The sequence below is a fragment of the Bacillus sp. 2205SS5-2 genome (genome assembly GCF_037024155.1).
Taxonomy (GTDB): domain Bacteria; phylum Bacillota; class Bacilli; order Bacillales; family Bacillaceae_K; genus Bacillus_CI.
On record NZ_JAYKTS010000034.1, the window covers coordinates 1 to 42,280 of the forward strand.

Below are 42,280 nucleotides of genomic sequence, written 5' to 3' on the forward strand. Positions count from 1 at the left end.
GCATTCAAATAAAAAGAATGAGTAACAGTGCGGAGCCATACTTCGCTCACAACTGAACTCATTCCCTTGTCCGGTTTTTAGGTTTTGAGAAAAAGAGAGTTGGATTTTCTCTATATAATCACTGTAAATGACGAGGAGCCAAAAAAAGGCACCTCATGAAAGAGATGCCAACCTGTTGCCTGAATGGAATCTACCTTTTTTCTAGAACATTGATAAATTCTCTCATATAATCTGGAAGATCTGGTGGTCTACGACTTGAGATCAGATGACCGTCAACTACAACAGGTTCATTAAGCCATACTGCCCCCGCATTCTCCATATCATCTTTTATCCCCGGCGTACTCGTAACTTTTTTGCCTTGAAGAATCTTTGCCGAAATCAGCACCCAGCCAGCATGACATATTTGTCCGATTGGTTTTTGGTGATCATTCATACTTTTCACGATTGAGATTACCTCTTCGTATCGGCGTAATTTATCTGGAGACCAGCCCCCTGGCACAAGTATCGCATCATACTCATCAGAATTAATTTCACTAAAGGCATACTGTGATGTAATTGGTACTCCATACTTGCCAATATACTCTTCCCCAGATTTTTCCCCGACAATATGAACCGTCGCTCCTTCTTCTCGTAAACGCAATACAGGATACCATAGTTCTAAATCTTCAAAATCGGCACTCACAAGTTGAATGACCTTTCTTCCTTCTAACCTCATTAAACAGACACTCCTTTACAATTCTCTTACACTTATTGTCAAAGATATAGATTCAAAAAGCAACTAATACGATGTGGGAAGCTTGATTGTTTGTTGAACATGCTTTGAATCTCGATATAACGTCCTTTCTAAAAATCGGTAGAATAAATAAAATCCGATAAAGAGGAAAATGCCTGTCGTATCATAGATGACATCAAGCAGCCTACCTGTACGTGAAAAAAAGAGCTGTGCAATTTCTGTAAAAAATGCATATGTAACGGAAATGAAAATCACCACTACTAGCCTTTTAAAAGCAAACTTTAGTACAAGAGTAAACAAGAAAAAAGCTAGTATATGTCCCGTTTTTTGTGACAAATAATAAGGATTTTCAAGGGAAAATTCCTGAAAAGAAAAGAACCGAAGCAGTTCTGGATGTGAATTTACATGAAATGAGATCGCTCTCTCATCCATAAAAGTAGAGACATTGGACGAACAGGTCAACACAAATAAAATACCAGCAAAAAAAACAGCTAACATCATCTTCACTATCATCACTCCCTATCACCAGTTTGGTCACAGAAAGATTCATTTAATCTAAATATTACAAAAAATAATTCAAACTTATTCACCTAAGAACCCCATTCACTCCAGGACAAAGCAAGTTTTTGAATTATGCACAACTTTCGATTTGTTCATTCCATAAACGGAATGAACAAATCACTAGCAATCTCATAAATCAAAAAAGCGCGGGTAACGAAATTTCCCACGATTGGTCAATCAAACGTTCAATTTTTTTCCCCTCTCACTGAAACCCTCCTATTCCCTTTAGCTATTATTTTCTCAACCAAACGTTTGATTGAATTTCTGTAACCCTTGACACGACTACTCTCAACAGCTTTAATCAAACGGTTGATTGACTTTTAAGCTCTTATTTATTCCCTCCTATTCCCCTTCAGCTATTTTTTCTCAATCAAACATTTGATTGAAACCCCTAAACCCTTGACACGACTATTCTCAACAGCTTTAATCAAACGGTCGATTGACTTTTTAAGCTCTTATTTATTCCCTCCTACTCCCCTTCAACTATTTTTTCTCAATCAAACGTTTGATTGAAACCCCTAAACCCTTGACACAACTACTCTCAACTGCTTTAATCAAACGTTTGATTGACTTTTTAACCTCTTATTGATTTCCTCCTATTCCCCTTCAGCTATTTTTTCTCAATCAAACATTTGATTGAAACCCCTAAACCCTTGACACGACTACTCTCAACAGCTTTAATCAAACGTTTGATTGACTTTTTAACCTCTTATTTATTCCCTCCTATTCCCCTTCAGCTAGTTTTCCTCAATCAAACATTTGATTGAAACCCCTAAACCCTTGACACGACTATTCTCAACAGCTTTAATCAAACGGTCGATTGACTTTTTAAGCTCTTATTTATTCCCTCCTACTCCCCTTCAACTATTTTTTCTAAATCAAACGTTTGATTGAAACCCCTAAACCCTTGACACGACTACTCTCAACTGCTTTAATCAAACGTTTGATTGACTTTTTAACCTCTTATTGATTCCCTCCTATTCCCCTTCAGATATTTTTTCTCAATCAAACGTTTGATTGAAACCCCTAAACCCTTGACACGACTACTCTCAACGGCTTTAATCAAACGTTTGATTGACTTTTTATCCTCTTATTTATTCCCTCCTATTCCCCTTCAGCTATTTTTTCTCAATCAAACGTTTGATTGAAACCCTTAAACCCTTGCCACGACTATTCTCAACAGCTTCAATTAAACGTTTGGTTGACTTTTTAAGCTCTCCTTGATTCCTTCCTATTCCCCTTCAGCTAGTTTTCCTCAATCAAACATTCGATTGAAACTCCTGAACCCTTGCCATAACTACTCTCAACGGCTTTAATCGAACGGTCGATTGATTTTTCCCCTCACTAGTTTAAATCGATTTTAATACGGTTCAAATTTTTTCTAAATTACTTCTTAGAGGACAAGGATAAATAGGACTTCACTAGTCCATTCTTTTCATTCCGAGGGTTATGAGCCATTGTCATTTGTGTGGATGAAGAACAGCTTAATACTCGTTTAGTATGATTAGGGTTTTCCCGCGACCTGCCAATCTGTGTGGATCCATGTGGTGAAAATAGTGAGTTTCATACATTTGTATATGATAGAGCATTTTTTAAGTGGAAAATAGATTTACAGTTGGACAATCGTTTTCGAAAGTGAATTCGCTTTTCTGGCTAGTAGAGTTGGGGAAAGAGCACTTCAATATGAGCAAAAAACCCTCCTCGATTCAGAAGAAACTAGTGGAAAATTAACAGATAGAACTTATTTAATTAGTCTTTTAGGTAATGACTACTTATCTAAAAAAACGGCATTGATGCTGTATTAAATGAATGTCAGTTAGATGCCATCGTTTTTCCCAATAACTTAGGAGCAACGATTCCAGCAATAGCAGGGAACCTTTCCATTACCGTGCCTATTGGATATACCTCAGAGGGTGAATCAGTAGGCATTACATTTAGCTCAAAAGCCTACAGTGAACCTACTCTACTTGAGATAGCCTTCGCTTATGAGCAGGCTACCAAACACCGAAAACCACCCATCCTATAACAAAAAAAGTCAAACGTAAACGAAATGCGTTTGACTTTTTTGAGGTAAAAATCGGAAGTTGGTAATCTATTCATAAATTTATTTTTTATCACGCGAACTTAGTAAAAAGCCACTCCTCTGTGTACAAATTTTTATAGCAAGCTATATTGAAGGCTCTTTATATACATTGTGGCTATTTCATCTGATCCTTGATTTAATTTTCCATTTCCCTATTGGTTTCCATCAAAACAGACGAAATAATCCCCGAAACAAAGCTATATCAAAAATAATCAACGGATTCGAAAAACAACAATTCGTGGAAAAACTGCTTTATTAAAACAGTACCTATAATTCACTTTCCCTAGCAATACACGCTGTATCCCCTAGAGAAACGTTCGTTTTCACCATTGATTACTTCCTGTTCGCTCTTTTGTCGCTTCTGCTTTTCCTTTGTATGGTTAACCTACCTAGGAAAAACAAGAAAGGCGCGCACTTCGGAAGGAATCTCTGTTGGAAACCTTTACTCTATTACAAACGCAATATGAACCAATGATTCATAAGATTATTCAAACTCTCCATATCTATAAAAATAAAGATGAATTTTACCAAACCGGCTTGATTGCCCTATGGGAGGCTAATGAACGTTTTGACTCTGCTAAGGGTAAATTTCCTGCCTTTGCTTATTCCTATATTAAAGGTCGGATGTTATCTGATTTAACAAAGTCACGTAAAAATGAGGATCGAAACGTCTATCCTGAAGAAGCGTTTTGGGAGGTTATTCCTGGTGAAGACTCTCCCCTCCTTGAGAAAGAGATGCTGCAATCTCACTGTCAATCTTTAACTGAAAACCAATCAAAATGGGTCCTATACTCTTGTCTTAATATGTTCACCGTTAAAGAAATCGCTCAAGTTGAAAATGTGTCTTTGTCAGCGGTGAAAAAGTGGCGGAAGGGTGCTAGAGAAAAACTCAAAGAGATACAACTATCATAACTACTTTTCACATATTATCTATTTTTCCATCTATTTCTAAATATACTATTCGTATACATTGTTATTTTTGAACCTTTCATCTTGAGAAAACATCCATTTTCACAAAGGTTTCCATCAAATCATTGTGCAGAGATGTCCACAAACCTGTTATATCAAAGTTTATAGACCGCTATAATCTGCAACAATTTCATCATAAGGCTAGAACAATAACTAGAGAATGAAGCAACAAAAAGAACCTCTATCTCCAGAGGTTCTTTTTGCTTATTTCTCATATTTAGTCGAGAATATCCTTACATTAGAGCAATAAACCTACTTGACGATTTCCCACAGTACCTTTTCATTTATTGCTGATTCGCCGCCTAAAACCACAAAATCGACTATCCCATTGTTTGTTACTAATTCACCTGTCGGTATGGGCAGTTCATTGGTATTTACTAATAGTAACGGAAGATGATGAACCGAAGCATATACAGATCCAGTTAAGGCATCCGCAAAATCTTCTCCTGTTGCCACTACAGCCGCTGTTGTTTCTCCTTGAAATTCTGTAAAAACAGCTGCAGCCGTCTCGTAACGCGTATCTCCTTCTAATCTAGTAGGATCAATTAAGTTTTTCATTATATCTTCATTAATAACGGCTTCTCCACCTACAACATAGGTACTAGTTACGCCTTCTAATGCTGATTGAGTCTCTCTAGGCATAACGGATGACTCTGTCAAAAGAATTGGATATCCTTTCGTGGACGCATAGGGTGACACGGCAAGTGCGTCCACGAACCCATAACCATAAGCAAGCACAGCCTTGGTATATCCACCTAACTCTTCTGCTACAAGGGCAGCCGTCTCAAAGCGATTTCCTCCACCAATACGTGTAACAAGAAGATTCTGTTCATCCAACTGCGTGGCAATTTGGGATGAAACTGCTTTTTCTCCACCAAGAATTATTGCGTTCGAACTACCTAAACGTCTGATTTCATCTAGTGTTTCACCTGAAAGCGAATCAGATTGTGTTAGTAAAATTGGTGCCTGAAGTTGATATGCTAGAGGAGTTGCAACAAGGGCGTCGGGATATTGGTCCCCACGAGCAATAATGACAGTATCACTTTTCTCGAAGGTTTCTTCCGAAATCGCTACTGCCGTTTCGTAGCGATTTTGACCGAAAAGCCTAGCTGTTGATTTTCCAAGGACCGTCGTGGCCGGTTCAATTTTACTCCAAAATTCGTCCGCGATTACTTCATAACCCAATAAGCTAGGATGTACATTTTGTGGATTCGGTAGATATCTTTGAAAATTCTGAGCTATTGCTTCTTCAGTGGGAATATAATACCCACCTGTTTTGGTGACCGCTTGTTCAATAACATAATTCAGACCATCTAATGCAGGTTTATATTGCTTCTGCATTTCTTCAGGTAAATAAGGAAAGGGGTTATAATAACCTAAAACATACACTGCAACGTTAGGATTTAATTGACGAATAATCGTTAAAGTCATACCGATATTTTCTCCCACTTCTTTGGTCGCTTGCTGTATTTCAGTAGGATTATATATAATTCCACTCGGTGTCAACTCGATTAATTGAAGTAATTCATTAGCTCCGGCGTTCAACGTTATCATATCTGCATCTATAATTTCCTCCTGTAAACCATTACTTACATCTTGAACACCTAATAATACTTGTTCAGAGGTATATCCTGGGATTGCATAATTTTTGTTAAAATCAACCTGGAACCCGACGGACTCTAAATGATTTGAAATATAGTCTGTGTATCCATCTCCGAGTGAATTATCATAAAGTACTCCTGCTGCTAATGAATCTCCTAACGCCACATAATTAACATACTTTTTCTGATTTAACAATTCTGCTGAAGTAAAAACGGGAAACATCACCAAACCGACTAAAAAGACCGCAATTACCATCTGCACTTGTTTTTTTAACATTTTTTTCAATAAATATCTCTCCTCACTGGATTAAAAGTCACTTAAAACTATTACACAAGATGACCCTCATCCCCTTCTTCTTCAGGAAGTTTTTCCTTCGACAAGAATTGAGGTTTATTCTCTTCTTCATAGGCTCTTTTCGTATACATTGTAGCTATCTCATCTAATTGTAGATGGAATCCTCCATTGGACTGTTGATTTATTTATAAATAGACGAAATAATGCCCGAAACATAGCGATATTACCATTTTGGGGCTGGTTCGAGAAGCAACAATCTTTGCGAAAACAGCCTTATCAAAAATAGAAATTCTTTTGGCACTAGGAAGATATTCCGTTTCACTTTTTGGTAAATGCTGCACCGAAAGTACGTTTGGAAATTTGATACCAGTTACAATAATTGCTTTATTCTTTCGTCATTCAATTTTCCGGCAATTTTTACAGATATGGTGTAGCGATCCTCTCCTGCAATACGCTCGCCTTTTATCCCAAGCGATTCAATTTAAGTTCAGACAGAAGCGCCTATTGCGCTCTCTCCGCCGAGTAAAATGACCTTTTTAGGTAGGAACCTGTTTATTTCATCTTTAGTAACAGCTGGTAGATTACTAGATGTTGTTAATAGAATGGGGGCATCTAGTTTTTAAGCAAGCGGAACACCTGCTAATGCATATGGAAACATATTTTTCCTAGCCAAAACAACTGTATCTGCCCAATTTTTTAGCGGTTTCACACCGAATCTCACAGGTGAATTTTGGTGTTTTTTGTGAATTACTCGCAGCACCTATATTTTTTTGTGCCGATACTGATAAGTCGGAAAAAACTTAATACTAAACTAACAATCTTCTTCATTTCCTCTATTATTATAAGAAATCAATATGAAATTCACGTTGACCACCTTTTTGAATCACAATCTTTTCTTTTATTGTTATTTTCCTCTAAAATTATTAAAATATATGTTGCGATGAGTATGATAATGTTACAAATAGCGTTTATAATACTTGTATCCTATCAAGAATAATTTCAAAATGTTGCAGATTTAAGATAGTGATAGCAACAAATCATCCCATTTAGGGAAAGAAAGTAGTGAATGCATTGAAAAAAGTGATCTTTTTCCTAACAGAAATCATCAATTCAGTTCATGATATAATTTTGGTCATTACAAACGATGTTTTAGGTTTAAACTTAAACGATAAAGACCTTCATTTTTGGATTATGGGCATGATTGGCATATCGGTGTTCTTATTAGTCTATGGACTCTCAAAATGGATGCTGAAACTTCCATTCGGACTTACCCTCCTGACATTTTTCTACACGCTGACGTTTATGTTCGTGTTGGTGTTTGCCGTTGAAATCCAGCAAGCCATTACTAATCGAGGGAATATGGAATTTATTGATGCAATAGTAGGCCTTTGGGGATTTTTTGTCTTTTTTATTGGATATGTAGCGATTGTGCTACTGTTCCTGTTATCTAAAAAACTCTATCATCATTACGTTAAAAAAGAATCGATTGAACAATAAAAATCCGTATAACCACCCCAATACAATTGGACGTTATTATGAACAAAAACACCCCCCTACTACGATTTTTAATAGTGGGGGGGGTTATCATAATGTTCCATTTACTCTGTTTTTCTTATCCTGAGGCGACAGGCAAATGTATACGAAAAGAACCTAGTAGTTATAGAAATCTTCTATTTCCGTACTAATACCGTCTAAACATGTCCAAAACCTATCTGGTTAGTGGTGTCTGTTCTGGTTGACCACATTAAGCATTCCAATCATTTAGAGCCTTTGAAGGGCATTGGTTAAGAATATCTCTTTCAAAATTCTCCGCAGATAAAGGCTGACTAATTCCGTACCCTTGGACAAATTCACAATTTACATTTAGTAAATATTGATATTCATCTTGGTCTTCAACCCCTTCTGCGGTCACTTTCAAGTGAAGATGTTTTGCCATGGAAAGAATACTATTTACAATTGCTTTATTATCATCATGAGAAGTTATTCCTCGAATAAAGGAACGATCTATTTTCAACGTATCTAATGGATACTTTTTGAGATAGCTTAGTGAAGAATACCCTGTTCCAAAATCATCCATTGATAAGGTCAAGCCTATTTCCTTCAATTCATGCAATTTTGCGATCATCATTTCCGGGTCATGCATCGCAATGCTTTCAGTTATCTCTAAATCTATATACGAGGGATCTAGGTCTGCTTCCTTTATGATAGACGCTACTTTCTTAACGAATGTTTTATCGAGAAGCTGCCTGATCGAAATATTTACCCCTACCTTCAATGGGTGGTAACCCGCTTTTTGCCATCGATCATTTTGTTCACAGGCAGTCTTGAGAACCCATTCTCCAATCGAGATTATTAAGCCCGTTTCCTCCGCAACAGGAATAAATTCAGCGGGAGAAACATTCCCCAATTCAGCATTTTCCCACCGGATTAGTGCCTCCATTCCGGTTATCTCTCCGGCCTTCATATTCACTAATGGTTGATAATGAAGCTCAAATTCTTCTCGTTCCAAAGCCATCCGCAATTCTTTTTCAATCAACATTTTTCGATAGAAGTGATCATTCATTTCTTTAGTAAATAACTGAAAACTATTTTTCTCTCGCTCTTTTACATAATACATCGCCGTATCTGCATTTTTCATTAAGGTCTTGGCGTCATCGCCATCCTCTGGGTACACGCTAATGCCAATACTAGGGGTTATGTAAAATTCTTGTTCGTGGATTAAAAAGCCCCCATCAAATTGTTCAAGAATACGGTTAGCAATTTGAATGACTTGTTGTTTATCACAATCTGAATTGATAAACGTGAATTCATCGCCACCAATTCTATAAACCTTCGAATTATTAAGCTCCTCTTTAATAAATGTCTCTAGTCTTCGGGAAACCTCGATTAAAAGTAAGTCCCCAAAATCATGACCAAGGGTGTCGTTTATGTATTTAAATCTATCTAAGTCAATAAACATAATCGCAGCCGATTTGTCCTCAAAGGATGCCGCTTGGAGGACAGACTTTAAATCCTCATTAAACATACGGCGATTAGGCAGCCCTGTTAACACATCATGATTAGCTTGATAGGTAATTCGATCTTCGTGAAGCTTTCTATCGGTAATATCGGTGGATACGCCTAATAAAAGCGTTGATTCCTTTGACTTAATAGGAATCTTGGATGTTTGTAGCCATTTCGCATCGCCATCAGGCTGAATAAATTTCTCTTCAGGAATGGATACTTCCTTTGAAATTGCTAATATTTCTTTATCTATTCGTAACGTCTCTGCTGCTCTTTGTTTGTCTATTAGAATATCAAGATCCGATTTTCCAAGCAAATCTTCTTTTTCCATTCCACATAGCTTTGCAAACGACTTATTCACTAGGGAGTAACGCCCATATTCATCCTTTGCATAAATATAATTTGGATTTAAATCTATTACCGTGCTTAAAAAACATCGTTGTTCATCTAATTGATCATTCATCTCTTTCACCACTTCTAAGTGCATTCTATTTGATAAAATCAAGGTAGAGGTAGCAAACAATAAAACCGCTACAGCACTTGGAAATAATCTAGTTTCAGGGAACATATTTAATATTCCTATACCGTATCCAACCGCTGTCGCGATAAGAAATTGGAATAGAAATGAATGGAAAATATTCTGTTTCATCCGGCTACATAGGATTAAACTCACTAGGATACATATCGAAAATAACACTAAATTTGTATGAAATACCCATGAAAGTTCCCCATATATTGGGAAGTAAAAGTGGAACGACTGCTCATATTCCATTAACTCAAACGAGGATATTCCTAGACTACTCCAGCCGATAACATAAACAAGTAAGCCCCAGAGATAAAGGAGAACCACATTCTTTTTATTCATAACATAACGCCATTTACTATTAAGGATGTCGGGCAGTTCTTCGCTAATAATGATATAGGCAATCAGAAATAGCGTGGGAGTCACCATGATTGAACCTATTCGAAATAATCGAAACAGAAAACAAATCATTGCTTCAGAAAAAAGACCGTACGCATATAATACTGAAACATCGATTTGCCAGATTGTCGCCAGACATAAGAATAAAAACAACGTTACGGCAAGTTTTTTACGTTCAACCATAAAAAGTACCGTAATGCCAATGCTAAAAGGAATTACGGCAATTAATAACAAAAAAAGGAAAAACATCTATAAACCTCCACTATTTTGTAATAAAGAGGCAAGCATTATTTCCACTGTTTCCATGACTTGTAATGCTTACTGACTCTACATGCTGATATTTTGTATGGAGCACAACAGGCGTTTCCTCAAAACCTGCTTTTCTTGTTTTTATTGTTGGAGGAATAAAACCGTATTCCATAGAGATGAGCGCCGAGATCGTTTGAATGGCCCCGGTTGCAGCGAAAGAATGTCCTATCATTCCTTTGATAGAAGTGAGTGGCACCTCTTCCTGATAGGTTTCTTTATGGACACGCGCTTCTATTTGATCATTTAGGTTTAAACCTAACGCTTGACTATTTACATATGTAGGAATTTTATTTCCCATCATTTCTTTGTAAAGCGAAATCATTTCTTCTCCACTCTCATCTGATTTTAGCATAGGTGTCCCTTCATTTCTTGAATTTACACTCTCAACAACTCCGAATACTTGCTTTCCCTGAATGAGCGCATTCTCTTCCCGCTCCAAAACTAAAACACCTGCTCCTTCTGAGAGTACAAACCCATGATGATCTGTCGAAAAAGGAACGCCTGTTGTCGAACTGGTTACATCGGAAGCGACCGATCTCATTTTTAAAAATCCGTTGATACTCCATTGACCTAAGGGGGTATCTGTACCACCTACTATACAGGCATCGACTTGATTAGATTCCAGCAATAATTTCGCCAAAAGTACCGCATCAATACTCGCCGTACATCCCGTGGTTAGCGTAAAGGTGGGACCTCGTGTTCCAATATGTTCCGCAACAGTTGCAGACAAAGTGTGCGTATCAACAACTGCCACTCCATGTAGAGGATACTTTTTGTAGTTTAATGCAACTGCTGAATATTCTTCAATTTCAAGAATTGCCCCTGCTGATGTTCCTATGATAACCCCGATTCGATGAGGATCATATGGTAAGCCCGCTGCCATTTCAACTGCATCATTGGCAGCCGCTAAAGCTAATCTGGTAGAGCGTGGATAACGTTTATAATTTCGTTCTCTTAATTCAGTGAAGTCTTCATCTATCACTCCGGCAATAATGTTTGAACCACCCTTACCTCTTCCTTCTAAAATGGAGTGTGTACAAATTCCCTTTTCAAGAACTTGACGAAATTCTGTTTTAGTAAGTGCACCAGGTACCTTCATTCCGTATCCAGTGATCACGACTTTATTCACTTAAATCATCCTTTGGCTAGTAATATGACCCATTACTTTTATATAATAATATATTAATTATATATCAGTAATATGGACATATCTCCTTAAAACTCCAGAAAACTAATGGGTCTATAGGCTTATTTATTGAGAACAATTTTCACAATCTAATAACTTTATTTTTCGGGAATATCTTTAATGGTCTTTTATCATGCCTCTTTTTATACGAAAATGGGATTTGATGCTGATTTTGGCGCAAAAAAGCACCCCCTTATAATGGTATGACCATTTTTAAAGATTGGCTATGTCACGATAACTTGATTTATGCTGGTTTTGATTCTTGAATCTCTATTTCATAGCCCGTGCTCATCAATTTTTTTATGAAGTAATCTTTCTTCCTTTCTTTTGTTGGAAGGTAGTCCCAACCGAGTTCTTTATAGGGGGTTTTTCTTTCAGCACTTGGTAAATGATCCTCATTAATAAGTGTGCTAGCGCCATGTTTGCTTTGTAGGGGCCTCGTCGTTTGACTACTCGATAGTCTGTCTTTTGTTTTCATCGCAGCCCAGGCCACCTGGCACATTACTGATTTGAGCCCTTTATTTCCCTTTGTGGACTTGGCACTCTTTTTTTTACCAGCACTCTCGTTATTACCAGGGCTGAATCCACCCCATGAAGATACATGTTTTTCGGTTGGGAATTTAGACATATCGATACCTAATTCCGCTAAGATGCTCGCCGCTGCATCTTCCTTAATACCGGGAATGGTTATCAATAAATTCATTTCTTCCTGATAGGGAGTTACTAATTTACTGATTTCGTTTTCTAATTCTTTAATTTTTTCATCAATGTATTCAAGATGATCAAAATGCATTTGAATGATCTTTTGATGATGAGGACGTATTCGACCATTTAAGGCATTGACTATTTGAGGTGCTTTCTTTTTAAGTGATGTTTTGACCAATGCTCTTACTTTGTCTAACTCTAGTACTTCACCATTGAGTATAGCGTTTAGTAACGTACGTCCTGAAACACCGAAAACATCCGATACGTAAGTACTTATTTTGATGTTTGCATCTTGTAAAATTTTGTGGATTCTATTTTTTCAGATGTTGCATTACCTAACAATTTACGACGGTAGCGTGTTAAGTCCCGTAAATCTCTAAATTCTACAGGTGGGACAAAGCTTGATTCGATTAGTCCAGCACGTAACAGTTTTGCGATCCAGGCAGCATCAGAAATATCTGTTTTTCGACCAGGTACATTCTTAATTCTTTGGGCATTCGCCAAGATTAAATTAAAATGACTTTCAAGAATGTTCCAAACAGGTTTCCAATACACACCTGTACTCTCCATCGCAACATCTGTAATCTTATGTTCGGCAAGCCAATCTTGTAATTCAAGCAATTCATTGACCGTAGTCCCGAATGTCTTCGTTTCTTTTTTGGGATTCCGATCTAAACAACCATAAAGGGCACACGCTACAACCGTCTCTTGATGAATATCTAAGCCAGCAACTCGTTCTAAAATAGGATCCATTCAATCTCATCCTTTGTATAATGCTAGGTCATACATTCTTGAGCTTGTATTTTTATACTCGTGCTCATGGCAACAATCAGCGATACTCATGAATGTACTAGATCGGTTTCGTATACGGGGTTTTATCCACCAAAAAAGAGGCGACCTCAGACCTGCATAAACATGATGAACAGTTCCATGCAACATTAAACCGCTTACCCTCATTTTCATCAATTGCGGTGTCTGACAGGACATGGGGGTTTCGTATACATTGTGGCTATTTCATCTAATTTTAGATTAAATCGCCCATTTCACTTTTGATTCCCATTAAAAATAGACGAAATGATGCCCGAAACAAAGCTATTTCAACGTTTATAGACTGGTGAGATAAGCCACAACCTTTGCGAAAACAACCTAACGTAAAGTCTCAACCCACCCTTCATATTTTCAAATGTTCTTCCATGTTACTAATCGAGCCAAACATAAAAAAGCTCACCGTTTTCAGGTGAGCTTTTTCGGTCTATTAGCGGATGCTAATGATATTTTCTTGTTTCAGTTCTACTTTACCTTCTTTTTCAATGACAACTTGTTCGCCTTCTCTTAAATTCGTGAAAACGATTGGTGTAATGATTGAAGGAGCATTTTCTTTAATAAAACCAAGATCTACTTTCAATAATGGTTGACCCGCTTCAACAATGTCCCCTTCTTGAATTAAGGATTCAAAGCCTTTTCCTTGAAGTTTCACCGTATCAATTCCTACGTGAATGAGAATTTCACGACCTGCATCTGATTCGATTCCAATCGCATGCTTTGTTGGGAAGACATTGACGATTTTTCCGTTAACCGGAGAAACGATCATACCTTCTGTCGGAAGAATAGCGAAACCGTCGCCCATCATTTTTCCTGAGAACACTTGATCTGGAACTTCAGTGATTGGTTTTAATTCCCCTTTAATTGGAGAAATGATTTTTTCGTTTTTCAATGCTTCGTCATTTTGAAGAACATCTGGGTTCACTTCTTCAATTTGTTGTTGCACTTCTACGTCTGGGTTTGTTTTAGTTGGACGAGGTCTTTTCCCTCTCATCACATCTTGCATTTGTGATTTAAGCGTATCCGACTTCGGTCCGAAAATTGCTTGAATGCTTTCTCCAATTTCCAGTACGCCAGAAGCTCCTAATTTTTTCAGACGATCTTTATTCACTTCTTTTGGCTCATTCACTGACACACGAAGACGAGTGATACATGCATCTAAGTGAGCAATATTCTCTTGTCCACCTAACGCTTCTAAGACTTCATACGCTAAATCTGACGCTTCTACCGCTGGACCCTCTTCAATTTCTTCATCCTCACGACCTGGTGTCATTAGGTTGAATTTACGAATTGCAAAACGGAAACCAAAGTAGTAAATTACCGCAAACACTAGACCAACCGGAATAACGATCCATGCGTTTGTTTGCGGATTAATTAATCCAAATAGAATATAGTCAATCAAACCACCTGAGAAGGTCATTCCGATCTTAACATCTAAAAGATGCATCGTCATAAACGATAAACCGGCAAAAATCGTATGAATCCCGAATAATACTGGCGCAACGAATAAGAATGAAAATTCGATTGGCTCTGTAATCCCTGTCAAGAAAGAAGTAAGTGCTGCAGAACCCATGATACCAGCAACCAAAACTTTACGCTCTGGGCGTGCTTCATGATAAATCGCTAATGCTGCAGCTGGGAGACCAAACATCATGAACGGGAATTTACCTGTCATAAATGTACCAGCTGTTAAATCTTGTACTCCATCTTGAATTTGTTTCATAAAGATCGCTTGGTCACCACGAATCACATCGCCCGCAAGTGATGTATAGCTACCAAACTCAAACCAGAATGGCGCATAGAAGATATGATGAAGACCAAACGGAATCAACGAACGTTCAATAACACCAAACACAAAGGCTGCAAAAACTCTATTTTCACCTAACATAAAGTTAGAGAATGTATTCAAACCATGTTGTACTGGCGGCCAAATAATTAGCATGATAAGACCTAACGCAACAGCAGATACTGCCGTAGCAATTGGCACAAAGCGTTTTCCAGCAAAGAAACCTAAGTAAGAAGGTAATTCGATATTGTAATACTTATTGTACATAAATGCCGCAAGAATACCGACGATAATCCCGCCAAATACACCTGTTTGTAAGGTTGGAATCCCAAGAACATTTGCATAAGCAGGGTCATTTGCTACCTGCTCTGCTGTAATACCAAAGGATGTTCCCATCGTGACGTTCATAATCAAGAAACCAACGATTGCTGCTAAACCAGCTACCCCTTCTCCACCTGCGAGACCAATAGCTACCCCGACTGCGAATAGTAAAGCTAAGTTACCAAAAATAATTCCACCGGCATTTTCCATAACACTTGATACCTTCACAATCCAATCTGTTTCTAAAAATGGAGCCATTTCGGTAAGGGTTGGGTTTTGAATAGCAGCACCTAATGCCAATAGAATACCAGCTGCTGGCAAGATTGCTACCGGAAGCATGAGGGCTTTACCAACTTTTTGTAATACACCAAAAGCTTTTTTAAACATGTGAGTTTCCTCCCTTTTTTAAAGTAAGTAGAAGTCATAATCGATACAGGTACGCAAAAAAGGCATGAGAAAAGAAGATGTAGAAATGGCTTTATGGGTAGCATACCCCATTAAACCAAAATCATAATCTACTTTACTCATGCCTGATCGAATCAGTAACACGCAAAGATAATAAGAGCTATTTATTTTTCTTTTGTATTCGCTGCAGATGCATGGTTAGATAAACCGCTTCAGCATCGTACACACTTTTTTTCAGCGTTTGCTGCATCATCTTGATCAGCTTCCATGATAAATTATAACATACAGGGTATTCTTGTTTCAATAGGTTTGCAATTTTTTCTGGTTCCTCTACTCGTTCACCACGAACAACCCGCTCAATCGTATAACGAAGATGGCGAACCAGTCGCATATAGTCGACACTTTCTTTATCTAACTTAATGTCAAACTGATCTTCAATCATCCCGATAAGTAAGGTAACAAGCTGAGAATGTTGGTTCACTTCAGATAACTGTCTGTTTACCATCGCACTGTGGATATGAAGAGCAATAAACCCTATTTCCCCTTCTGGTAGTTCTATCGAAGCGTTTTCATTTATGAGTTCAACAACTTCTTTGGCTACCTCATATTCAAATGGGTATAATACTTTTGTTTCCATTAAAAATGGATTCCGAATCGAAAGCCCTCTCATTAATCGATGAATAGCGAATAAAATATGATCGGTAAGTGCGACGTGAATATGCTCGTTTAGAAATGTATTTGTACGTTCGCGGATTAACTCGATTGCCGAAATAATGATATGGAGTGTTTCATCATCTAAATAAGGAAGCAGTTTTTTATATTGTTCCTGCTCTTTCTCATTTTTCAATACAAACGTTTTTTCAACCGTTTGTCCCTCGATATTATTACCGACCTTCTGATGAAACCCAATTCCTTTACCAATCAACACCACTTCTTCGTGCTCAGGATGTACACCGATAAGGACATTGTTATTTAGTACTTTTTTTACTTTAAAGTTTGCCATTCTGTTTCACCCCCACTCCCTAAGTCGCTTTTGTCGAAATTTGTACCTTAATTGTACTAAAAAAACAAAAAAAAAAACACCTCTAATTAACTGAGAGGCGAATGTTTATACTAGGCTATTTCAGCAAAGTTCATTTCTTTTCGAACCAGTCTGTTAACGGTGATATAACTTTGCTTCGGGGCATCTTTTCTTCAATTTTAGATGAAATCAACATTAGAATGGAGGATTTCATCTAAAATTAGACTAGTTAGCAACAATGTATTCGAAAAAATCCTTATACCAAGAAAATGAAATAGAGAACAAAAATAACAAACATTCCATACATAATCGGATGAATCTCTTTGATTCGCCCCTTCATTAGCATCGTGATCGGATAAAAAATAAAACCAATTGCAATTCCTGTTGCAATGCTATAAGTTAACGGCATCGCAATAATAGTTAAAAACGCCGGTACTGCAATTTCGAATTTATTCCAATCAATCTTCCCTAGCGAGGATACCATCAAGACACCAACGATAATCAAAGCAGGAGCGGTAACATGAGGAGTAATCACAGCTAATAAAGGAAAGAAGAATAATGATAATAAGAAGAATCCTGCTGTAACGACCGAGGCAAACCCCGACCGAGCACCCGCCGCTACTCCCGCGGATGATTCAATATACGAGGTCGTTGTTGAGGTTCCTAAGATCGCCCCAACAACCGTTGCACTTGAATCGGCAAACAACGCTTTCCCCGCTCGTGGTAGTTTATTGTCTTTTAATAAATTGGCCTGATTCGCTACTGCGACTAATGTTCCTGCTGTATCAAAGAAATCAACGAATAAAAAAGTTAAAACGACGACTAGCATTTGGAGTGTAAATAAACTAGCTGGATCATTGAAGAGTGGCTCAAGTGCTGCTCCAAAAGTTGGCTCCAAACTTGGTACTGCGCCAACAATCGCATCCGGTTTGCCGACAACCCCAAAGATCATGCCTACAACAGCAGTGGCGACTAACCCAAAGAATATCCCACCTTTTACGCCGCGGGTAACTAGAATGACTGTAATAATGATTCCGAATATCGCTAGCAGTGTTGCACTATTTGTCAAATCTCCTAAACCGACTAAAACCGCATCATTGTTCACGATAATTCCTGCATTTTGAAACCCAATAAACGTAATAAACAAACCGATACCCGCACCAACAGCATATTTCAACTCCGACGGAATCGCGTTAATAATTTTTTCTCGAATCCCTGAAACCGTTAAAAGAATAAAAATAAGTCCTGAAATCAGCACACCTGTTAAAGCAGATTGCCAAGTAATTCCCATAGTTAAGATGACTGAAAAAGCAAAGAAAGCATTGAGTCCCATTCCCGGCGCAAGCGCAATCGGGTATTTCGCTAACAGTCCCATAATTAACGACCCAATAGCTGCAGCTAATGCGGTAGCCACAAATACAGCACCATAGTCCATTCTCATTGAATCTGGAAGATCCGGAATGGCTTGTAATGATAAAGTCATCGGATTGACCACAAGAATGTACGCCATCGACAAGAAAGTCGTTAATCCCCCGATAAATTCCCGGCTAAAATTGGTGCCAAGTTCGTCAAATCGAAAAAATTTCTTCATTATTCTATTCCCCCATTTAACGTCTTAATACATTTCTGACGCTTTCTCTATCCCCAATACGCATAGAAAAAACGCCTTGAACCGTCCGGCTCAAGGCGTTGACTTTAGGTGAATAGAACACTAGAAAAAGAGAATGATAGATTGTCATCATACTTATTTTATCACTAGTGGTTCTATTACCTCGTAGTCAAGCCATTTACGGTAGCTCGGTAGAAACTTTCGGGCCTTATTCCCGACATTATACGACGTAATCTCTGTTTAATTTGTAATCCCATTTATTATTTTAGCAATATAACATATGGTCGTCAAGTTAAAAAGCGAACGTTTTTATTTTTTTATCAATAAATGTTCGTGTATCATTCCCACTCAATCGTCGCTGGTGGCTTACTCGTAATATCATACACAACGCGGTTAATATGGTCCACTTCATTCACGATTCGTGTCGAAATGACCTCCAGCACATCCCAAGGTACTCTCGCCCAATCGGATGTCATCCCATCGATTGAAGTAACCGCACGAATTCCAATTGTATAATCATATGTGCGAGCGTCTCCCATTACTCCAACACTGCGAATATCCGGAAGCACGGTAAAATATTGCCATATATCACGATCCAATCCCGCTTTTTTAATTTCTTCACGTAAAATCGCATCCGACTCTCGAACAATCTCAAGTTTTTCTTCGGAAATGGCTCCAAGAACACGGATGCCTAATCCAGGACCCGGGAATGGTTGACGCCAAACAATCTCATCTGGAATACCCAGCTCACTTCCCAAAGCTCGAACCTCATCTTTAAATAATGTATTCAGAGGTTCAATGAGTTGAAATGCCATATCTTCAGGTAATCCGCCGACATTATGATGAGATTTTATCGTTTGAGCCGTGGCTGTTCCACTCTCAATAATATCGGTATATAATGTTCCTTGTGCTAAAAATTCAATTCCCTCTAATTTAGTCGATTCATCATCAAATACATAAATAAATTCATTTCCAATAATTTTTCTTTTTTGCTCAGGATCTGATACACCTTCTAACTTCGTCATAAAACGATCCTTCGCATCTACCTTGATGACATTCATATGAAAACCCTCAGTAAAAGTCTTCATCACTGCATCTGCTTCACCTTTACGAAGTAATCCATGATCCACAAAAATACAAGTTAACTGATTGCCAATCGCTTTATGAATTAACACCGCGACAACCGATGAGTCAACACCGCCACTTAATGCGCATAGTACTTTTTTATCGCCAACTAACGAACGAATTTTGTCCATCTCTACGTCGATAAAGTTCTCCATTGACCAATCTCCTTTGCATTCACACACTTCAAACACAAAGTTTTTAATCACTTCATTTCCATGAACCGAGTGACGAACTTCTGGGTGAAACTGAACAGCATATAGCTTGCGACTTTCATCACTCATTGAGGCAATCGGGCAAGATGCATTCGTTCCATTTACCGTAAAACCTGCTGGTGCTTCAACAACCAAATCACCATGACTCATCCAGACAACCTGTTCAGCTGGCAACCCTTTAAGCAAGGATGACATATTCTCCACCTTCATGGTCGCTTTTCCGTATTCACGGTGTGTCGCTCTCTCCACTTTTCCACCAAAATGCTTCGTCATCAACTGCATGCCGTAGCAAATCCCCATGATTGGAATGCCGAGCTCAAAAATCTCTTCATCACACGAGAAAGCACTTTCCCCATAAACAGAGTTCGGTCCTCCAGAAAAAATTATTCCAGCCGGATTCATGCGTTTAATTTCATCCGCTGTAATCGTATGTGGGTGCAACTCACTATAGACGCCAAATTCACGAATTCTTCTCGTTATTAATTGATTATATTGACTACCAAAATCCAATACAACAATCATTTCTTGCTGCTGCAGTTCCGTTTTTCCTACCACAAGATCACCTCATTAGTTTATTCGTTTTCATGCGACCAATATAAGGCACAGGGCGCACTTTGCCTTATGACAGGTCTTGCCTTTTGACCTCGAGCCGATAGTCCTTGAGCTAAACACTTATCTAGCTCCAAAAAATCACACTCTCTTTCCCAATAAAAAAAACTAGAATCCACCTTTAATAAATAAAGGCAGAATTCTAGTTCACTCTTAAGAAGCTACAAGAATACTGCCTTCATAGTCAGACCATTTACGGCGGTCCGGTAGAGACTCTCGATCCTTATTATCGAGGATATACGAAGGGCAAGTTCTTTAATAATTTTCCTCATTTTAAACCTTGTAGCATCATAGGTCAACCCGCTGTTTTTTTAATTAAATTTTCCCACAATTCCTTTAATTCATTCCAATCGCCCTCTTTGCTTGCACCATACAACCTTTTTTCATAGACTCTTGTCAACGAGGTCATTTCCCTTGTACCGAAGAAAGAGTCGATATAATGGGCATATGAGCGTAGCGTTTGGTCATCTTCCTTTTTTAATCCGTAACGCTCAAGTTGGCGCAACAAAGCTACATAAGCTTTCATAAAATTTTTATCTTGCTTCTTATTTCCATAACGAATCATTAAAACATAAGGTAGCCACTTCGCTCGGCGAATATACAAGAATAATAGAAGTCCTACGAGGACCGTTGTCCCGGAGAGAAGTTTAAACCAATGATTTATGAAATAGTTTTTCACTTTCGTCCCCGTCGATTCACTCTCAGGAGAAGAACCATCACTTAGTTCATCCGGCATTAAATCTTGATCCGGTGTTTCAGTTTTTTCTACCGGTGCCACTACTTCTTCGTTGGGATTTTCATCGGTCGGTTCGTCTAACGTTTGCCGATAGTTCACGGAATTACTAAAGCCTACGGTCGGTTCAAATGGAACCCAACCTGCTTCAGGGAAATAAACTTCCACCCATGAATGAGCATTATTATTGGTTACATCATATTGTTTATAGCTATTTTCTAATGATTTCACAAACTCACCATCTGTAAATCCCTTCACCCATCGGGCTGGAACACCAACAGACCGAAGAAGAACCACCATCGATGTAGAATAGTTATCACAATAGCCTCGCATGGAATCAAATAGAAACTGGTCGACATAGTCATCTTCCGGACCCGGAATTAACACATCTTCTTGATCATACACAAAGCCATTTCGGCGAAAATACCCCTCAACAGCTCTAGCCTTGTCATACCAGTTGGTTTCATTACTCGTAATTTCTTCTGCTAGTAAACTTACTCTCTCTGGCAACTCTGGTGGAAGCTGAGTGTAAAGTTGGTATAGTTTCGACTCTTTTAACTCTTCGGCACCCTCCATCTTCTTCATGTCATCAATTATATAAGCTGGCTCACGGTAAGTGACCGAATATTCCTTGATTATGACATTTTTATCGTTTTTCGTCGGACGTATTTTTTCTGTTAATATGTTATATGTCATCTGTAAATCTTCTCTAGTGCCAAAAGTGACCTTTTCTAGTCCGTAGGGGTACGCGACATGAGCGTAAAAATTCGAAATGGCTTTTACATTTTCCTTCACTTCTTCTTTTGTCGGATCATGAAACAAATAGGGGATTGACTGTTCTTGTTCAAAAGAGGTGGAATCTTCGCCATTTTCCACAATCCAACCTTTTCCGGTATAGACACTTTTCGTTTCTATCTTCCAATAATGCCCATTTTTTACTTCAGTTTGATAAATGAGGGTATCATCCCCTATAAATGGTCCCCCTAGAACCGAGTCATTTTCACCATACCCAATTTTGCTGACTCCTCCAGGTCCTACCCCGCTATCTGGATTTAAACTTGTAATATATGGAACAGGATCTGGCCATTTCGGCTGCTGAGCTTTCGGAGCGATATAAGCAAATAGCGAGGTTAGTGATACCATAAGCAATAATGGGATGACCCATCGCTGAAAAACACGGCCAGCATTTCGGAAGTTTTCCTTAGAGGATAGCTTCTCTAATGCCAATAACCCGAGCAAGATAAAGCCGAGAATGACTGTACGGATAATAGAGAACTTCGCATCATAGACTGTGAAGGTATCTAGAATCGCAATATAGATGATCGTCACTACAAAAAAGAGAAACATACTTCTTTTAATATCGAGCCAGTAGTTTACCAAATACGTCATTAGCCAAAGTAAGATAAAAAACAATAGCGTGCGGAGTGGATTGGTTAATTGTGTCCATTCCTGCTGAAAAATCCAGCCAACACCCGCAAAGACATCGCCTAGCAACAGACCGACCCATTCAAAGCTTAGAAGGGGCACGGAATAGTAGAGTGCATGAATGCTATACAACACTACTAGTGTTTTCAGGGCGAGAGATAGCCATACACTTGCTTGATAATAAGCTAAACAAAGAGACATAAAAATAAAAAACAAAAAGTAATTGATATCCCCCGTGTCTGTTACTACCTCTAGAGGACGTAGCCACTCCCAAAGTAAGATGAAGCCCATAAGAAAGAAAGTGGCTCGTTGCCAATTTTTCTGTACATATTCACTCATGCTCGTTTCACCTCCGAAAAGGCAGATTGAAATTGCCCTTCACGACAAACCTTGACAACTATCCCTCGAGAAGCAGCTAACGCCTGCATACTTTGTTCATTCAAGCTGAGCTTCTCGTCTTTTTTCTTCACTAAAAAGATGACAACCGAAGGATTATTTTTAGCATAGTGTTGAAGAGCATAAATGGTTTCTTTCGCCAAAGTTGAAGTGACCATCAGCATCGTTGCTGACTGCTGATAATTAATTCCTGCTCCTTCTAAAATTTTCGCTAATGAAGAAGGGCTATCATCTTGCACCTTCGCTAAATGGTAAAACAATTGTTGCATTTGCTCTTGTCCATCTCGAATCGGTGAGGAATAATAATTTTCCCCAAATGACAACAACCCCGTCTGCGCTCCCTTTTTCAAGACAGCTCGGATGACCGATGCTGTAAAAGTTACAAGATCATCAAAAGCCGGAGCAGGCGTACGGTCTAACAACACTAACACATCATGAGACTGTCGTTCTTCAAACTCTTTCGTTTTTAATGTATTCGTACGGGCAAATGACTTCCAGTGTATCCACGAAAAACGATCTCCCGATTGATATTCACGAATACCCGTTGCCATCGTCGTGTCTTTTTGGATTTTAATATTTGAAGATGCCAACCCTTGATCAAACTGATTTTCTAGAGGGCGATAAATCACCTCGACATAGGAAGGATACACGAGCACCTCCTCGTCTAGCAGGATTAGACGTTCTTTCGTAAATAGTCCAAAAATATCTCCTGTACCTATTCGTATACCTGAAAAAACATGCTCTCCTCGGGGAAGTTGATCGACGGTGTATTCTAGTTGGATCTCTCGTTGAAACCCAGGATAAACAATACTTTTTGCTACATCATAGGGAGAATAGCGAAAGATTGTCGGCGTAACCAAATCTTCTACTAATAAATAAAATAACGGAAAAGGAAATCGTCTTCTTATGGTAATCGTAATAGTTAGAGAATCCCCTGCTTTCAAAGCCTTTGTCTTTAGGTTTCGTTCTACTTCCATTTCTGCTAACGGGTAAAAAAACAACAATAGCGCATAGAAAGAAAAAGGAAGAAAACTATAAAAGAGAAACCAGCTAACAAATCCTCCTTGAAACATTGCGTACGAAAACGTAACTCCCAAAAGGAGAAGCAGTAGCAAAATCTTCCCAACTACTTTTACCCATTGAAGTTTTTGTCTCATTTACCTCACAACCTTTTGAATGGGAACAGGAATGCGGGCGATAATTCGATCAATAATTTCCTCCGCAGTAATACCTTCATAGCGGGCCTCAGATTTCAAAATGATTCGATGAGAGAACACAAATGGCGCTAAAAATTGCACATCATCCGGAATGACATAGGATCTACCATATAAGAGTGCATAGGCCTGACAAGCTTTCATCAAGGCGATGGAACCACGCGGGCTTGCGCCTAAGTACACACTTGCATGCTGTCGTGATCTCGTAGCAATCTCGACTATGTATTTTTTTATCGTCGTATCCACATGAATCTCCTTTACCTGCTCTTGAAGATCCATTAATTCCTCCAATGTCATCACCGGAGTCAAATGATCAATTGGTTGAGATCTTTGCGCGCGGTCCAAAACATCCATTTCTTCTTGAATACTTGGATACCCCATTTTCATCTTTAATAAAAAACGATCAAGTTGCGCTTCTGGAAGTGGGTACGTCCCCTCATACTCAATCGGATTTTGAGTGGCCATTACGAAGAACGGAGTACCTAGTGGTCTTGTTACCCCATCAATCGTTACATTCTTTTCTTCCATTCCTTCTAATAAAGCAGATTGGGTCTTTGGCGACGTCCGATTAATTTCATCTGCCAGTATAATATTTCCCATAATCGGACCAGGGCGGAATTCAAATTCAAGTTCCTTCGGATTATAAATCGACACCCCTATCACATCTGATGGAAGTAAGTCAGGCGTAAACTGTATCCGTTTAAATGCAGCCCCAACAGACTTCGCTAATGAGCGGACCATCATCGTTTTTCCCACTCCTGGTACATCCTCCAACAACACATGCCCACCAGACAATAACGCTACAATACTTAACTCAGCTACCTCTCTCTTTCCAATCATGACCTTCTCAATATTATCTATCACTTCTTTAAGCTTGGCATGTTGAATATCTCTCATCAAAATTCTCCTCCCGCAACTATAGATACTATTTAATTGTCTATCTACTAATAATCCATTGAAAATTCAAAATTATCCATACTCTAACTATATTAAAATGCGAGACCATTGTATACAGTCTCACGTGAGAAAGTGCAATGTTTGTACAAACTATTGATGGATATTAACGAATTGATTATCCTCATAAAGAGGGTAATGGTCGACTTATGAGGATAATTTCTGGAGCCTCTTCCAAAAGAATTGCTAGAATTACTATCTCGTTGTAAATATCAAGAAAACAACATGAAATCAGCTTACGAAGATCATATGCTAGCTGGTGCATTTTTTAAATAGGCTCTTTTCGTATAATCTGTTGCTCTTGGCAAAAGAAACAACAGGTAGTAAGGTTTTTTCTTTTGATTTTCTATTTTCTGTTTGAAAATGAAAAATTTCTTGTTAGGAAAAGTGCACAAATTCTTACCAGCAAAGGGTTTCACTCCTATTCGAATCAGTCTATAAACGTTGATATAGCTTTGTTTCAGGCATCATTTCGTCTATTTTTGATGGAAATCATCAGTGAAATGGGCAATTTAATTAAAAATCAGATAAAATAGCCACAATGTATACGAAAAACTCGATGGCAGCGCTCACGTCACGCCGCCACCACCTATCATGAAAAAAAGTAATTTCAACCCCAATAATGGTATAAACCCGATATGTTTAAGGTAAACTTACTAATTTGACGATACCTAAATATTCCTTTTTTCATACAAAGAGCCTTGCGAAAACAGCCTGAGAAGAAAACCACTTAAAAAAGGCGCAGGTTCTTAACTTTGAATAAAGCAGAAAAGAACGCAAGCAGATTATTTAATCTACTTCCGCTCTTTTCAGTTGCCAATATCATATTAGACGTTTGCCAGCTCCGCTTTCCTTATTTCCAAAAGTCATCGAAGATTGTAATGGGCAGATGACGTTTGTGCTGGGTCTTAAGATAATGTCCTTCTATAACTTGTTGGACTTTTTCAGAAACTTCTTTGCCTTCTAAGTAATCATCGATTTCATCATAGGTGACACCCAGTGCCGCTTCGTCTGGCAAGCCTGGACGGTTATCTTCTAGATCCGCTGTTGGTTTTTTCAAGTAAAGATGTTCTGGTGCGCCAAGTTCTTTTAACACCAACCTTCCCTGCCGCTTATTTAAACGGAAAATCGGCACCAAGTCGGCTCCTCCATCACCAAATTTCGTATAAAATCCTGTTACCGCTTCGGCCGAATGGTCAGTACCTAGCACCACACAGTTCTTCATTGAGGCAATACTAAATTGAACCTTCATTCGCTCACGAGCTTTTTCATTCCCTTTAACAAAATCAGATATCTCAATCCCTGATTCAGCCAACGATGAAACGCTCGAATCGACAGCTGGTTGAACATTGACCGTGATCAATTCGGAAGCATTCATAAATTTGATGGCTGCTTGTGCATCCGCTTCATCCGTTTGAGTACCATACGGAAGTCGAACTGGATAAAAAGAATATTTATCAGTTGAATTTTCTTGATTCATTTCATCGACGGCCATTTGCGCAAGTTTCCCCGTTAATGTAGAATCCTGCCCCCCTGAAATTCCGAGAACAAAGCCTTTCAAAAAAAGATGTTTCTTTAAATAGGCTTTCAGAAAATCTATACTTTTTCGAATCTCTACTTGTGGATTGATTTCTGGCTGAACCATCATTTCTGCAACAATTTGCTTTTGTAGTGAGTTCACTTCATTCACTCCTATTTTACAGCTTTTGGTTGTATGCACACGGAAAAAATTACGTTTTTCTGATATGTGTTTACTATATCACATCCTTTTTTATTCTTCTCCTTTCTATCCTCTTTATTCATATGGAAAAACCTCACCGACGTAGTTGATAAAGTTTTTCGTAGGAAAGCCGGAGATCACATCATGAACCCGACTGGACAGGGCCGTGTTTTGAAGCACAGTTTGTGTGAATTTTAGATGTCTACCCCAAATATGAATAACCGTCAAAAGTCTGTTACGGCGGTTTAATGACTTTACGAATAAATACCTCGACCTAATAAAACATCTCAAGACAGTAGAACTGTAAGCAAACTGACCGTGAACTTCCGCGAGCTCTCAACACTTAATATTTTCAGCACGCAGGGACATTTATTTAATAACGCCTCTTTAGCATATGGGATACTTCATGTGAATTATCTCTCCTAAATGAATGGATAATTGTGCTAATATTAAATTAGGTAAACGAAAAGTTCACAATAATTTAAGACCTTCAAAAAAATAGAAGCAAGTAACTAAAATATGAATAAATATTAGTAGGAGGAAAATATGAAAGTAATTATATATTTGTATAATGGGTTAACTGTGCTTGATGCTATTGGACCTTATGAGGTTTTAAGAAATATTACAGGTACTGAAGTGTTCTTTGTTGCTGAAAAAGCAGGTAATATAAAAGCTGATTCTGGTTTTATTGATATTAACGTGAAATATAGTATCGATGATATGGTTGAAGCAGACATCTTGATCATCCCAGGATCCACCATAAGTTTTATGAATGAAATGAAAAATGAAAAAGTATTAAACTGGATAATGGAAGTAAATAAAACAACAACATGGACCACATCTGTTTGTTCAGGCTCATTAATACTTGCTTCGGCAGGTCTTCTCTCTGGGTTAAACGCAACATCGCACTGGAAACCTATCAATCTACTAAAAGATTTTGGAGCGACTCCAAAAAGAGAAAGGGTAGTTGAACAAGGAAAATATATCACAGCCGCAGGAGTATCTGCAGGTATAGATATGGCTTTATATCTTTCAAACCATATTGTTGGAGAAGATGAAACCAAAGCTATTCAACTTGCAATAGAATATGATCCACAACCATTATTTAATTCAGGGAATTATTTAAATGCGGATGAAAAAATCATTAAAATCGCTGATGAGAAATTAACAAAAGATGCGAAAAAAGGCCTTGGATTAATAGGTATGATAAAAAACTCAAAAAACATTCTTAAACTGAACAAATAGCCGGATTCGCCAAAAATACTTTCTGTTAGTTATTAGGAATAACTAGATACTGGAATGAACATTTTCTTGAATTCCAACCTCAACAATAACCCTAACTGTTCCGATTATCTAAAGATCTTAGACTCATTCTTAAATTCATTACATAAACAATGTAGTGAGATAAAGCTACTCAACGATGTCTCAACTCTCAATCTGATACCATTATTTCTACAAACAAAAAAACTGTTTTCGCCAAGAATGTGACTTTTCGAACCCGTCTATAAACGGTGAGATAGCTTTGCTTCGGGTATCTCTTCGTCTATTTTTGATGAATATTAACAACAAAATGAAGGATTGAATCTAAAATTAGATGAAATAGTAACAAGGTATACGAACCCCCCATGTCCCTCACAGACACCGCAAAAGATAAAAATGGGGTCTAGCGGTTTAATCTTAATCCATTCAGTCAACGATGATTTGGTAGAAACTAAGATGATCTTCGTACCTGTAAGAGACACAAGTTAACAACCACTTCCGCTAGATGCCACCGAAATGCATATAGCGGAAATAGGTATTGTTATGAAAGTGCAGGTAAAAAACAAGAAATCTACAAAAAAAGAATTCTGTCTACTTTTCAAAAAACGGATTAGCCCTTGTAGGGAGGGTGCTTTTTTACGCCAAAATCAGCATCAAAACCTATTTCATATAAAAAGAGCCAACTAAAAACAGATTACGCGTCCTTCCTATCGCATAGTCACATTTAAAGATGCAATCCTCTTCATCCATAGGGAAATAGGTTTGAATTTCCTTTTTCCTCTATTTAATAGAAATGAATTAAAATGGGGTGACGATAATAACCATTTTTCTTCGTAAAGGCAAGCAAGATCACATGACCATCCTCATCTAAATAGATATTATGTAGCTCATGATTTCTTACTATATATTGGGTATTTAATATATGGAATAAAATCCAATAGATTGCAATAGATCTAGATTCATCCTGTATAATAGAAAGTAACATTTATTGAATGGGGACCGGACATATGAGCAAACGTGTAGGCGTACATCCAAGTGAAAAAGATCAAGCAGCTCAAGAAATAAAAGCAGCCATCAAAGGAAACAAAGATCTACGAATGCTCGAGCGCTATCAAACGATTTTGATGGTTCTACGTGGGGAATCCTATCCAAACATAGCGGAAGTAGTTGGACGAAGGATTTCCACACTCTACAATTATAGTAAGGCGTATCGTGAGGGTGGACTGGATGGACTCCAAAGAGATCTTCCCACGGGTCGAAATCGGAAACTCACTCCCGATCAGGAGGAAAAAGTCTATCAAACGATTGTGAACCAAACGCCCGTTGATGTAGGTTTTCCAGTGGAAAGGAATTGGACGGCTCCTATCATAAACAAATGGATCAAGCAGGAATTTAACATTTCCTACTCAGATCGTGGCGTGCGGGCATTGCTCTACCGTCTCAATCTGAGCTTCACCAAACCAACGTATACACTGGCTAAAGCTGATCCTGTCAAACAAGAAGCGTTCAAAGAAGAGTTTAAACAGCTTAAAAAAAACTCCTAGATGGGGAAATAGACCACATCTTATTTGAGGATGAACCCATGATTCGAGACTATCAAGCTTTATCACGAACTTGGTTTGCCAAAGGTCAACAAAAGATCATTCCGACCTATGGAAAACATTGGGGTGCAAAGTTAATTGGTACGTTGGATTACGAGACAGGAGAGGTATTCTGTATCCAGGAAGAGCGCTATACGGCCAAGGAATTCCTGTCCTTTCTCGAAAAAGTGATCGATAAATATAATGGAGAAAAGATTGTCATGATTTTAGATAACGCGAGAATTCATCATGCAAAACGTATCCAACCGTTTTTAGAACAACATAAGAACCTTCTTACTTTGGTCTACCTTCCGCCTTATAGCCCAAACCTTAATATGATTGAAGAACTTTGGGGTTGGTTAAAGTCATCTGTCATCAACAATGTATTCTTTGATTCTGTTCAAAAAATACGTAAAGCTGTTCAAGGGTTTGTTCGTCACATCAATAAAACGCCAGAAGTCACTATGAATCGGCTGTGCATGCAATTCTAAATATTTTTTACCGAATATATAGTTCATTAATATTCTATTAATAAACGGCTTGTAACCTGTTCATCCCTGTTACCTCCTTTCTGTTTTAGTGTATCCGCCTGCTAATGAATATGATTCTGAATTACTTGTCAATTGAACCTAGCTGATCCTTGTAATTACGACTAAACTTGCTATTTTACAGTAAAAGGCACATCCATTTGAAGGATGCGCCTGACCTTGTCTATACCTTTAAATCTCGCTTATTATAGAAAACAAATGTTACGACTGATAGGAGAATGATGAGACTAATCGATAAGAAAATAAAGATGGCTTCAAATCCACCACCATACATAATATTCTTTGCTTCAAAATATTTAAACGGAGTAATAAATCTTAAGAATTCGATTTTTTCACTTAAATCAATGGCGATCGAAACGATAAACGTTATTAGCAATACCGTCGTCGCTAACGCGGTAGCTTTGTGCGGCTTCTTCGACACGGCCGCAACCGAGGTTCCAATTGCGAGAAATAATAATTGTAAAATCAACATCCCCGCCATCGTGATTGCGATATTGCCTACAATGGATTCCCCGTCACTGTAATTTCCAACAATGAAGATACTTGAAACCCAAGTAATTATCGTCAAAATCACTACATTCGTTAAAGCTGCGAGGAATTTGATGGTAATGATTTTCTTTCTTGCTACTGGTTTCACGAATAAAAATTCGGTCGTGTGATCTCGCTCTTCTTTCGAAATAATTGTCGCGCCAAGCATCGTTGCATGAATGGACGCCATCAACACAAGATACATAAATAGAACGCCATAATACCCACTTACCGTAGAAACATCCAGAGTGCCTACACCAGACAAAGCTTGAAGGGATTTTGGCATCTGTGAAATTAAATCATTCATCGATTGACCGCTGGAAGAAAAACTGCCGAATTTAGCCATACCCGAACCAACCATAGCCACCATCCCAATACACCAGATAATCAGTGATTTACGGTGCGCCTTCATTTCTTTTCTAAAGATGTTCATGAACATGCCCCTCCTTTTCCAAAAATGCTATACAGTATGAATGTCCTTTTTGAGATATAGTATATAGCTAGCTACTAAAGAAATGATCATTATTCCCAACCCCGTAATGATATAGGACCATTCATAACTAGAATTCTGCATAATATAGGCATTATCAAAATACTTAAAAGGAGTGAAATAACGACCAACATCATCACTTGCCGCTACCATACCAATCACAAAAAACATAAACACAATACCCAGTGAAACAGATACAACAGACTTGATTTTAGAAAAAAGAACAGAGACAATGATACCGAGCGCAAGGAAAATAAGCTGTAAATAAAATAGTGAAAGGGAAATCAGCATGAAGACTTCAGTACTATAGGCCTCGTTCTTAATAGCATTTGCCATAATCGTAGCGGCAGTGATAAAAATAATATTCGTAAAGACCAATGACGTTAACGACGCCAATAGCTTAGAACCAAGGATTTTTCGACGAGCAATAGGTTTTGTAAATAGAAAATCTGCTGTCTTCTCACGAACCTCTTTAGATCCAATCGAGATACCTAAGTTCATCGCTTGAATGGCTCCACATAAGGTGATATACACGAAAGTATACGAATAAAACCCCACAACAGAACCAATAGTATCTATCTGAATCCCTAACGCAGCTCTTACCCCTTCCGGAAAGCCCGCTAATAATTTCTTAAACTCCTCAATTTCCTTTGTAATGGCCGGAAACATGGACATAAAGAATACAACTAAAACGACTAGGGCTCCTGTCCAGATTAGAGTAGACTTGCGAATCGCCTTCAGCTCATACATAAATACATTCATAAAGGATCACACTTCCTTTTCATAATAATGCATGAAAATCTCTTCTAGATCGGGTTCCTCGATCCATAAATTCGCAATTCGAGTTTCACCAATCTTCTTCATAATGGTATTGATGTCACCTCTGAACAGGAAGGTGACTACCTGATCTTTGTTCTCCAGTTTACTTACACCAGGCAGATCGAAATAATCATTGTTTAGCGGACCAGCCAGTTCTACCTTAAATTTCTTATGATTATTTTCTTTTAGTGTGCTAATCTTTTCGACCTGAACGATTTTTCCGTCTTTAATAATGGCAACCCGGTCGCAAAGTCGCTGCACTTCACTAAGAATATGTGAGGAGAACAAAATCGTCGCTCCTTTCTTATTCTCCTTCTCAAGCAAGTCAAAGAATTTTTGTTGCATCAACGGATCCAATCCACTGGTTGGTTCATCCAAAATAATGAGTTTGGGTTCATGTAGTAATCCTTGAATAATGCCTACTTTCTTTTTGTTACCGAGGGACAAATCATCAATTTTCTTAGTTAAGTCCAGGTCGAGGATTTCGGCTAGTTCATTCATTCTCTTTCGGCAATCCTTCTTATAAAAGCTTGCAGAATAGTTCAATAAATCCATTACCTTCATATTGTTATAATAGAAAACCTCAGCGGGTAGGTAGCCCACTTCCTTGGCAATTTCAGGAGCAAACTTAATACAATCCTTTCCAAATATTGTCGCACTCCCGCTGGTCGGATAGATTAATGACAATAGCGTTCTAATAGTGGTTGATTTTCCTGCTCCGTTCGGTCCAATAAATCCAAAGATTTCTCCTTCTTCAACATTGAAACTGATATCAGAAATCCCCCGTGAACTACCATACATTTTCGTTAATTGATTAATTTCAATCACACTCATTGCTTACATCCTCCCTTTCACCTATCCATCCAGCTATCTGTAAAATGAATTCTTGAGTACTTCTATATAAGAGTCTATTTCAGCTACAATTTCTTCATGATCCAGTTCATCTATTGATTGTGATTTGAGTTTTTGCTGTTGAGTGTTTGCATATCCCTCGAAGGTCCAATAAATAATTTCTATTGCCTTCTTAACATCAATGCCTTCTTTAAATTTCGTAACATCAATATCAGCAAACATCTGCTGAAAACCACTATAAATTAAATCCGCTTTTATTTTGTTAATCTCCATGCTGACTTCCGGTGATTTCTCATTGTATACACTGAGGAGAAAACTGATTAGGTCTGGATATTTCTTAAATAATTCAAGTTTAATTAGAGACACTTGGTGTAACCTAATGAAAATATCTTGATTATTCCAGTCGACACGTTCTATAACCATTTCTGATAAAAAATCTGAGGCATTCTGATACAACGAAAGATACAATTCTTTTTTACTGTTGAAATAATGAAATAACAATCCTTTTGAAATTTTCGCTTCCTTCACAATCGCATTGGTAGAGGCATTCTGATACCCATTTTGTGCAAAAATCATTGTCGCAGAATTAATTATCCGGTCCTCTTTTTCTGGGTCGATGTTTAACGATTTGAACAAAACAATCTTAACCTCCCCTCTCTAAGGGATAGAATTGACCAGTGTGGTCAATTCTATTATAATTCCTGTTGACCAGACCGGTCAATAAATATTATAAAAATTTTCCAGCTATGATTCACCTGGAATCAAGTGGGCGGTAAGCCTCTTTGAGGATAGGGCACGGACCACGGGGCTCACTGCTCCACTATTCCCGCAGGATCCGAGTGCCTTCCGCCCTAATTGATATAGTATATAAAATTCAACATATGCTCCGTTTACTTTAAGTTCAATAATTTATATTTTCTGCAATTTAAAATTCCGGGGAGTTTTGTCGTTGATTTTTTTATAATAGTGGGTATAATTTAAAATAATTGCATATGAGAAAAGTTTTCTAGGGTTCCGCAACTGTAACGTTGGTCTGGTCCGAGAGAAAACTCACAGCTTTGCTGTGTCACGGAAGGACAAAAGCCTGGGAGATACTGTTTTACAGTTATCTTCTTGGCTTTTTTGTTTTTGGAAGGTTTTTTTCGTATACATTGTTGCTCTTGACACAAAGAAAAAACAGGCAGTAGGGTTTATTCGATTGATTTCTCCCTCTTTATCTAGAAAGAATTTTTCATCAAGAAAAGAGCACGATGTCATACAAGTCAAGGGATTACTTCTGATTCGAAAAGCCACAATCTTTGCGAAAACAGCCTTTTGGAAAATAAAATTGGAGGTGTTTTTTTAATGAATCTAGATTGGATTAAAATATTTGTTGCTGCTTTCTTTGAAGTTCTTTGGGTCAATGGCTTAAAACATGCTGATAACTTTTGGACTTGGACTGGCACTATTATTGCTATCATCATTAGCTTTTATGTAATGATTATGGCGGGAAGAAAACTTCCTGTGGGAACTGTATATGCTGTTTTTGTGGGATTAGGTACAGTCGGAACTGTCTTTAGTGAGATAGTATTCTTTGGTGAACCATTTAAAACGGAAAAAATCCTTTTGATTTTACTTTTACTAGCAGGAGTAATTGGCTTGAAATTAGTGACAAAGGATAAAGTTCAGGAAGGTGATGAATCCTAATGGCATGGATTTCTTTAATCTTAGCAGGTCTCTTTGAAATGTTTGGTGTTACTATGATAAATAAATTGCATATAGACCAAAAGTGGCAATCCTTAGTTTTGTTACTTCTTGGGTTTGGATTAAGTTTTATATTTCTTGCTTACGCAATGGAAACACTTCCTATGGGGACCGCTTATGCAATTTGGACTGGAATTGGTGCCTCTGGTGGAGCAATATTGGGAATGATTTTATACGGTGAACCTAAAGATTGGAAGAGGATCGTTTTTATTGCAATGATTTTAAGTGCAGCTATTGGACTAAAACTTGTTGCATAAAAATATATATTGAAGATAAAATCAAGCCTAATTTTCATTTGAAACGAGGCTTGATTACCTCTATAGACTTCTTCTTTTTTTACTATATGTAGATACTTTTACATGGGCAGTATACGTCCTTCTATTATTTAGGCTTTTTTTGTGAATATTGTTGCTCCTAGCACAAAGAAAAAACTGGAGGTAAGGTTTTTTGAGTTATTTTTTACTTTATATGCAGTATTCCAAATGTTATTTTTTAGAAAGGCTGTTTTCGCAAAGTTTGTTGCTTTTCGCACTACTCTATAAACGTTGATACAGCTTTGTTTCGGGCATCATTTCGTCTGTTTTTGATGGAAATAACAATGAAATGGGCGATTTAATCAAAAATCAGGTGATTTAGCCACAATGTATACGGAAAGAGCCTTAAGAAAAGAGCACGATGTCATACAAGCCAAGGGTTTTACTCCTATTCGAAAGACCACAATCTTTGCGAAAACAGTCCTGATTCACATGAACGATTAATGGCAAGGACAGTAGGACAATAGCTAAGCTATAACCGTAAAAAACTAGCTGAACAAATATCAACACACCTGAATCGCAAACAAAAAGAACACAGGAAAGATCCAAGCGGCTGAAACAACTAAAAACTTTCCTTTTCCTTAAAACCATAAATAATCCACCTAAAATTAATAAAAACGTAGAAGCATACTTTCTCATCTCCTCTAATAAGTAATAGAAGCGATCTTAGATGACAGCATGGTGTTTTACGAAGAAGGGACGAAAATTGAATTAAAGAGAGCATACATGCTGATAGATAGAGCATGACCATAAAAAAAGGAACATGAATCATTAACAATCCTGATTCTTGTTCCTTTTTTATTTCTGAGTGGAAACGTCCATTACTAAACAGCTGAATCCCCTTTACTAGATACATGCTTTATAAAATATGCTCCAACCAAAAATAAAATAAAAATCATACCTCGATGCTCTCAACTAGAAGGCTTATACGTTTCTTTTGGAATTTGCTAAACGAGAAAATAATAGTCCCAGTTCATTTCTTTTTCATACTTCTCTTTGTCCCCTATTTATCCATATCAGAAAAGGAAGCATCATTGCCCCCTTTCAGTGCTTTAACTAGCGATTGTCGTTTTTTCGCTATTCCTCAAAGTAGATTTCTTTCCTCTTAACACTAGTGCCAAAATGATAACTAATGCACTTGCGATATATACGAACACACTGCCAGTAACGGATGCCTCTTGTCCAGCGTATTGAACTGCCTGACCAGCAACAATGTACCACGTAACAAGTAAGGCATTAATAAAGGCACCTACATAAATCGTACCTGTTTTCCGATAAAAAAATGTAGAAATAGTAGCAACTAGGAAGTTAATGAAGATAAATTGGAATGCAACAATACTCAGTAATGACTTCGCTACATCAATTTCTTCGGTAGTAAAGAGAGGGATGTAGAAAATCATGAGTAGGACAACAATTCCTAATGTATTGATTCCTACGTTGGCAAAAAACCACTTCCACGCAGTTCCACGGTTTGTGGCACTTTCCCTTAAACGAAACTGTCCATGTAAAAGTGCCCCATTCACCAGGAAGAATAATAGGAATGGCGCTAAATATTTTACCATTATAAAAAATTGCGCCCAGTTCATTGGTTTAAATGCCATGACCCAAATACGGAAATCAACTAATAAAGTAGCATCTGCCACAATCGTTAGACCAAATAGTGCGCCTACAGAGTAAATAGCAAGTAAGGAAGATTTCCCAATCGCATGTAAGTTTAAATGGAAACTTTCTTTCGAATAAGATAATCCATAATTGTAAGATGCTGCTCCTTGTTTTTTGTTGCTTACAAAATGCCATACGGCAAATAGGACAGCGCCAATTATCGAATTAAACAACACCCAAATGACAAAACCGTTTGTTAAAGACTGTGGCCAGAAGCTATTAACAGGTAACCACTCTGTTCCCCATTCTTGAAATTTGTAATAGGTTAAAGCCGGTACTGCAGCAGCGATAACGGCCCCAATTGCCCATGATCCCTTGGTTTTATAACCTTTATACGCTGGTATCGGCTGAACAATTGATTGAAAGAAGTTTGTACGTAATAAGTTGGCCGCAAAGGAAAATAAGAACATGATTGCTCCTATCATTGCACCCAGTGTACCAAACTCTTTTACTTTCCATATTTGATTGGTCGAATCAACGGGGTTTGGCGCAGGAATGGCTTGCTGTAAAAAGTCTAATACATAAGTAGTTGTTTCAGCAGACCAGTGATTGGATGGATGTGTTTCATCTGATATATACAATGTCCGTGCTGATTGATTGGCAAAAGACCCGTATAATTCATTAGGAGTTACAGTGTTTTCTGTGCCAAATACCTTTTTTAACTTATCTGTATCCACAATTTGCTTTGCTTGTGGAACTTCCCACATCAGTTTAGCAAATTCATCGTATTTACCAAACACAACCGCATAGTTAAATTCCGAATCTGCTGTTACTTCCCCAGCTCCAAATGTTTCTGTTGAAGAACCTACTTGAATCACGGTATGCACCCAATCAGGATGTGCATTCGCCGCTGCAAGCGTTGACCAGCCTCCCATTGAATGCCCTTCTACTGCAACTTGGTTTGTATCAACAAAGCCCAGCCCTCTTAAGTATGATAAACCAGCAATTGCACCACGTGATGTTAATTCAATCGGCTCTTGTTCAGAATAACCATGACCTTGCATATCCATTGCTAAAACAACATATCCACGTCTTGCAAACTCAATGTTAAATGCATCCTGTACCTCTCTTGTATTAATATATCCATGCATGGTCAAGACTGCAGGGTGCTTTTCTGTTGGGTTCATGTTCGAAGGTGTAAATAATTTTGCGCTTAACATATTTCCATTATCTCCAACAAAACGAACATCCTTAACTGTTACAGTACCTGAATTTGTTTGCACATTCTGCGCGACAAGACTTCCTACTAAAACAATAATTAATGAAATAATGACTGCCCAACGGCTAGAAAAAAAAGTTTTCCTCAAGCTTATCCCCCCTAATTTTATTCGCACTTCACGGAAACGATTTCATTTTTTTATTGAAGGTGTGTTCTTAAAGTTTATTACTTTTCATACCAATCTATTTACTAGGGTATGGCTTTGTTTCGGGACAACTTTTCGTCTATTTTCGCTGAAATCAGCAGTAAAATAGTGAATTCAATCTAAAATTTGATTAAATAGAAACACTCTATACGAAAAGAACCTTTACTAAAACTCTTCACTTCCCTCCTTTACCAGAGTGAAATAGAATGGATACAAAAAGCCTCACATAATATGCTTTTCCTTTATAGAAAAAGCACTATTATGTGAGACTCCATTTTCTCCATTCACAATTATTAACTTAGTACAACTATATCTCTTTTCAAAATTAAATGTCAAGAATTTTCTGAATATTTAATTGTATTATTTTCAAAAGGTAGTTCCTCAGGTAAACAAGATGTGGTCCTTGATTTCTTTCCTCTGACTCTTATTTCTTTTCGCAACTGGATAGATGCAGTTAAAAAGATAGATATCATAGCAGCTTTTCGTCTATTTTTGCTGAAAATCAGCAGTGAAATAGTGAATTCAATCTAAAATTTGATTAAATAGAAACACTCTATACGAAAGAAGCCTAATATTAAGGGTTTGACGTATAATTTATTATTCCAATCTTATACTAAAGCTGTATTCGCCAAGATTATGGCTTTTTGCTCTTTTCCTAACGAGAAATTTTTGATTTTTAAACACAAAGTAAGAAATAGCTCCAGAAAACCTTACTGCTTGCTTTTTCTTTGTGCTAGGAGCAATAAAATTCACGAAAAGAGCTATACTATACAAAAATAGAAAGGAGCGATACTATTGGCCAAACGGACCAAGAAAAACGACGCTGAACAAAAAAACAAAAAAGGATTTGACTCGAGCACGATCGATTCAGAGTTTTCTCAAGAATTAGGTAGTGCAGCAGCCAATCAGGCACATAAAGAAAAAGCGAAAAAAGAAAAAGAATCCAAAAATCAGGGTGAATGGAAAGGTATGCATTAACTAAGTGCCAGTCACTCCCCCAAGCGTATCGATGATCGACACAACACGGTAAGTGACTGGCACTAAACACTTGGGAAACCAGAGGGACTGTCCCCTTGGTCTCTTGGTCAGCAACATAGAACATTACGTTGTTAAGTAGTCGATCCATTTCGAAACATGATTATGTTCATTCGGTTCATTGAACGCCTTTTGAATAAGGTAATAGCCTTCAGAATCATTCTCTTTGAGCCAAGTGAATGACTTCTTCGGACCTAAATACCAGCGACCGTTAAGTTCAAAATAGATTTCCAAGCTTTCTTTTAACATCCAGTGAAAACGATAGTTTCCTTCAAGATCTCCTTTTCTAGACCTCTTTTCCATCTTCTGAAGCCATCTCCTTAAAAAAACCTTCTCATCTAAAGATAGTTTCTCAGGTCCATCAGCAAATACACGCTGAACATTCTCTATAAACGGGCTAGCTTTATCGTGCTCATCAAGCAGAATTTCAGCTTGATCCAATTTCAAAAATTGGTCGTAATTGTTCATATCACTGGTTGGATGAATCCATACGTCCAACTGCTTTCCTTTAAAAAGACCTACTTCGTTATACTGTTCCATTAAATTGGTAAACCCGATTAAATCAATATCACTCTCATTTGTGTGGTCTCCTGTTACATAAGAACCGTATAAGAGTATCGTATGGCAACCATATTTTTCTTTGATATGTGCCGTGATATCAAGCAGTAATTTTTCATTATCTATCATAATACGTTTTAGCTCCCTCCTTTTATCTGTATAATTAAATGTTAGCCTTTCTCTGTCCCCTCATAATCAGCAAGCACTTTCATAGGGATTGATCTAGTTCCTCAAAGTAATTAATAAGATAGCGGAACAGTTCCTTTGTGTCACAATAGAAATTAACCTATCCTGTATTTCTTGGTTAATAATCATTATTAAAAAGAGCTATAGTAAAACATTAGCTTGATCTACGGATAATCATCATGATTAACACTCCATTTATTTATACCAAATAAGCCATTGGATTCCAAGGTGTTATCCAAATAGCCCCTAAGCCTACCAGTAATACGATCCCCCTAGAGCATCGAATAATAAAAATAGCATCAGCCGGTTTGTATGGTAGCAAATTAATCGCTTTTAAAGACAGAATGCCAAAAAGGATTACAGCAGTTCCAGTCCCTAAAAACATCTCCACAAATATCTTCTGAAAGATCGAATCAAGTTCTTCAAAATACCGTTTGATATTAAAAGTAAACAGGTTATGCAAGCTTCCTAAAACAATAATTGATATAGACAGACCTCTCAGCCATTTTTTCATTTTTTTCTCCTCTTTTACAATAGTTGTTTACCCATTTTTTTTAAAGTTTGATAACACTAATAGTCTTTACTCTGATCTTTTTGTTGCAGGACCAGAGGGACCTTCCCCCTGGTTTCCCTGGTTTCGTAAATTTTCTCGAATATGACACCCAATAGATAGGAGAAGATTAGACCGAAACAAATATGAATTAGTGTAAACTTTACTCCAAAATAATCCAATTCATATATTACAACGGGTAGTTTAGCAGTCGACCATACCCCTAAAAAAAAGACAATATACCGCAAACTTGCCCCCTTTTTGAGAAAAAGCACCGCTATGGGGAAAGCTACATATAAAGGTCCTGCAGCAATTGCACCTAATAAAAGCGTGAAAAAAATGCCATAGAATCCAGCTTTTTTACCCATATATTTTATTAGTGTTTCTTTCTCTACCCATTTGTCTAATAAACCTACCAATATTAAGACAGGGGGGAGCAACAATAACATATCTAGAATGCTAGTTCCAGTTAATTGTGTTGCTTCCCACCCTCTAAAAGGGTCCATCATAGTAAGTATAATTAGACCCATTAATAAAATGAATAAGAAACGATATTTTTTGATTTTTTTCATGCCATCACCACCCAAATAAGGAAGGAGAAGATAACAGACATTAAAACGGCGGCTGCATTTCGAGCGTACGCAAAGCTTCGTCCAAAGATTTTTTGTTCCATAGGCAAAGTTATGACCCCAACTGCCATAAATGATGCCATTAATGCAGCTACTTGAGGAAGACCTGCACCATTTTGGACCAGTGTAGCCCCAAGTGGGAAGACAACAAAGCTCGGTATTATTGAAACGGAACCGATTATTGTAGAGTAAACAATACCTAGAATTCCAGATTTCTCTCCAATTATTGAAGAGATTAAAGATGGTGTTAATACAGATAACGACAGTCCTACAAAAAGCATAATTGCTAATACATCAGGCATAATGTTAATAAACATTTTCCATGACTTTAAAAGAGCCTCTTTCGTCTTACTTTTATTTTTGGAAAAAGAAATAAAAGTAAGAATGATAGCTACAGCGTAAAGAATAGCCCCATTAATCATTATCCGACTCCTTTTTCACTTCAGTATATTTCCTAAGGAAAAATGATAAATTTTGTAGTTTCTCTTCAATATCTGTTTGGAAATCTTCTAAATTTCTTTTTCCTTCTACAGTAATCTTGTACATCCTAATCGGTTTGTCTCTATTGGTTGTATCCAAATAAGACTCAACAGCACCTTCTCTCTCTAACTTTTTCAGTGTGCGATATATTATCGCACTATCAATCGGATTGAAAGGAAGCTCTTCCTCACATTTCCGAAGAAGTTTACCTCCATAACAATCTTCTTCAGCTAGAAATAACAAAAGAAATGCGCCTGTGTGTCGGCCTGTGTGTTTCATAACATTGGACCTCCTTTAATGTTAAAACTGTATTCTATATTCTCGGTAAAAATAGGTTCTTGAATAAGGAAGTGCTTAGTGTTTGCTTGATTACTTCAATCTAAGATTTAGATTTATTTTGGGAGGAGGAATGACTATAAAGAAATCAATAACCTTTGAAGATGCCTCTGTCCGAATAGAACAGGTATAGAAAGTTATGAAAGAAACAAAGGATAGGTGTTTTTTCGAGGGTGATCAATGCATTTTGTACTTCTTTCCGTTGAAAATCAGTTGAACAAACCCATAATTCTTAATCACCATGCAAGTACCTTTGGTGTATTCGTTAAAACCTTTTGCACCACCGGATTAGAAGGGTTGAAGTTGAATCATTCACCTGGAAGACCTCTGCAGCATTCTCATGAACAAGAAAAGGTAGTGTACCAAACTATTGCAGAGAAGACGGTTATGGTTATCAATAATGTCCGTATTCATATGCAAAGCTTATTCATCTCTTTTTCGCAAGGACACTCAGACCAACTTGAGCCCGTTTTTCTTTCACAATGGCTCTTTTTATACGAAAATGGGTTTTGATGCTGATTTTGACACAAAAAAGCACCCTCCCTAAAATGGAATGACCATTTTTAAAGATTGGCTATGGCACCATTACTTGATTTAAGCTGGTTTTGATTTTTGGATATCTACCTC

The 42,280-nt window shown here is 37.7% G+C and carries 33 protein-coding genes and 3 riboswitches; of the genes, 8 read left to right on the forward strand and 25 right to left on the reverse strand.

The features are described 5' to 3' along the window. Positions 1 to 190: 190 nt before the first annotated feature. Together U8D43_RS17725 and U8D43_RS17730 are read right to left on the reverse strand one after the other, a co-directional pair. Entirely contained in the window at positions 191 to 715 is a 525-nt protein-coding gene (locus U8D43_RS17725) for a type 1 glutamine amidotransferase domain-containing protein (protein WP_335872512.1), read from the reverse strand. A 63-nt stretch (positions 716 to 778) separates the two neighbouring features. Next, on the reverse strand, positions 779 to 1,234 hold the full coding sequence (locus U8D43_RS17730; protein WP_335872542.1) for a VanZ family protein: 456 nt from the start codon (positions 1,232 to 1,234) through the stop codon (positions 779 to 781). A gap of 2,575 nt (positions 1,235 to 3,809) precedes the next feature. Between U8D43_RS17730 and U8D43_RS17735 the strand changes: the two genes are divergently transcribed. Then, on the forward strand, positions 3,810 to 4,289 hold the full coding sequence (locus U8D43_RS17735; RefSeq protein ID WP_335872513.1) for a sigma-70 family RNA polymerase sigma factor: 480 nt from the start codon (positions 3,810 to 3,812) through the stop codon (positions 4,287 to 4,289). Between the two features lie 309 nt (positions 4,290 to 4,598). Here U8D43_RS17735 and U8D43_RS17740 read toward each other — a convergent pair whose 3' ends face one another. Further along, positions 4,599 to 6,224 carry a cell wall-binding repeat-containing protein gene (locus U8D43_RS17740; RefSeq protein ID WP_335872543.1) on the reverse strand — a complete coding sequence of 542 codons (1,626 nt, stop codon included), beginning with the start codon at positions 6,222 to 6,224 and terminating at the stop codon, positions 4,599 to 4,601. Positions 6,225 to 7,304: 1,080 nt separating this feature from the next. Here U8D43_RS17740 and U8D43_RS17745 point away from each other — a divergent pair. Further along, a complete protein-coding gene (locus tag U8D43_RS17745; protein WP_335872514.1) occupies positions 7,305 to 7,739 on the forward strand; it encodes a hypothetical protein in 435 nt (144 codons plus the stop codon). A gap of 247 nt (positions 7,740 to 7,986) precedes the next feature. On the opposite strand, the gene U8D43_RS17750 is transcribed toward U8D43_RS17745, so the two are convergent. From U8D43_RS17750 to nadE, 12 genes are all read right to left on the reverse strand, one after another. Next, positions 7,987 to 10,416: an EAL domain-containing protein gene (locus U8D43_RS17750; RefSeq protein WP_335872515.1), complete on the reverse strand. Its 2,430-nt coding sequence runs from the start codon at positions 10,414 to 10,416 to the stop codon at positions 7,987 to 7,989. Between the two features lie 13 nt (positions 10,417 to 10,429). Beyond that, positions 10,430 to 11,605, reverse strand: coding sequence for a beta-ketoacyl synthase N-terminal-like domain-containing protein (locus U8D43_RS17755; protein ID WP_335872516.1), 1,176 nt, complete (start codon positions 11,603 to 11,605; stop codon positions 10,430 to 10,432). A 301-nt stretch (positions 11,606 to 11,906) separates the two neighbouring features. Next, on the reverse strand, positions 11,907 to 12,545 hold the full coding sequence (locus U8D43_RS17760) for a transposase (RefSeq protein ID WP_335872517.1): 639 nt from the start codon (positions 12,543 to 12,545) through the stop codon (positions 11,907 to 11,909). Between the two features lie 95 nt (positions 12,546 to 12,640). Then, a complete protein-coding gene (locus U8D43_RS17765) occupies positions 12,641 to 13,120 on the reverse strand; it encodes an IS110 family transposase (RefSeq protein ID WP_335872518.1) in 480 nt (159 codons plus the stop codon). A 502-nt stretch (positions 13,121 to 13,622) separates the two neighbouring features. Then, positions 13,623 to 15,683, reverse strand: a complete 2,061-nt coding sequence (ptsG, locus tag U8D43_RS17770) for a glucose-specific PTS transporter subunit IIBC (protein ID WP_335872519.1) — start codon at positions 15,681 to 15,683, stop codon at positions 13,623 to 13,625. 178 nt (positions 15,684 to 15,861) lie between these two features. Beyond that, entirely contained in the window at positions 15,862 to 16,704 is an 843-nt protein-coding gene (gene glcT, locus U8D43_RS17775; RefSeq protein ID WP_335872520.1) for a glucose PTS transporter transcription antiterminator GlcT, read from the reverse strand. A gap of 274 nt (positions 16,705 to 16,978) precedes the next feature. Continuing rightward, the gene (locus tag U8D43_RS17780; RefSeq protein ID WP_335872521.1) at positions 16,979 to 18,313 is read right to left on the reverse strand and encodes an NCS2 family permease; all 1,335 of its coding nucleotides are present in this window, start codon (positions 18,311 to 18,313) and stop codon (positions 16,979 to 16,981) included. Between the two features lie 164 nt (positions 18,314 to 18,477). Then, a riboswitch (purine riboswitch) is annotated at positions 18,478 to 18,579 on the reverse strand. A 90-nt stretch (positions 18,580 to 18,669) separates the two neighbouring features. Then, a complete protein-coding gene (gene guaA / locus U8D43_RS17785) occupies positions 18,670 to 20,190 on the reverse strand; it encodes a glutamine-hydrolyzing GMP synthase (protein ID WP_335872544.1) in 1,521 nt (506 codons plus the stop codon). Positions 20,191 to 20,438: 248 nt separating this feature from the next. After that, a riboswitch (purine riboswitch) is annotated at positions 20,439 to 20,540 on the reverse strand. 32 nt (positions 20,541 to 20,572) lie between these two features. Then, positions 20,573 to 22,774, reverse strand: a complete 2,202-nt coding sequence (locus U8D43_RS17790) for a transglutaminase domain-containing protein (protein WP_335872522.1) — start codon at positions 22,772 to 22,774, stop codon at positions 20,573 to 20,575. Then, positions 22,771 to 23,988, reverse strand: coding sequence for a DUF58 domain-containing protein (locus U8D43_RS17795; protein ID WP_335872523.1), 1,218 nt, complete (start codon positions 23,986 to 23,988; stop codon positions 22,771 to 22,773). The genes U8D43_RS17790 and U8D43_RS17795 overlap by 4 nt, the downstream gene beginning before the upstream one ends. After that, positions 23,989 to 24,942 (reverse strand): AAA family ATPase, encoded by a 954-nt coding sequence (locus U8D43_RS17800; RefSeq protein ID WP_335872524.1) that lies wholly within the window; start codon positions 24,940 to 24,942, stop codon positions 23,989 to 23,991. Between the two features lie 910 nt (positions 24,943 to 25,852). Continuing rightward, positions 25,853 to 26,680: an NAD(+) synthase gene (nadE, locus tag U8D43_RS17805; RefSeq protein WP_335872525.1), complete on the reverse strand. Its 828-nt coding sequence runs from the start codon at positions 26,678 to 26,680 to the stop codon at positions 25,853 to 25,855. A gap of 585 nt (positions 26,681 to 27,265) precedes the next feature. On the opposite strand from nadE, the gene U8D43_RS17810 reads away from it, so the two are divergent. Together U8D43_RS17810 and U8D43_RS17815 are read left to right on the forward strand one after the other, a co-directional pair. Next, positions 27,266 to 27,964, forward strand: a complete 699-nt coding sequence (locus tag U8D43_RS17810) for a DJ-1/PfpI family protein (RefSeq protein ID WP_335872526.1) — start codon at positions 27,266 to 27,268, stop codon at positions 27,962 to 27,964. A 1,022-nt stretch (positions 27,965 to 28,986) separates the two neighbouring features. Further along, positions 28,987 to 30,050, forward strand: a protein-coding gene (locus U8D43_RS17815) for an IS630 family transposase (RefSeq protein WP_335872527.1) whose coding sequence is annotated in 2 segments (ribosomal slippage) — positions 28,987 to 29,508 and positions 29,511 to 30,050 — 1,062 coding nt in all. Because the reading frame shifts where the segments join, the coding sequence is not laid out codon by codon here. Between the two features lie 220 nt (positions 30,051 to 30,270). On the opposite strand, the gene U8D43_RS17820 is transcribed toward U8D43_RS17815, so the two are convergent. Genes U8D43_RS17820 through U8D43_RS17835 form a run of 4 tightly spaced genes read right to left on the reverse strand, consistent with a single transcriptional unit; the run spans position 30,271 to position 33,432 of the window. Then, positions 30,271 to 31,068 carry an ABC transporter permease subunit gene (locus U8D43_RS17820; protein WP_335872528.1) on the reverse strand — a complete coding sequence of 266 codons (798 nt, stop codon included), beginning with the start codon at positions 31,066 to 31,068 and terminating at the stop codon, positions 30,271 to 30,273. Between the two features lie 27 nt (positions 31,069 to 31,095). Beyond that, complete coding sequence (locus tag U8D43_RS17825) at positions 31,096 to 31,887, reverse strand: ABC transporter permease subunit (protein WP_335872529.1); 792 nt, start codon at positions 31,885 to 31,887, stop codon at positions 31,096 to 31,098. 6 nt (positions 31,888 to 31,893) lie between these two features. Next, complete coding sequence (locus U8D43_RS17830) at positions 31,894 to 32,778, reverse strand: ABC transporter ATP-binding protein (protein ID WP_335872530.1); 885 nt, start codon at positions 32,776 to 32,778, stop codon at positions 31,894 to 31,896. Between the two features lie 33 nt (positions 32,779 to 32,811). Then, on the reverse strand, positions 32,812 to 33,432 hold the full coding sequence (locus U8D43_RS17835; RefSeq protein ID WP_335872531.1) for a TetR/AcrR family transcriptional regulator: 621 nt from the start codon (positions 33,430 to 33,432) through the stop codon (positions 32,812 to 32,814). A gap of 359 nt (positions 33,433 to 33,791) precedes the next feature. Beyond that, positions 33,792 to 33,889: riboswitch (guanidine-I (ykkC/yxkD leader) on the forward strand. A 251-nt stretch (positions 33,890 to 34,140) separates the two neighbouring features. On the opposite strand from U8D43_RS17835, the gene U8D43_RS17840 reads away from it, so the two are divergent. Together U8D43_RS17840 and U8D43_RS17845 are read left to right on the forward strand one after the other, a co-directional pair. Next, positions 34,141 to 34,482 (forward strand): DMT family transporter, encoded by a 342-nt coding sequence (locus U8D43_RS17840; RefSeq protein ID WP_335872532.1) that lies wholly within the window; start codon positions 34,141 to 34,143, stop codon positions 34,480 to 34,482. Beyond that, the gene (locus U8D43_RS17845; protein ID WP_335872533.1) at positions 34,482 to 34,796 is read left to right on the forward strand and encodes a DMT family transporter; all 315 of its coding nucleotides are present in this window, start codon (positions 34,482 to 34,484) and stop codon (positions 34,794 to 34,796) included. Before U8D43_RS17840 ends, U8D43_RS17845 begins: the two co-directional genes overlap by 1 nt. 1,109 nt (positions 34,797 to 35,905) lie before the next feature. Here U8D43_RS17845 and U8D43_RS17850 read toward each other — a convergent pair. Beyond that, positions 35,906 to 37,822 carry an alpha/beta hydrolase family protein gene (locus tag U8D43_RS17850; protein ID WP_335872534.1) on the reverse strand — a complete coding sequence of 639 codons (1,917 nt, stop codon included), beginning with the start codon at positions 37,820 to 37,822 and terminating at the stop codon, positions 35,906 to 35,908. Between the two features lie 852 nt (positions 37,823 to 38,674). Here U8D43_RS17850 and U8D43_RS17855 point away from each other — a divergent pair. Beyond that, positions 38,675 to 38,857, forward strand: a complete 183-nt coding sequence (locus tag U8D43_RS17855; protein ID WP_335872535.1) for a hypothetical protein — start codon at positions 38,675 to 38,677, stop codon at positions 38,855 to 38,857. 123 nt (positions 38,858 to 38,980) lie between these two features. Here U8D43_RS17855 and U8D43_RS17860 read toward each other — a convergent pair whose 3' ends face one another. From U8D43_RS17860 to U8D43_RS17880, 5 genes are all read right to left on the reverse strand, one after another. Further along, on the reverse strand, positions 38,981 to 39,601 hold the full coding sequence (locus U8D43_RS17860) for a nucleotidyltransferase domain-containing protein (protein WP_335872536.1): 621 nt from the start codon (positions 39,599 to 39,601) through the stop codon (positions 38,981 to 38,983). Positions 39,602 to 39,857: 256 nt separating this feature from the next. Then, positions 39,858 to 40,172: a hypothetical protein gene (locus U8D43_RS17865; RefSeq protein WP_335872537.1), complete on the reverse strand. Its 315-nt coding sequence runs from the start codon at positions 40,170 to 40,172 to the stop codon at positions 39,858 to 39,860. A 56-nt stretch (positions 40,173 to 40,228) separates the two neighbouring features. Next, a complete protein-coding gene (locus U8D43_RS17870) occupies positions 40,229 to 40,780 on the reverse strand; it encodes a permease (RefSeq protein ID WP_335872538.1) in 552 nt (183 codons plus the stop codon). Continuing rightward, a complete protein-coding gene (locus U8D43_RS17875; RefSeq protein ID WP_335872539.1) occupies positions 40,777 to 41,259 on the reverse strand; it encodes a hypothetical protein in 483 nt (160 codons plus the stop codon). Before U8D43_RS17875 ends, U8D43_RS17870 begins: the two co-directional genes overlap by 4 nt. Continuing rightward, positions 41,252 to 41,596 (reverse strand): PadR family transcriptional regulator, encoded by a 345-nt coding sequence (locus tag U8D43_RS17880; RefSeq protein WP_335872540.1) that lies wholly within the window; start codon positions 41,594 to 41,596, stop codon positions 41,252 to 41,254. The genes U8D43_RS17875 and U8D43_RS17880 overlap by 8 nt, the downstream gene beginning before the upstream one ends. Before the next feature lie 237 nt (positions 41,597 to 41,833). Between U8D43_RS17880 and U8D43_RS17885 the strand changes: the two genes are divergently transcribed. After that, on the forward strand, positions 41,834 to 42,166 hold the full coding sequence (locus U8D43_RS17885) for a hypothetical protein (RefSeq protein ID WP_335872541.1): 333 nt from the start codon (positions 41,834 to 41,836) through the stop codon (positions 42,164 to 42,166). Positions 42,167 to 42,280: the final 114 nt, after the last annotated feature.

Coding starts and splice junctions, on each gene's coding strand:
- U8D43_RS17725 (WP_335872512.1), bottom strand. CDS start 715: ATGAGGTTAGAAGGAAGAAAGGTCATTCAACTTGTGAGTGCCGATTTT.
- U8D43_RS17730 (WP_335872542.1), bottom strand. CDS start 1,234: ATGATGTTAGCTGTTTTTTTTGCTGGTATTTTATTTGTGTTGACCTGT.
- U8D43_RS17740 (WP_335872543.1), bottom strand. CDS start 6,224: ATGTTAAAAAAACAAGTGCAGATGGTAATTGCGGTCTTTTTAGTCGGT.
- U8D43_RS17750 (WP_335872515.1), bottom strand. CDS start 10,416: ATGTTTTTCCTTTTTTTGTTATTAATTGCCGTAATTCCTTTTAGCATT.
- U8D43_RS17765 (WP_335872518.1), bottom strand. CDS start 13,120: ATGGATCCTATTTTAGAACGAGTTGCTGGCTTAGATATTCATCAAGAG.
- ptsG (WP_335872519.1), bottom strand. CDS start 15,683: ATGTTTAAAAAAGCTTTTGGTGTATTACAAAAAGTTGGTAAAGCCCTC.
- glcT (WP_335872520.1), bottom strand. CDS start 16,704: ATGGCAAACTTTAAAGTAAAAAAAGTACTAAATAACAATGTCCTTATC.
- U8D43_RS17780 (WP_335872521.1), bottom strand. CDS start 18,313: ATGAAGAAATTTTTTCGATTTGACGAACTTGGCACCAATTTTAGCCGG.
- guaA (WP_335872544.1), bottom strand. CDS start 20,190: ATGATTGTTGTATTGGATTTTGGTAGTCAATATAATCAATTAATAACG.
- U8D43_RS17790 (WP_335872522.1), bottom strand. CDS start 22,774: ATGAGTGAATATGTACAGAAAAATTGGCAACGAGCCACTTTCTTTCTT.
- U8D43_RS17795 (WP_335872523.1), bottom strand. CDS start 23,988: ATGAGACAAAAACTTCAATGGGTAAAAGTAGTTGGGAAGATTTTGCTA.
- U8D43_RS17800 (WP_335872524.1), bottom strand. CDS start 24,942: ATGAGAGATATTCAACATGCCAAGCTTAAAGAAGTGATAGATAATATT.
- U8D43_RS17810 (WP_335872526.1), top strand. CDS start 27,266: ATGAAAGTAATTATATATTTGTATAATGGGTTAACTGTGCTTGATGCT.
- U8D43_RS17820 (WP_335872528.1), bottom strand. CDS start 31,068: ATGAACATCTTTAGAAAAGAAATGAAGGCGCACCGTAAATCACTGATT.
- U8D43_RS17825 (WP_335872529.1), bottom strand. CDS start 31,887: ATGAATGTATTTATGTATGAGCTGAAGGCGATTCGCAAGTCTACTCTA.
- U8D43_RS17830 (WP_335872530.1), bottom strand. CDS start 32,778: ATGAGTGTGATTGAAATTAATCAATTAACGAAAATGTATGGTAGTTCA.
- U8D43_RS17840 (WP_335872532.1), top strand. CDS start 34,141: ATGAATCTAGATTGGATTAAAATATTTGTTGCTGCTTTCTTTGAAGTT.
- U8D43_RS17845 (WP_335872533.1), top strand. CDS start 34,482: ATGGCATGGATTTCTTTAATCTTAGCAGGTCTCTTTGAAATGTTTGGT.
- U8D43_RS17860 (WP_335872536.1), bottom strand. CDS start 39,601: ATGATAGATAATGAAAAATTACTGCTTGATATCACGGCACATATCAAA.
- U8D43_RS17865 (WP_335872537.1), bottom strand. CDS start 40,172: ATGAAAAAATGGCTGAGAGGTCTGTCTATATCAATTATTGTTTTAGGA.
- U8D43_RS17870 (WP_335872538.1), bottom strand. CDS start 40,780: ATGAAAAAAATCAAAAAATATCGTTTCTTATTCATTTTATTAATGGGT.
- U8D43_RS17875 (WP_335872539.1), bottom strand. CDS start 41,259: ATGATTAATGGGGCTATTCTTTACGCTGTAGCTATCATTCTTACTTTT.
- U8D43_RS17880 (WP_335872540.1), bottom strand. CDS start 41,596: ATGAAACACACAGGCCGACACACAGGCGCATTTCTTTTGTTATTTCTA.
- U8D43_RS17885 (WP_335872541.1), top strand. CDS start 41,834: ATGCATTTTGTACTTCTTTCCGTTGAAAATCAGTTGAACAAACCCATA.